This is a genomic window from Streptomyces sp. NPDC101151 (assembly GCF_044768335.1).
Lineage (GTDB): Bacteria > Actinomycetota > Actinomycetes > Streptomycetales > Streptomycetaceae > Streptomyces.
In genome coordinates this window covers 268,264-324,979 of record NZ_JBIWPP010000009.1, presented here as the reverse complement: position 1 = coordinate 324,979, position 56,716 = coordinate 268,264, and the positions used below count along the sequence as shown (strand labels likewise).

Genomic DNA, 56,716 nt, shown 5'->3' with positions numbered 1-56,716 from the left:
GGTGACAGCCCACACCCCGTACCGCCACAACTAATCCCGGCGGCCGTTGAACACCACCCCACCGGGGGTGCCGGAGGTGGGGCCCCCCCCCCCCCCCCCACCACCCTGCCGACTTGCCCGGCCCCAGCGACACCCGGTGCCCAAATGCACGGGCCATCACACACCGCCTCGGCCACACAGCCTCCGGCCATGCTTCCCCATGACCGTTCCTGCGCGCAGGTCCCTGGCGATGGACGGCACGCTCGGCAGGCGAGCACGCTCCAACGGGTGAATCCGGACGTTCGGTCAGTGGCGGCCCATGAGACAGCGGGAAACCCATTCTGCATACCGGTCATTCAATGGGCAGGGAGCGCCCCCATGCCGAAGTTCCTCATCCAAGCCACCTACACCCCCGACGGCACCAAGGGTCTGCTCAAGGAAGGCGCGAACGGCCGCCGCGCTGCCGTCGACCAGGTCGTCACCGGCCTCGGCTGAAAGGTCGAGGCCATGTACTTCGCCTTCGGGGAGGACGACATCGTGCTCATCGTCGACTTCCCGGACCCGGTCTCCATGGCCGCCGTCAGCCTCACCGTCAAGGCCAGCGGCGCCCTCCAGACCCGGGCCACACCTCTCCTCACCCTCGACGAGATCGACGAGGCCGCCCGTCGGCAGGTGGCCTTCCGCGCCCCCGGCCTGTAAGCCAGCCCTGGCAGCCCGGGCGAGGCTGAGGGCGGTCAGGACCGTCGGACCACGTGCTGCTCGTGACCAATAGCCGGCAGACCAACCTGACGCTGCGGCAACTGACTGCAGCAAACGTGGCGTCAGTCGGGCCGGCGCCGTCGGTGGCGGACCGGGCATCGACGGCGTCAGGCCGAAACGCGCGCTCCAGGCGTGGCACCGACGTGGCGTCAGTCGGGCCGGCGCCGTCGGTGGCGGACCGGGCATCGACGGCGTCAGGCCGAAGCGCGCGCTCCAGGCGCGGCACCGCCTGCGCGCCGCTTGCACACGGACCCGGCGCTGAGTGTCGACGGGGAGTCCTTCGTCGGCGGACGTGCGCAGACGTCCGGGAGACCCAGGTCACATTCGTCCATGTCACAGGGTGTCGGGCTGCCCCGTCTCAGGGTGTGTAGCCACCGACAACCGCGAAGGAGCACACCATGGACGCGCGACTGAACTACTTCGGCAGCCCCACCGCCGGCAAGGCCCTCAAGTACTTCATGTCGGCGGGCAAGGCGCTCAAGGACTTCCCACTGCCGACCGCCACGCAGGAGCTGGTGTCGCTTCGCGTGAGCCAGATCAACGGCTGCGCCGTCTGCATCGACATGCACACCAAGGAGGCCGCCGCAGCCGGCGAGACCCCGCTGCGACTGAACCTCGTCGCGGCATGGCGGGAGGCCACGGTCTTCACCGAGGCCGAGCGCGCCGCGCTGGAGCTGGCGGAGGAGGGAACCCGGATCGCGGATGCGGCAGACCGGGTCAGCGACGCGGTGTGGGCGCAGGCCGCCAAGCACTACGACGACGAACAGCTCGCTGCCCTGGTGATCCTGGTCTCCTTCATGAACGCGGTAAACCGACTGAACGTCATCACCCAGCAGCCGGCCGGCAACTACGAGGCCGGGCAGTTCCACTGAACCGCCATCGGCGACCGGCACAGGGCCCGGCTGCGGACCCCGGGCCCCGGACTCGGGGGGCGTTACTCTGGCCTGCCGATGGTCCGGATGATCATTAGAAGTGCCCGTGCCGGCGCGTACGGCCGGGTGGGCGGGCTTCCAGGGGGAGGGATCCGGAGTGAGCAAGGTCGAGGAGTTCGAGCGGCTGCGGCCGCTGCTGATTTCGATCGCCTATCGCATTCTGGGCAGTGTGGGTGAGGCCGAGGACGCGGTGCAGGAGACGTGGCTTCGCTTTGACGGCTCGTCGACCCGGCCCACGTCGACCAAGGCTTTCCTGTCGGCCGCGGTGACGCGGATCTCGATCGATGTGCTGCGCTCTGCGCGGGTGCGGCGCGAGGAGTATGTGGGCCCGTGGCTTCCCGAGCCGCTGCTGAGCGATCCGTTTCAGGGTCCGGCTCGCTCGGTGGAGCTGGCCGACTCGGTGTCGATGGCGGCGCTCCTGTTGCTTGAACGGCTCAGCCCGCTGGAGCGGGCCGTGTTTGTGCTGCGCGAGGTGTTCGGCTTCGGGTTCGACGAAGTCGCCGCGGCGGTGGGGCGGTCGGAAGCGGCCTGCCGGCAGCTGCTGGTGCGGGCGCGGCGGCACATGGAGGCCGGCCGACCGCGGTTCGAAGCGGACCGCAAGGAACGGCAGGAGCTGGCGACGCGGTTCTTCGACGCGTTGAGGAACGGCGACGTGGGCGGGCTGCAGGATCTGCTGGCTGCCGATGTGCAGCTGGTCGGAGACGGGGGCGGCAAGGCCCCGCAGCTGGCCCGGGCCGTCATCGGCGCCGAGCACGTGGCCCGGCTGCTTGCTTCCGTCATCCCCCAGATGGCCCGCATCGACGTGACGTTCGAGCCGCATGAGATCAACGGCCAGCCGGGAGCGATCTTCCTCGACCGGGACGGCAAGGTGCTCCACACCCTGACGCTCGATGTTCTCGACGGGCAGATCCAGACGGTCCGTACGGTCATCAACCCGGACAAGCTCCGGCACGTGGGACCGGTCGCGGACGCCTGGGCCATCGCCCGTGCGATGAAGCAGGCCCGTCGGCAGCCGAACTGACCTCGAGAAGGGGTCCAGGCCGGCTCGGTCACCGGCAGCTCATGTCGGCGGCCGCCCGATGGCCGGTTCGCCTGTCCGGGAAGGCTGGGGTTGTCAGGGCGAGGCTTCCGGTCAGGGAGGTTCTTCATCTGTCTCCGCGCCCGCCCGGCCGTCTCAGTCGTCTCGGTCCTCTCAGTCGTCGACGAGCGTGTGCAGGAGTGCCAGACCGGCCGGCCAGTCACCGAGGCCACTGCCGGAGTTGACGTGCCCGTGGCCGCCGATGGGATGCCATTGCGACTGCCACCCGGACGCCAGCGAGGCGGATGTCGTCGGGGCGCAGTAGGGGTCGTTGTCGCTGGTGACCACCAGGCTTCGACACGGCAAAGGGCGAGCGGACAGGCCCAGGAACGTTGCCGCGGCCTCTCTCGGGAACACCGGCCCCTGCGGATCGGGCGGCGCGACCAGGAATGCCGTAACCCCGTGGGCCTGCGCCCGGCCCAACCACTGCGCGGCTGCCCAGCAGCCCAGGCTATGAGCCACCAACGCCACCTGGCCGTCACGCCGGGAAGCGATCTCGTAGGCCGCCTGAACTGCGGCGACCCAGTCCTCCAGGTCCGGCGTGGCCCACGAGGCCGGGGTGATCCGGACCGCCGAGGCTCCCCACTTGTTCGCCCACCAGCTCTGCCAGTGCTGCTCATCAGAACCGTCGATCCCGGGGATGATGACGTACGCGACCATCGCCAGCCGCCCTTCCCATCGTGGTCCCACGCTCCGTGGGCACCTCCAGGGGGCGATTCTCGATGGATCAGCGGCCAGGACCAGGCTCAGCAAGTGATGTCAAAGAAAGTGGGTGCCACAACGATGGAATCACTCGACGAGATCGACCGGGCCATCCTGGACCTGCTCCAGACCGACGGCCGGCTCACCGGAGCCGAGGTCGGTCGCCGAGTGGGACTGTCCCAACCAGCGGCGAGCGCCCGCATCCAACGCCTGGAAAGGAGCCGGATCATCACCGGCTACCGCGCCGTCGTCGCGCCGGCGGCAGTAGGACTGAACATTCATGCCGTCATCCGGCTGCGGACCACGCACGCGCAGTTGTCCCAGGCGCTCACCCTGGCCGCCCGGACTCCCGAAGTCGTCTCGACCCTCCGGGTGACCGGCGAGGACTGTCTGCTGTTCGACGTGCACTGTCCCCACGCCGCACGCCTCGAACAGGTCGTGGACTCCCTCGCCCGCTACGGACCGGTCACCACGTCCCTCGTCCTGCGCAGCTACCCGCCCAAGTCGCTGCCCACCGCACCGTAGGCAAGGCCAGGTCTCAACTGCTCGGCCAGGCACCGACGAGTGAGTGCACAGAAGGCAACCGGTGCTCCGGTGAGGCGGCATCCAGCAGGAGGCGGAGCGCCCGGCCCAGGGAGAACACTGTGGTGCGGACATCGATCACCGCCCCGCGAGTGAACTCCTCTGGCGCCATGCAGCGCGTTGCCCCGCAGCCGTTCGGGAAGCGTCATCAGCCAGCACACGAGCAGGACGGCGACGCGCGGGGCTCTCACCCGGGCAGGCAAGCTAACTTGCAGCCAACGATCCTGTCGGTGCCGTGACGACCGTGGGCGTGGCCGGTGCCGGTGCCTGGTCGTACGGGTTGAGCGCATCGCCCGAGACCGATTCGAGGCGAATCTTCTGCCCCACGCCGAAGCGCTGGGCGAAATGGTGGAAGACATCGAAGGCGACATGGTCCTCGAGAGCGAATCCCGTGGAATCGAAGACTGTCCGGGAGAACCTTCTCGACTCGGCCGTGGACGGTTCGGCACAGATCCGCGGAAGTCCCGGTCCGATGTCTTCGAGAGCGAGCTGCTGACATTCTCCTTCCCTTTTTGCCTGTTCCAGGTGGTCGGGGCAGACGAACGCGTCCTTGAGCACCGCCGCCGGAATCTCCACCTTGCCGGGGAGATCGGCACCGATGGCATTGATGTGCACGTGCGGTTTGAGGCCCTCTCCGGTCAGGACAGGACCCTCACCGACATCGACCGAGGTCGCGGTGCAGATCACGTCCGCCTGGGACTCGATCTCCTCCAGGGAAGCAACGCGGACGTCGAGTCCGAGGAACTTCACTCGTCGAGGCAGGGACCTGCTGTGCTCCTCGTCGATGTCGTGGACGAGGACCTCAGCAATGTCCAGGACGCGCGAGAGAGCGTGCAACTGCGTCACTGCCTGGGCACCGGCGCCGATCAGTCCGACGACACGGCTGTCCGGATGGGCGAACAGCCTGGTCGCCACGGCCGATGCCGCCCCCGTGCGCATCGCGGTGAGCAGGACACCATCGCTGAGCGCCACCATGTGGCCGGTCTCGTCGTCGAATCGCGCCACGGTTCCCAATATGGTGGGAAGCCCGAAGGTGTTGGGGTTCTCCGGGGCGTACGACACGGTCTTGATCGTGATTGCTGTGCCGATGTCATGGTGGGGCATCCACTCGAGCACGCCGGTGCGCCGGGTCCCCGTCAGAAAACCCTGCCGGGCGGGCGTGGCCGTCGTTCCCGACTCCGCGGCAGAGAATGCTGCCTGCAGTCCCTCGATCATTTCGTCCATGATCCGATCGCGTCCGGCCAGGTCGACGATCCGGTGGATGTCGGGCTGGCCGAGCACAAGTGTTTCCGGTGTCACGTTCCTGTTGCCTCTCTTTTCACGACTTCCGCTGGTCACGCTTCATCGTTTTCCGCACGCCGATGCAGACCGGTCTCCGTGGCACCTCGGGCTCAACGGATTCCCGTCCTGCGTGGGTCTTGTCTCTGTCACCGCACGACGAGCGGTGCGGGCCGGCTGCGCCGACGGGCTACAGCCCCAACACGTCCAGGAAGAAGCGCAGTTCGCTCTTCAATGCCTCGACGACATTCGCGCGCTTCCCGAATCCGTGCCCCTCGTCCTCGAAGAACACCGTGTCGCACCGGACGCCCTGCTCGGTCAGGCGCTTCGCCATCAGGGCGGACTGCTCGGGCGGTACGACCCTGTCCTGTCGGCCGTGCAGAAACAGCACGGGGGCGGAGATCGCGTCACACCGCTCGATGGGAGAGCGGCGCCGGTACTCCTCTTCCGCCTCGGGCCAGGGACCGACGAGGAGATCCAGTGAACGCTCCTCGAACTTGTGGGTGTTGTCGCGCAGCAGTCGCAGATCGCAGATGCCGAAGTAGCTGACGCCCGCCGCGAAGACGTCCGACGCCGCGAGCGTCGCGAGCACCGTGTATCCGCCCGCGCTGCCGCCGCGTACGACCATGCGGTTCTCATCGACCTTGCCGAGTGCGGCCAGTTGCTGCGCGGCGGCGATGCAGTCCTGGACGTCGGCCACGCCCCAGTTGCCCTCCAGGGCGGCGCGGTAGGAGCGGCCCCAGCCGGAGCTCCCACGGTAGTTGAGTTCGAAGACGGCGAAGCCGCGGCTGGTCCAGTACTGGATGCCGGGTCTGTACTCGGGCAGGACCTGTGTGGTGGGGCCACCGTGGCAGACCAGGATGAGCGGGGGCAGCGAACCGGCCGGACCCGTGTGTGCGGGATGCCTGGGAGCGTGGAAGAGGCCGTGGACGGTACGGCCGTCCTCCGCTGTGAGCCCGACTGGCTCCGGGGCTTGCAGCCACTGCGTGTCGAGGGCCGAGCCGGGGGTGCGCAGGACCTCGTGGCGGCATGAGACGGGATCGACGCGGATGAGCCGCTGCGGCTTGTCGGGTGCCGCCGCGATGGCGTACAGGCCGTGCTCGTTTCCGGCTATCGCGTGGAATGCGGTGTACGGCAGCCCGGCATCCCGCAGTTCGGCCGCGGGCCCCGGTTCGATGATGCCCAGTCGTTGGACGCCGTCGCGGATGGTGAGGCAGGCGATGCGGCCTCCGGAGATGAAGCAGTAGGCCGAGGGATCGAGCGTCCACTGGGGCCAGCCGAACTCCGCCCGCATCGGCATGACCGGCTCGATGCCGTCGTCGCCCAGCCGGTGGAGGTTCCACCAGCCGGTGCGGTCCGTGACGAAGTGCAGGACGCCGTCCGGGCTCCAGTCCGGCTGGAACACCGATTCGCCGCGGTCGCCCGTGATCGGTCTGGCATCCGAGACGGTGCCGTCGCCGTGGAGGCGGCCCAGCCACAGTTGGCTGCCTGTCCAGGGCATGTCCGGGTGGTTCCAGGTCAGCCAGGCGAGCATGGTTCCGTCCGGGCTCGGCCGCGGAGAGGCGTAGAAGTCGTTGCCGGAGACGAGGACGGCCGGCGGTCGGGCACCGGTGCCGTCGAGCTTGACGATCTCGTTGCGTACGCGCTGGTCGTCGTGGCTTTCCCGCACGCAGACCAGGTCGCCGCCAGTCCCCGGGACGACCCGGAGATCGGCGTGGCGGTGTGCGGTGCCTGGCCCGTCCTCGGGGGTGAGGTGGCGGTCGTGTCGTGCGTCCTTGCGGTGGACGCGCTGGTCGGCACCGTTGATGTAGTGGACGGCCCCGTCGCGCACATGAAGGGCGCCGCCGCCGTACTCGTGGACGCGTGACCGTACGTCCGTGCCGTCTGCGGTGAGGTCCGCCGTGCACCCGTCGGGTGTGCGGCGGACGGCCACCGTACGGCCGGAGTCAGGGCGCCCCTCCAGCCAGTAGACGTCCGCGCCGTCCAGTTGGAGCGCGCTCATGACGGGCATGGCCGCGCTGACCGACTCGGCCGTGACGGGGGACGGCCAGGTGCCGTAAGGAAGTGCGGCCTTGGCCGCCACCGGGCTATCCGGCATCACGTTCCATCGCCTGCCGCAGACTGAGCGGGCGCATGTCGGTCCAGATCTGGTCGATGTGGGCCAGGCACTCGCTCTTGGTACCTGTGGTGCCCTCCGTGGTCCAGCCGGCGGGCGGCTCCCGGTCCGCGAACCAGACCGAGTACTGCTCTTCGTGGTTCAGGACCACCATGAACTGCTGCTGTTCGTCATCGATCACCGGAGACCTCCTGGACACGTTCGTCAATGATCTTTGCTTGGGCTCGAATCGACGGGGCGTCGAAGAATGTGGAGATGGAGAAGTCCACCGAGAAGGACCGGCGGATGCGCGAGACGATCTGTGTAGCGCGCAGTGAGTGGCCGCCGAGGTCGAAGAAGTCGTCATCGAGTCCGATGCCGTCCCTCCTCATGACCTCGGCCCAGAGCGCTGCCAGCCGCTCCTCGGTGGGTGTCGGGCCGGCCTGAGCGGGCCCGAGGTCGGTGGGGGCGTCCTCGGCGGGGGTGGGCTGCGTGGACCCGTGGTCCACCGGCTTCGGCAGTGCCCGGCGGTCCAGCTTGCCGTTGGCCGTCAGCGGGAGCGCGTCCAGGAACATGATCCGGGACGGCAGGAGGTAGCTCGGCAGAGCGCCGGCGAGGAACTCCTCGGCCTCCTCCGCCGAGCAGGGCCGGCCCGCCGCCGGCACCGCATAGGCGGCCAGCTCCCGATCGCCGGTGTCGGTCTCGTACGCGACGACGGCGGCGTCGTGGATGGCGGGGTGGCGGCGGAGGGTGGCTTCGATCTCGCCAGGCTCGATGCGGTGACCGCGGATCTTGACCTGGTGGTCGCTACGGCCCAGGTACTGGAGGGTTCCGTCGGGATTCCAGCGGGCGAGGTCGCCGGTCCGGTAGAGACGACTGCCGGACGGACCGTAGGGATCGGGCAGGAAGTGCCGGGCCGTGGTGGCCGCCTGGCCGAGGTAGCCACGGGCGAGCCCGGGGCCGGCCAGACACAGCTCACCGGTGACACCGACGGGCACCGGCTCCAACCCCGAGTCCAGCACATACACCCGCGTGTTGCCGATCGGCCGCCCGATGGGCACCGCCGCCGTCCGTGCCGCGAGATCACGCGGGATCTCGTGGCAGCAGGCGAACGTGGTGCTTTCCGTGGGGCCGTAGCCGTTGGTGATCGACGTCTGCGGCATCCGGGCCAGCGCTCGTCGCACATGACCGACCGACAGTGCCTCGCCGCCGATCACCAGATGCCGAAGCGGTGGCCACTGCTCGGGGCCCGAGTCGACGATCGCGTTGAACAGGGCGGAGGTCAGCCACGCGGTGTCCACCCGGTGTGCCCGGATGACGGCGAACAGTTCGTCGTGGTCGGGCACGGCCTCGGGGTAGAGGACGCATGTCCCGCCGTGCGCCAGCGCGCCCCAGATCTCGAACGTCGAAGCGTCGAACGAGACTGGTGCCGCGGCGAGGATCCGCCGGTCCGGCCCGAGTTCGAGGTGGTCAAGGCCGAAGACCAGCCGGGTGACGCTGCGGTGACTGGTCATGGTGCCCTTGGGCGCACCCGTGGACCCTGAGGTGTACAGCACGTAGGCGAGGTTGTCCGGGTCCACCACGGCGTTCGGGGCGTCGCCGGAGAGCCGGTCGATCGTCGCCCCCTGCCGGTCGATCTCGATGACGGAGCGGGTGGCCGTGACGGTCTGAGGCAGCAGGCCGTGCCGGGTGATCACCACGGAGGTGTCCGAGTCGTCCAGCAGGTGCGCCAGCCGCTGCGCGGGGTAGCTCGCGTCGAGAGGAAGGTACGCGCCGCCGGCCTTGAGCACCGCCAGCAGGGCCACGATCAGCTCGGGGGTCCGGGGCAGACACACGGCGACGGGCCGGTCCGTGGTGACGCCGCGTGCCAGCAGGTGGTGGGCGAGCCGGTTGGCGGCCGCGTCCAGCTCGGCGTAGCTCAGCGTCCCGGCGGCGGAGACGACGGCGGGCGCCTCGGGTGTACGGGCCGCGTGGCCGCTCACCAGTTCGTGCAGGCACTGGGCTTCGGGAAGGTCCCGCTCGGTGCGGTTCCAGGATTCGACGACGGTCCGCCGCTCCTGTGCCGACATCATCGGGAGCCGCCCGACCGGCCCGGTGGCGTCCTCCGCCACGCTTTCCAGCAGGGTGCGGTACTGCTCGAGCCAGCGGCGGACGAGGGCCTCGGATCGGGCGCCACGGCGGTAGACCAGGTCGAGAGAGATGTCCCGACCCGTCTGTACCGCCGTGAGCGTGACGTCGAACGGCGAGCCGGGCAAGGCGTCCATCGGCACCGGCCGCGCTTCGACGCCGGAGCCGAAGTCGGCGGGCATGTTCTCGCGCTCCATGTTGAAGACCGTGGTGACCGGCCCGGAACGGCTCGGATCGCGAGGGAGTTCGAGGTCTTGCGTCAGCCGCTGGAGCGGATACGCGCCGTGTTCATGGGAGGCGAGCACCTCCGCCCGGACCTGTTCGAGCACCGTGTCGAAGCGTTGTGTCGGGTCGTAGGCCGGCTCGCGCAGGCACAGGACGTTGGCGCAGTGGGCGACCAGGTCGCGTTCCTGAGCCGAGGTCCGGTTGAGGTACGTGCTGCCGATGACCAGGTCGTCGACGCCGGAGATCCGCGAGGCGAAGACCCGGAAGGCGGCCAGCAGCGTCATGTACAGCGTCGCGGAGTAGCGCGAACTCACCCGGCGCAGGTCGTGTACGAGGGGAGCCGGCAACGGGATGCGGACCCGTGCCGCCTCCTGGTGGTCGTCGTCCTGCGGGGGCCCCTCGGTGGGCATGCGGAAGGACGGGAAGCCGTCGGCGAACCTGCCGGTCCAGTGGGCGCGGGCGGTCGCGAACTCCGGGGAGTTCTCGTACTCCGCGCCTCGCTCGCTGTGGTCCGCCAGACGCGGTGCGGGCGGGAGGGCCAGGCCGCTTCCCTCGTGGCGCGAGCGGTACAGCGAGCCGAGATCGCGCAGCAGCACGTCCCCTGCCCAGCCGTCCGCGACGATGTGGTGATGCGTGATGACCAGGTGATGCCGCTCCACGCCCAGCCGCAGGAGGTGGAAGCGCACCAGCGGCGCCCGCTCCAGGTCGAAGGCGGCCCGGCGCTCGGCGGCGTACCACTCGCGCACCATGGTGTCCTGCCGGGCGCCCGAATAGTGGGAGACATCCACCACGGGCACGTCGATCAGCAGGCCGTCATGGATCTGGACGTCGTCCACATCCGGGAAGCAGGCGCGCAACGACTCATGGCGCCGCACCAGTTCGTCGACTGCGCCGACGAGTGCCTCGGTGTCCAGCGGCCCGTCCAGCTCGATGGCGATCGGGCAGTGATAGGCGCGGGAGGCCGCACCGCCGAGCCTGCTGGCCAGCCATACCTCGCGTTGCTGGTCCGTCGCCCGCACGGTCCGCATACGGTCGGTGTTCATATCGAGGCCCGCTCCGTGTCGAGGTCCTGACGGTCAGCCAGGGAGGCAAGCTGCCGTCGCATCAGGTCGAGCTGTCCGCCGAGCATCCGCCGCAGATCCGTGCCGGTCGGCTCCGCGCTGTCGGGGCCGCCGGAGTCGAGCAGCCAGTGACGCTCACGCTCGAACGGATAGGCGGGCAGCTGGACACGACGACGGTGCTCGTCCCCGTCCACGTGGGACGGGGGGACGGCGATGCCCCCGGTCCACAGCTGGGCGAGCGCCGCGTGCAGACCGGTGCGTATCTCGTCCACGCCCCGGACGCGCAGGGGAACGGCCGTCGACGTGGCCTGTGTGTGCGAGGGCTGCGGGTCGCCGCCGATCGTCACCAGCATCCGTCCGGGAGTGTCCGCGAGCCGGCGGAGGTCGCTGTCGAAGTCCCCGTGCGCCGCCGGTGCGCCGCTCACCAGAGCCCGCACGATCTCCGCCCGGGGTGTCGCGCCGGACAGGAACGCCGCGGACCAGCCGCCCACGCCCGTGCCGATGACGGCGTCCGGCACCACGTTCCAGGACATGAGCTGCCGCGCGATCGCCGTCTGGACCGCGAACAGCAGCAGCCGGTGGTCCGCGCAGATCTCACGGCCGGTCTCGGCGCATACGAGTGCGGACAGCTCGGCCAGGTCCTCCGCGGAGTCGGGTGCCCACCGCCGTACGGCGGCCACCAGCTCCGTGTGGATGCCGTGCAGGTCCGGGTCCGCAGGAGCGTCGGCGAGGACGAACGTGACCGGCGGAGCCTCGTCCCCGGCCTGGCCACGGAGCGACCCGCCCGCCCGCAGCGCCCGTACGGCGTCGGCGGTGTCACGGCAGACCACGGCTGTACGGTGCGGCAGGGCCCGGCGGCCGACGCGCAGGGTGTACGCGACGTCCGCGAGGCGGAGGCCGGGGTTGTCCTGAAGGAAGTCCCGCATGCGGTCAACGAGCCGGTCCAGGGCGGCGGGGGTCCGCGCGGAGAGCAGCAGCAGCTCGCCTTCGTCCGCGAGGACGGCAGGCGTCGCAGCGGAAGCCCGGGCCGGCGCCTCCTCCAGGACGAGGTGGGCGTTGGTGCCTCCCATCCCGAACGAGCTCACCCCGGCCCGGCGCGGCGCCCATGGCGCACGTGGCCAGGGTGTGGGCGAGGTGACGACGGAGAACGGGGTCTCCTCGAACCCGATACGCGGGTTGGGCACCTCATGGTTCAGGCTCGGCGGAAGCAGCTCGTTCTCCAGCGCGAGGACGGTCTTGATGAGCCCGGCCACCCCCGCCGCGGCGTCTGCGTGGCCGATGTTGGTCTTCACGGAACCGAGCCCGCACCAGCCCGTGCGGTCCGTGTGGGCCCGGTACGCGGCCGTGAGCGCGGCCACCTCGATCATGTCGCCCAGCGGAGTTCCGGTGCCGTGGGCTTCGACGTAGGAGATGGTCTCCGGGTCCACGTCGGCGATCTCCAGGGCCTCCCGGACGACGGCCGTCTGCCCCTCCACTCCGGGTGCGGTGTAACCCACTCTGGCGGCGCCGTCGTTGTTGACGGCGGAGCCGAGGATGACGGCACGGACGGTGTCCCCGTCGGCCAGCGCGGCGGCGAGAGGCTTGAGGACGACGATCCCGCAGCCGCCGCTCGGGACCGACCCACTGGCGTCCCTGTCGAAGGCCCGGCAGTGCCCGTCCGTGGAACTGATGCCCTGTTCGGGCAGGTAGCCCTTGTCCTGCGGCACGCGCAGGGAGACGCCTCCGGCGAGGGCCATGTCGCACTCGCCGTTGAGCAGGCTCTGGGCGGCGAGGTGAACCGCGACCAACGAGGTGGAGCAGGCGCTCTGCACGCTCGTGGCCGGGCCCCGCAGGTCGAACCGGTAGGCGGCCGCCGTGGCCAGGAAGTCCTTGTCGTTGCCGAGTTCGAGGCGCCGGTACGGGATCCGGTCGCGCAGCGCGGGCGACGCCTGGATCTCCCTGAGGTACGCGCTGGACGCCTGCCCTGCGAAGACACCGACGGTGCCGGGATGGCGGGTGGTGTCGTAGCCCGCCGAATCCAGTGCGGCCCAGGAGCACTCCAGGAAGAGCCGCTGCTGGGGATCGAGGATGGCGGCGTCGCGCGCTGTGTACCCGAAGAGGTCGTTGTCGAACCGGTCGATGTCCGCCACGATCCCCGCGGCATCGACGGTACGGCCCTCCGCCGTACCGTTGGGCCCGTCGAAGCGGGAGATCGACTCCGTTCCGGTGCGCAGATTGGTCCAGAAGCCGTCCGCGTCGAGAGCGCCGGGGTAGCGGCACGCCAGGCCGACGATGGCGATACGCCCGTCCGCTCCGGGATCGTCGTCGGCCTCGTACGGTGTGTCTGCCTCGTACGGTGTGCCGGCCTCGTGGGATGCGGTCGTCATCCCGTCACCTCCCGTCCTGTGAACCGGATCGCCGGACTCGTCTGCTCCGTGCGGCCCTGCGTGCGGCCGCGCGCTCGGTGCCCACCTGGACCGCGGCCTCGGTGGTCTCCGCCCCGGCGGCGGGTGCGGCTTCGAGGAAGCGGGCGAGCGCGCGGATCGTCGGATGCCTGAAGACGGCCACGAGCGGGATCCGGTCGGAGCGTGCCGGGCCTGCCAGGAGGGCCGACAGCTCCCGGTGCATGCGGACGGCGAGGAGGGAGTTGCCTCCCGCGTCGAAGAAGTTCTCGTCCACACCGATGCGGTCCCGCCCGAGCATCCGGCTCCAGATGTCCACCAGGGCCTGCTCCGTCCTGCTCCCGGGCGGCACCTCGGTGGGCTCGGCAGGCAGGTCCGCGCGTACCGCACGCAGGGCTGCCTGGTCCACCTTGCCGTTGCGGGTGAGCGGAATCGCCTCGATCCAGGCGTACGCCGCCGGTACCGCGTGTTCGGGCAGCGTGCCGCGCAGGAAGTCGCGCAGCTGTCCGGTGGCCGGGACCTGAGCGCCGTCATGGGCGACCAGACAGGCGGTCAGTCTCGGCTCACTGTCCTGCCGCACGTCGGCGAGGACCACGGCCTGCTGGACGGCAGGGTGTCGCCGGAGGGCGGCTTCGACCTCGCCGAGTTCGAGCCGGAAGCCCCGCAGCTTGATCTGACCGTCCTTGCGGCCAAGGAACTCCAGGGTGCCGTCCGGCCGATGGCGTACGAGGTCCCCCGTCCGGTACAGGATGCTTCCCGGTATCCCGCTGACGGGGTCGGGCAGGAAGACCCCCGCCGTCGTCCCCGGGCGGCCCAGGTAGCCCCGCGCCACGCCCTCGCCGCCGATGTACAGCTCCCCCGCGACGCCCTGCGGAACCGGCTCCAGCCGATCGTCCAGCACATACAGCCTCGTGCCCGCGACGGGCCGTCCGACGGGCACGGCCGCCGACTGTCCGTCCGAGGGCAGTTCGGCGGGTGCGCACCGGTGGACGCAGACGCCGACCACAGTCTCCGTCGGACCGTACTCGTTGTGGATCTCGCACGGTCCGCCCGCCTCGCGCCAGCGGCGCAGCACGTCCGTGGACAGCTGTTCACCGCCCACCACCAGCGTCTCGGGCCAGGAGAGTTCGTCGGCGGGGCCGGGCTGGGACAGCAGCGCACGCAGGTGGGACGGGGTGACTTTGAGCAGCCCTGGTGCCTGCTCCCGGCCGAGCAGAGCCACGCCCGCCTCGGGGTCGTCGGTGAAGCTCGGCATCAGCTCGACGGTGCCGCCGCTGATGAGGGGGACGAACAGCGGGGTGACGGCCATGTCGTAGGCCACGGAGGTCGCCACCGGGGCGACCCCGCCGGCGGCACCGCGGTAGGTGGTCCGCGCCCACTGGAGGTAGTTGGACAGTCCTCGGTGGGTGATGGCCACGCCCTTGGGACGGCCGGTGGAACCCGAGGTGTAGATGACGTAGGCGAGACCGTCCGGGTGGGGCGACGGGAGCCCATCCGCCGGGGAGGCAGGAGTGGATTCGGCGCCGATGTCGATGGCGGGTACCCCGAGCGCCTCCGTACTGATCCCGGTGCCCTCGGCCACCAGTACCGCGTGGGCGTTCGCGTCCGCGAGCAGGGCGCTGATACGAGCCGCCGGGTGATCCGGGTCGAGGGGCAGGTAGGCAGCGCCTGCCCTGAGCGTGGCGAGGAGCGCGACGAGCAGCTCCGCGGTGCGCGGCAGGCACACCCCGACGACCTTCTCCGGGCCGGCTCCGTGGGCCCGCAGACGATGCGCCAGACGCTCGACCCGGCCGTTCAGCTCCCGGTAGGTCAACCGCTGGTCTCCGGCGACCACAGCGGCGGCGTCCGGGGTCCGCCGGGCCTGCTCCTGGAAGAGCAGTGGCAGCGGCGGTCCCGTGTGTCCCGGCCCGCCGTCGCCCCAGTGCGTCAGCAGCCGGTCCCGCTCGGTGTCGTCCATGAGCGGTGCGGCGAGGGCTTCGCGTTCGGGGTCCTCGACCAGTGCCTCCAGCAGGCGTCCGTAGTGGGCGGCCAGCCGCTGCGCGGTGTCCTGCTCGAAGAGGTCGGCGTTGTAGTCGAGTTCACCGGCCAGGCCGTTGCCGTCGTCCCACAGCGCCAGCTCCAGTTCGAACCTGCTGGTACCGGTGTCGACGCCCAGCGGCTCCACTTCCACCCCGGGGATGCGGGGCGGCCTCGCACCGGTCGTGTGGAGGTTGAACGTGACCTGGGCGAGCGGCGGACGGCCGAGGCTGCGCTCGGGGTCCACTGCCTCCACGATCAGTTCGAACGGCACGTCCAGGTTGGCCAACGCACCGAGTGTCGTCTCGCGCACCCGGCCGAGGAGTTGCCTGAAGGAGGGCCTGCCGTCGAGGCCGACCCGGAGGGGCACCGTGTTGACGAAGGGTCCGATCAGCTCCTCGGTGCGGTGCGGCCTGTTCGCCGGAGAGGTGCCGACGACCAGGTCGGGCCCGCCGCCGTAGCGGCTCAGCAGAACGGCGAACGCGGCGCACAGGACCATGAACGGAGTGGCTCCCTCGGCCCGTCCCAGCGCCCCGGCGCGGGTGACGAGCGGGGCGGGGAGACGGAACCGTACCCGGCCGCCCCGGTAGGACATCTCGGCGGGCCGCGGCCGGTCCGTGGGCAGGTCCAGAACGGCCGGCACTCCGTCGAGGACTTCCTTCCAGTGGGCGAGCTGCCGCTCGTGGTGCTCGCCGTGCGCCTGCGCGCGCTGCCACACCGCGAAGTCCGGGTACTGGACGGGCAGGTCGGTCAGGCGCGGCGGGCGGCCCTCCCGGAAGGCCGCGTAAGTCTCGGCCAGTTCGTCGTACAGGACGCGCATCGACCAGGCGTCGGCGACGGCGTGGTGGAGCACCAGGACGAGGACGTGCTCCCGCTCGGCGACCTTCAGCAGGGTGGTGGCGAACAGCGGGCCTGCCGACGGCTCGAAGGGAGCGCGGGCCGCTTCCTCGATCCGACTGGTCACGGCCGCCGCCGGTGCTCCGCGGACGTCCTCGATCGCGAGCGGGACCCGGTTCAGGTCGGACACCCGCAGCACCGGGCCTCCGTCCTCCTCGGCCAACGAGGTCCGCAGGATCTCGTGGCGGGTGACGATGTGGGTCAGGGCCGCACGCAGCGTGTCCAGGTCCAGTTCGCCTCGCAGCCGCAACGCGGTCGGCAGGTTGAACACGGCGGTGCCGGGGCGCAGCCGCTCCAGGAACCAGAACCGCTCCTGGACGAAGGAGGCGTGCGCGGGCCGCTCCGGATCACGCGGGGCGATGCCGGGCGTACGGGGCTGTGACGTCGGTCCTGCCTGCTCCAGCAACGGGGCAAGACCCTCGATGGTCGGCTCGTCGAAGACCGCCCGGACCGGCAGCCTGACGCCCAGCCGCTCCTGGATCCGGGTGATCAGTCGGGCGGCGAGCAGCGAGTCGCCGCCCAGTGCGAAGAAGTCGTCGGTGACCCCGATCCGGTCCGTCTGGAGTATCTCGGTCCAGAAGGCATGGAGTTCGTGCTCGGCGGCGGTGCGGGGCGGGTGGTCCGCCGAACCCCGCGGGCGCTCCGGCTCCGGCAGCGCGGAGCGGTCGACCTTGCCGTTGGGGGTGAGCGGCAGGTGGTCGAGGAGCAGCAGGTCCGCCGGGACCATGTAGGCGGGGAGCCGCTCTCGCAGGCGGACGCGGAGCTCGTCGAGGATCGCGCCGTGGTTCGTGGGCCGTCCGGCCGGGACGGCGTAGGCCACGAGCCGGGGGTGGCCCTGGGGGCCGGGCCTGACGGCCACGGCGGCGTCGTGGATGGCGGGGTGGCGGCGGAGGGTGGCTTCGATCTCGCCGGGTTCGATGCGGTGACCGCGGATCTTGACCTGGTAGTCGCTACGGCCCAGGTACTGGAGGGTTCCGTCGGGATTCCAGCGGGCGAGGTCGCCGGTCCGGTAGAGACGGCTGCCGGACGGACCGTAGGGATCGGGCAGGAAGTGCCGGGCCGTGGTGGCCGCCTGGCCGAGGTAGCCACGGGCGAGCCCGGGGCCGGCCAGACACAGCTCACCGGTGACACCGACGGGCACCGGCTCCAACCCCGAGTCCAGCACATACACCCGCGTGTTGGGGACCGGGCGGCCGATCGAGGGCGAACGGTCCGCCTCCGGGGCATCGTCCGGCCCGTGTACGACGTCCCCCATGGTGGCGCAGACGGTGGCTTCCGTGGGGCCGTAGGCGTTGACGAACCGCGGCACGGACGCCCAGCGCCTGGGCAGGTCGGCCGGGCACGCCTCACCGGCCGAGACGCAGACCCGCAGGGCGGGGAACTCTTCGGGGTCGAGCTGGCTCAGCACCGAGGGCGGGAGTGTCACATGCGTGATCCCCGCCGTCTTGAGCAGGGTGGCCAGGCCGGGCCCCGCCATGGCCTCCTCGGGTGTCGGCAGAACCAGCTCGGCACCGGCCGACAGCGCCATGACGATCTCCCACACGGACGCGTCGAAGCTGGGCGACGCGAACTGCAGGACCCGGTCACCGGGGTGGACCTCAAGGGTCTCCCTCTGGGCCAGGGCCAGGTTGACCGCACTCCGGTGGCTGATGGACGTGCCTTTGGGTCGCCCTGTGGAGCCGGAGGTGTAGATGACGTAGGCCAGGCCGTCCGGGTGGCAGGTCACGGGCAGGGGTTCGGCGGAGCGTTCCGTGATCGCGGGGCGCTGCCGGTCCGCGTCGATGACCTGTACTCCCTGGGCGAGGGAGACGGGCAGCGCGCCGCTGTTCGTGATGACGGTGCGGGTCCCGGAGTCCCCGAGCATGTGGCGCAGGCGGTCTTCCGGGTAGTCCGGGTCCAGCGGGAGGTAGGCGGCGCCCGCCTTGAGCACCGCGAGCATGGCGACGACCGCGTCCGTCTCCCCACGGCGCAGGCAGACGGCCACCGGGGCGTCCGGAGCCGCGCCGGCCTCCCGCAGATGGCGTGCCAACCGGTTGGCGGATGCGTCGAGTTGGGCGTATGTGAGCGTCTCGGTGCCGGCCGAGACCGCGGGCGCCCGTGGGGTGCGTGCCGCCTGCTCGGCCACGAGCTGGTGCAGGCAGCGGTCGTCGTCGCCGGTCCGGCCGGTGGTGGTGGTGCTCCAGGAGTCCAGCACCGTCCGCAGTTCGCGCTCCGGGAGCATCGGCAGCCGGAAGACTCTTTGTCCAGAGGCCTCCGCCACGCCGCCGAGCAGGGTCAGCAGGCAGTCGGCCATCCGCCGCGCCGTGGCGACGTCGATGACGCCGAGCCGGTGGACGAGTGACAGCGTCACCCCGTCCGGGCCGTCCTGGACGCGCAATCCCAGTTCGACGGACTCCTCCCAGTCCGGAGCGGGGGCCTCCGGGAGCCGGTCCGTGTACAGGTAGCCGGCCTGAGCAATGGCCGGGCGTGACGGATCCGGGGCGAGCCGGAGTGCACGGGCAAGATCTTCGAGGGGGGCGCAGCCGTGGGACCGGGCCTCGTCGAGCCCGGTGCATGTGGCCCGGAGCGTTTCGGTGAACGCCGGGTCGCCGGAGAAGTCGAAGGTGAGGGGCAGGGTGGCGGGAGTTCCGTCCGGCGCGTGGTGGGGGACTGCGATGATCAGCCGCCGTTGTCGCGTGTGCCGGGCCAGCAGGACGGCGTATGTGCTGAGCAGGACTGTGGAGAGGCTGGTTCGTTGCCTCTCGCCGACTGAGCGGAGCCGCTCTGCGAGTCGGGCGGGAAGGCGGATCTCGATGTGCCCGGCCGATCTGCCCTCGCCGGCCCGTAAGGGGCCGTCCATCGGCAGGTCGAGCGTCGGGGGAACACCGCGCAGCCGTTCCGTCCAGTAGGTCAGCGCCTCGCGCGCCGCTGCACTGTCACTCACGCGGGATCCTCTGTCTTCCTCCCGGCGACCCCCAGCTCGGAGCCGCCCTGCTCCGCGGTGCCCGCCTCCTTGGTGAGCCAGGCGGCGGAAACCACCATCAGCAGGGTGCCGAACGAATAGAGGGCGGCCACGATGGCGAAGGGAATTCGGGAATCAAATGCCGAGAAGGCGGGTCCGGTCATGGTCAGTGCCAGTGAACCCGCCACCAGCGTCAGAGTCATGAACGCGGACATGGATTGTGGGCGGAGCCCGGGCGGTGTGCGTCTGGTCTGCAGCGCGACCGTGGGACCTTCGACAAATCCCATGAATATCCCCCCGAGACACAGAACAACACCGAAAGTCACCACATGGAGATCGATGACGGGTCCCCAGAGAACCAGGGATTCCGCAACAGCGCCCACGATCATCAGCCTGATCGGCTTGACGACCTTCATCAGCGGGACCACCAGAAGATTTCCCGTGACGGCGCCCACACCGAACACGGCCAGCAGTACACCCACGACACGCGGATCGTCGTCGTAACGGGAGAACGCCAGAATAGGAATGGCCGCGAACACGCACTGCCAGGACATCTCGAAGGCGATATTGGCCGCGGTCCACAAGCGCAGGACCCGATCCTGCCACAAGAATCGGATGCCAGCGAGCAATTCCCCCCGGCTGGAGGTCGCAGGAGCGGCTTTGCCCGTCCGGACGAACATGGAGATCAGCAGGAACGCGACGAGGAAGCTGCCGGCGTCGATCCACAGCACCTGCTGCGCGCCGAAGGCGGCCACCAGCACACCGCCGAGCGGAGCCCCGAGCAGCAGGGTCACTCGATTGGCCGCCCCCAGAAGGGAGTTGGCGCGGGCCAGCAGCCGCTCGTCGTCGCCGACGAGCTCGGGCAGCAGCACCCGCTGGGAAGCGTAGTACGGCGTGAAGAAGCCGCCGACCACGAAGACTATCCCCAGCAGCACCGGAAAGGTGAGCCGGTCCAGCCAGTACAGCAGTGGCACCAGGGCGATCAGTACGGAACGCGAGCCGTCGGCCAGGCGCATGAAGGTACGCGTTCCCAGCCGGGCTGCGAGAATCCCGCCCGGAATCCCCCAGACTGCCATGGACAGCATTTGGACCGCGAGCACGAGGCTCATCCGCGCAACGGATCCCGTTGTCGCGAGAACGAACCACGGCAGAGCGACCCGAGTGACCAGCGATCCCGATACCGAGACCACCTCTGCGCCGAGTAAGGCCCACAGGGCTCCCATGTTCTTGGGCATCCTCAATTCATAGGGTGCGCGTCTCGTTCGAGTCAAGATCACGCTGCCTGGCGACCATGTGACCCAACTCACCGAGGCCGTAGGCAACTTGATGCACGCGGGGGACGTCCGGGCCCATTCGGTGGGGCCGCTCGACCCTCGCCAATAATCGCTTTACAAGGGCGAGTCGCTGAGTGATCCTGACGGCTGCTCAGCAGCACTGCCCTGCCCCGTCCCAACGATTGAAGGCGAGGACTCGGCGAAATTGTCGAACTCAGAGAGCCCGCTGGGTATATCCCCCGCGGGCGTTGACAAGTCCCTCCCCGGCGAGATAACCGAATCGCTGCGAAGCTTATTCGGTGAACTCCTGGGCATCCCCACGGACCAAGTACCGGTCGACGTCTCCTTCGTGGAGCTGGGCTCGGACTCGCTGCTCCTCGTGGAGGCCACCGAGCGGATCGAGGACCTGCTCGGCATCGACGTACCGTTCAGAGACCTGCTCGACACGTGCTCGGACATCACCTCGCTGGCCGCGCACCTGACCGCACAAGGAGCGGTTGCCGCCCCGGTGGCCGCGTCACCTGCCGAGGAAGCCGCCCCGCCGCGGGCCCTGGCTCCGGCAGCCCCACCCGCCGGCCCCTCCCCCGCGGCGCCCTCTCCGGTGGAGACGGCCGAGCCTCTCCTCCAGGCACCGGACCAAGCCGGGACCACCGACCTGGAACGCGAGATCATCGGCCTCCAGCTGGAGGTGATGCGACAGCAGCTCGACGTGCTCCGAGGCCGTCGGCACCAGCCCACAGCGCCGGCCCCTGATCGGCCCGCAGCGGCCCCGCCCCGCACTGCCGAAGAGGCACCCGCGCAGGCCATGGGCCCGTACCGGCCCATCGAGGCACGGCGGGGACGCGAACTGACCTCCGGCCAGCTCCACCATGTCAAGGAGCTGATCACCTCCATCGAGGCGCGCACCGAGAAGTCCAAGAAGCAGGCAGCGCACCAGCGGCCCGTGCACGCAGACAGCAGGATGTCGGCCGGCTTCCACGTCCTGTGGAAGGAGATCGTCCATCCGATCGTGGCCGACCGGGCCGAAGGTGCCCGCTTCACCGACGTCGACGGCAACGAGTACGTGGACATCTCCATGGACTTCGGCGTCAACCTCTTCGGCCACAATCCGCCGTTCATCCGCGAGGCCATCCAGGCCCAGCTCGACAGGGGCATGCCCCTCGCGCCCTACAACACGCTGGTCGGTCAGGTCGCCGGGCTGGTCTCCGATCTGACCGGGATGTCACGGACCGCCTTCCAGAACTCGGGCACCGAGGCGGTCATGGTGGCCGTGCGCGCAGCGCGCACCGTGACCCGCCGACGCAAGATCGTGGTCTTCTCCGGCGCCTATCACGGCACGTTCGACGGGGTGCTCGCCCGCAGGTCGACCGACCCGTCGAAGCCGCCGGGCACCGCCGTACCGCTGACCCGCGGAACCCCGGCCGCGATGGCACAGGACGTGATCGTCGCCGACTTCGCCGACTCGTCCGCCTTCGACGTCATCGCGGCCCACTCCGAGGACATCGCGGCCGTCCTCGTCGAGCCCGTCCAGAGCCGGATGCCGCAGATCCAGCCGTTCGCCTGGCTCCGGGAGCTCCGCGACCTCACCGACCGCCTCGGCATCGCGCTCATTTTCGACGAGGTCATCACCGGGTTCCGGCTGCACGCGGGAGGGATGCAGGCGCTGAGCGGAGTCCGTGCCGACCTCGCGGTGTACGGAAAGGTCATCGGCGGCGGCATGCCCATCGGCGTCATCTCCGGGAGCGAGAGGTTCATGGCCCCCATCGACGGCGGGCTGTGGGCCTACGGCGACGACTCCTGGCCCAGTGCCGAGACCACCGTCTTCGCCGGGACCTTCTCCAAGCACCCGCTCGCCATGGCGGCCGCCCACGCCGTGCTGCGCCGCGTCAAGGACGAGAGTCCCCAGCTCCACAACGAGCTCGACGCCCGCACCGAACGGCTTCAGACGACGCTGAACGACTTCACGCGACGCGCCGGCATTCCGCTGCGCGTGGAGCGTGCCGGGTCCCTGTTCCGGTTCTCCTTCGGACGCGGCTTCGGCTATCCGGACCTCTTCTTCCACCATCTGCTCAACCGCGGTGTCTACGTCTGGGAGGGACGCAACTGCTATCTCTCCACGGCACACACCGACGACGACGTGACGTTCATCGCGCGGACCGTCCGGGCCGCGGTCGAGGAGATGGCCGCCGCCGGCTTCGTCCAGACCGAAGGCGGCACCAGCGATGAGTGAGCGGACGGCCGCAGAACTGGACGCCCTGCGGCGCGAGCTGATCCGGCGCCGGCTGCGGGGCGGTGGCCCCACCGCCGCGGCCGACTCTCAGGCCGCGCCCGCTTCCGCCGACCGAGCGAGGACACCACGTGACACCTCACGACCGGTCCTGTCGTCGGCACAGCGCCGCATGTGGTTCATCGACCGGCTGGTGCCCGGCAGCCCGGCGTACAACATCCCCGCCGCCTACCGGCTGCGCGGCCCGCTCGATGCGGCCGCGCTCGACCGGGCCCTGGTGACGGTGGTTGCCCGGCACGAGTCGCTGCGTACCCGGATGTCCGCCGACGACGGCGAGCCCTACCAGATCATCGACCCCGCTCCCGAGCGGGTGCTGCGCCGCGAGGACGTCTCCGATCTGTCCGTCGATGCCGGGCCGGCAACCGTCCATGCCCTCTGCTCGGCGGAGGCAGCCGCTCCGTTCGATCTGGCGACCGGGCCGCTGCTGCGCGCCCGTCTGGTCCGGTTCGCCGAGGGCGACCACCTCTTCCTGGTGACCGTGCACCACAGCGTCTTCGACGGCTGGTCCGCGGGTGTGTTCGTGCGGGAACTCTCGGAGGCGTACACCGCGCACACCGAGGGGCGGCAGCCGGATCTGCCCGCCCTGCCTCTGCAGTACGCGGACTTCGCGGCGGCCCAGCGGGCCCGGCTCGGCGGGGCCGAGACGGCACGCCAGTCCGCCTACTGGCGGGAGCAGCTCGACGGGGCACCGGCACTGGAGCTGCCCGCCGACCGGCCACGGCCACCGGTCGCCAGCCATCGCGCCGTCAACGTGGACTTCACGGTACCCGCCCGCACCGTACGCGGCGTCCGGGAGCTGGCCAAGGCGTGCGGCACCACACCCTTCGTCGTCACCCTCGCCGCCCAGCAGGCACTGCTGGCCCGGTACTCCGGTGCCGACGACGTCGTGGTGGGTACCCCGGTCAGCGGGCGTTCCAGGTCCGAACTCGAGCCGATGATCGGGTTCTTCGTGAACACGCTGCCGCTTCGCGCCCGGCTGGCCGACGACCCGCCGTTCTCGACGCTCGTGGAGCGGCTCCGGGAGACCGCGCTCAACGCCTACGCGCACCAGGACCTGCCCTTCGAGCAGCTCGTCGAGGAGCTGTCCCCGAGCCGCGACCTGAGCCGGAATCCCATCGTCCAGGTGTGGTTCGGCCTGCTCAACCAGGGTTCCGGGGGCGAGCTGGCCGCACTGCGCCTGCCGGGCCTCGAGGCGACCGAGCTGCCGACTGGCGAGGCCACCACGCGCTTCGACCTCGAACTCCACCTGTATGACGCCGGTTCGGACCAGATGACCGGGCGGGTGATCTGCGCTCAGGATCTGTTCGACGCGGCCACCGCCCACCGCTGCGCCCGCCACTACCTCAATCTCCTCGACGCCCTCGTGGGAGACCCGTCGCTGCGGCTGTCCCGGGCGCCCCTCACCGATCCCGGGGAACGCCGTGCCGCCCTTGCCGCCGGAAACGGGCCGGCGGAGCCCTTCGAGCAGAAGCTCACGGTGGCGGACCTGTTCGAGCGGCAGGCGGCCGCGACCCCGGACGCCGTGGCGTTCGTGTGCGGCGACGCGGAGGTCTCCTACGCGGAGCTGAACACCCGTGCCAACCGGCTCGCCTGGCTGCTGTGCGAGCGCGGCGTGGGCCCCGAGGTCCTGGTCGGCCTGTGCGTCCGGCGCGGCCCGGAGATGCTGGTCGCCCTGCTGGCGGTACTCAAGGCCGGTGGCGCGTGTGTGCCCGTGGACCCGGAGACACCGGCGGAGCGGCTGCGCTACATCCTGGCGCAGTCCAAGGTCCTGCTCACCGTCACCCAGTCCGACCTGGAATGGGCCGTGCCGGCGGGAGAGGCCGTCGTCCTGGTGGACGGGGACCGGGGGGAGATCGCCCGGCAGCGGACGGAGAATCCGCCGCGCCTGGCCACCCCGGACAACCTGATGTACGTCATCTACACCTCGGGATCCACCGGACGGCCCAAGGGCGTCATGATGACGCACCGGCCGATCCTCAATCTGCTCGCCTGGCAGTCGCGTCGCACTCCGGCCGCCGGGCCGACACTCCAGTTCGCGGCGATCAATTTCGACATCTCTTTCCAGGAGCTCTTCACCACCTGGGCGGCGGGAGAGCGGGTGGTCGTCCCGGTCGAGGACCAGCGTCGCGACCCCGAGCAACTCCTGGCGATCATGGTGGAGCACGGCGTCCGCCGGCTCCACTGCCCTCCCCCGGTACTCGAACAGATCGCCGGCGCGGCCGCACGCGGCCGCGATGCGGGCGGCCCGCTGCCGCCCCTGGCCGAGATCGTGCCCGCGGGTGAGCAGCTCCGTCTGGGGGGCGAGCTCCGGCAGCTGATCGCCCGGCTTCCCGGGGTGGCCGTCGACAACCAGTACGGACCGACCGAGGCCCATGTGGTCACCGCGTTCCGTATGACCGGGGATTCCACCCGGTGGCCGGACAGCCCACCGGTCGGACAGTCCATCGCCAACGTCCGGATCCATGTGCTCGACCGGAACCTGGAGCCCGTGCCGCCGGGGTTGCCGGGCGAGGTCTGTGTGGCCGGGCCGTGCCTGTCCCGCGGCTACCTCGGGCGGCCGGACCTCACCGCCCGGGCTTTCCTGCCCGACCCGTTCGCCGACGAGCCCGGGGCTCGCATGTACCGCACCGGCGACCAGGCCCGCTGGCGCGCCGACGGCACACTGGAGTACCTGGGCCGGACCGACTTCCAGGTGAAGATCCGTGGCTACCGGATCGAGCCGGAAGAGGTCGAGGCATCGCTGATGGAACTGGCCGATGTCGTACGGGCGGTGGTCATCGTCACCGAGGCGGCCGCCGGTGGACACCAGCTCGTCGCCTACGCCGTGACCACGCCGGACTCACCGCTCGGCGCCGCCGACCTGACCGACCGTCTGCGGCAGCGGCTGCCCGGCTACATGATCCCGGCCGCTGTCCTCGTCCTCGACGAGCTGCCGCTGTCCGTCTCGGGCAAGGTGGACCGCGCCCGACTGCCCAGGCCCGCTCCCGCAACCGAGGAGTACGCGGCTCCCCGCAACGAGGCGGAGCGCGCCGTCGCGGAGATCTGGCGCCGCGCACTGAAGACCGAACGCGTCGGCGTGCGCGACAACTTCTTCGAGCTCGGTGGCCACTCCCTGGCGGTTCCTCAGGTGATCTATCAGATCCGTGAGCACTTCGGCGTCGATCTGCCGCTGCGGACGATGTTCGACCGGCCCGTGCTGGAGGACTTCGCCGCCGCTGCCCTCGAGGCGAGTGACGGTGTGGCCCAGCAGTCGAAGCCGGTCGCCTTCCGGGACCTGAGTCGCCCCGCTGCCGGGCGGGCCCAGCTGTTCTGTCTGCCGTTCGCGGGAGGCGGCCCTGACGGCTTCGACAGCTGGCTGCCCTCCCTCCGCGACCGCATGGACGTCCATGTCGCCCATCTGCCCGGCCGCGGCACCCGCTTCGCCGAGCCGATGCCGCACTCCTCCGAGAAACTGGTCCCCGAGATGGCCGCCGAGATGGCCCCCTTCCTCGGGGAGTCGGTCGTCCTGTTCGGGCACAGCATGGGTGCGCTGCTGGCCTATGAACTGGCCCGCGAGCTGCACCGGTCGTACGGCGTCTCTCCCGCCTGTCTGGTGGTCTCGGGCCAGTCCTCTCCCCAGCACCGCGACCCGGAGGGCCTGCACAAGCTCCCTCCGGAGGAGATGCTGCGCGTCCTTGCGCGGTTCGGCGGCGTCGACCCGGCCGTCTTCGACGAGCCCGAGCTGCTCGAACTGGTCCTGCCGACGCTGCGCGCCGACGTGGCGATCGCGGAGACGTACCGGCATGTGCCCGGCCCGCCCCTGGCGTGCCCGCTCGTCGTCTACGGATCGCAGGACGACCCGGGCACCACCCCGTCCGCGCTGGCCGGCTGGCGGGAGACGACGACGGGGCCGGTGGAGACCTTCCTCTTCCCCGGCGGCCACTTCCACTTCAACGACAATCCCGAGCCGTTCGCCGCCGATCTGCTGAGCAGGCTCGACCGACACCTCCCCGCGAGCCAGCGGTGAGCCTGACAGGAGAGCCCTTGAGCACCGAGCCGGTCCAGCCGTCCGCACCGTCCGCCGCGCCCCGGGCGCTGCCGTCCTTCGGCCAGCAGCGGCTGTGGTTCCTCGAGCAGCTCCACCCCGGGCTGCCCGCGTACACGATCACGTACGACTTCCGGCTGCGGGGCGCGCTCGACGCCGACGCCCTCGGCCGGGCCTTCGATCTGGTCGTCACCCGGCACGAGGTGCTGCGCTCACGGTTCGGGGCCGAGGGCGGCGCGCCGTATGTGACCGTTGCCGAGCCCGGAGCCGTCCGGCTGGAGTTCGTGGATCTGTCCGGGCGCCCCGATCCGGTCGGGGAGGCACGGGAGAGGGCCGGGGCCGAAGCGGCCCGTGCCTTCGACCTGGCACACGGACCTCTGTTCCGGGCCTGCCTCCTGCGGCTGGACACCGACGACCACGTCCTGCTCATCACCGCCCACCACAGTGTCTTCGACGCCTGGTCCTACGACGTCCTCGCGCGGGAGCTGTCCGCGGCCTATGCCGCCTCCGTCACGGGACGTGAGCCGGAACTGCCTGAACTCACCCTGCAGTTCACCGGGTTCGCCGAGCGGCAGCGAGAGCAGCTGACCGACGGTGTCCTCAAGGAGTACGTGGACTACTGGCGCGAGCACCTGGGGGACGAACCACAGAAACTGGAGCTGGTGGGCGACAGGCCCCGGCCGCAGACCCCCACCCACGAGGGCCGCACGGTCGAGTTCACGCTCTCCGAGGAACTCACCCAAGCCCTACGGGCCATGGCCCGCAACCAGCACGCGACCCTCTTCATGGTGCTGCTGGCCGCCTACCACGCCGTCCTGGCCCGCTGGGGCCGGGCTCGTCAGGTCGTCGTGGGATGCCCCTCCGCGGGGCGTACCGAACCCGAGGTCGAGGACCTGATCGGCTTCTTCGTCAACCTCATGCCGCTGAGGGCCGATCTCTCCGGTGACCCCACGTTCAGCGAGCTGATCGCCCAGGTGCGGACCGCGCTGCTGGAGGCGTTCTCCCGGCAGGAACTGCCCTTCGAGCAGCTCGTCGAGGAGCTGGGCCTGCCTCGCGAGCTCAGCATGAACCCCCTCGTCCAGCACTCGTTCCAGCTCCTGCACACGGATCCGGACGCGGGTCAGGGCACCCTGTCCCTCGCCGGCGTGGACATTGCGCCCTTCGACGACACGTCCGAGGCCACCCGTTTCGACCTGGAGATGCATCTGCTGGACGAGGGCACGGACCGGCTCCGGGGATACCTCGTCTACGCCACCGACCTCTTCGACGCCGCCACGGTGAACCGCTTCGTCGACCACTACCGCACCTTCCTGACTGCCGTCTGCGCCGACCCCGGCACCCCGGTGTCCGACGTGGAGTTGCTCGGTCCCGACGAGAAGCGGCTGCTCACCCAATGGAATGCCACCGAGCGGGAGTTTCCCCCTGGCCGTGACCTCGTCGAACGTTTCACGACGGTGGCTCGTCGCGATCCCGAAGCCCTCGCCGTCGTGGCCGGTGAGGAGCGGCTCACCTACGGCGAACTCGACGCCCGCTCGGGACGGCTGGCCGTCGCGCTCCGCCGGGACGGACTGGGCGTCGAGCGGGCCGCGGGCGTGCTGCTGCCCCGTGGCGCGGACCTCGTCGTCGCCTGGCTCGCTGTGCTCAAAGCGGGCGCCGCCTATGTCCCGCTCGACCCCAGGCTTCCCGGGGACCGTATGGCCTTCATGATCCGCGACTCCGGCGTCGAACTGGTCCTCACCGACGGCGACCTGGCAGCCGCGCTGCCGGAGGGGACGCGCGGCCTGCTCGTGTCCGGGCAGGCAGAGGAGGACGCTGAAGAGACGGCAGACCGGTCCACGCCCGAGGCTCTGACGGGCGGCTCGCACCCCACTGCCCTCATGCACATCATCTACACCTCCGGCTCCACCGGACGCCCCAAGGGCGTCGCGATCGAGCGTCGCTCCTTCGCCAACCTCCTGAACTGGCATCTTCGCGAGTGCGCTCTCGGCCCGGCCGACACCGCCACGCAGGTCGCCAACATCTCCTTCGACGCCGCCGGGTGGGAGATCTGGGGGGCGCTGCTCGCGGGCGCATGCCTGCACTTTCCGCCGGACGAGATCATTCCGTCGGCTGACGGAATGATCGGCTACATCGCCGAGTCCGGCACCACGGTGGCCTTCGCCACCACGGCCATGACCGAGCAGCTCGTCGGCCACCCATTGAGCGCGACGACCGGGCTGCGCACCCTGCTGACAGGAGGCGACCTGTTCCGCCCGAAGCCGTCGGACGCCCCGGGCGTGCCGGTGGTGAACGTCTACGGACCGACGGAGAGCACCGTCCTCGCCACGGCAACGGAACCGTCCGCTCCGCGTCCCGGGGCCGGTATCGGCCGGCCGATCGACAACGTCCGCGTCCATGTGCTCGACGACCGGCTCAGGCCCGTCGGTGTCGGACTGCCGGGCGAGATCTACCTTGCCGGGGCGGGCCTTGCCCGGGGATACACCGGCGCCCCGGCGATGACCGCGGAGCGCTTCGTGCCCGACCCCTTCGCCACCGGCCCTGGCGGTCGCCTCTACCGAACCGGTGACCTCGGCCGCTGGACCTCCCGGGGCACACTGGAATTCCTCGGCCGCGCGGACCGCCAGGTGAAGATCCGCGGCTATCGCGTGGAGACCGGGGAGATCGAGACCGCGCTGCGTGCTCTGCCCGGCATCCACGACGCGGCGGTGAGCCTGGCCCCGGTCGGGGGCGTGCGGCGGCTGGTCGCCTGGTACGTTCCCGACCCCGACGAAGCTCCGGTCAGGGAAGAGTTGCGCGACCGCCTCGGTGGGGCGCTGCCCGACTACATGCTTCCCGACATCTTCGTCCCGCTCCCGGCCCTGCCGACAACGACGTCCGGGAAGATCGACCGCAATGCCCTGCCCGTTCCGCACGGGCCGAGCAGGGAGTACGTGGCACCGAGAGACGAGTGCGAGGCCGCGATCGCGCGGATCTGGGCGGAGGTTCTGGACCTGCCCCGGGTCGGAGTCGACGACGACTTCTTCGAAGTCGGCGGTCATTCGCTGATCGCCACCCGGATCACCGCGCGCATCCTCGACACCTTCGGAGTCGAGGTCGCCCTGCGCGCTCTCTTCGAGAAGCGCACGGTCGCCGCGCTGGCCCGGGTGGTCGAGGAACGGGTCCATGCCCAGGTGGACGCCATGCCGGAGGACGATCTCCTCGCCGCGCTCGATGCCGCCGGGGAGCAGCGATGAACGAGGGCCGCGAGCCTGAGAGCACCGGACTGACCAAGGTGCACGCGTACTACCGGCTGGTCGATGCGGGCGATGTTCCGGGACTCATAGGCCTGTTCGCAAAGGACGCCGTCTACCGCCGTCCCGGATACGAGCCCATACGAGGGCACAGGGGCCTGGAGGTGTTCTACAGCGAGAATCGGGTCATCGCCGGCGGAACGCACACGGTCACCAGAGCGGTGGCGGACGGTCGCCAGGTGGCCGTGAACGGGGTGTTCAACGGCGTCCTCAAGAGTGGTCGCGAAGTCTCCCTGGAATTCGCCGACTTCTTCGAACTGGACGAGGAACAGCGCTTCGCGCGCCGGGACACGTATTTCTTCGCCCCGTTGGTCTGAGCACGGGCGGCGGCACCGGCCGGAACCCGGCGGCGATCACGTCGCCGCCGGATTCCGCTCGGTGCTGGGCCGGTCACAGGAGCCGGGCAGACGCATCCAGCGGGTGATGACGACTGCGGGATTCCTCCTGCCCGCCGCCTCAGCCGCGCGGAGCCACGTACAGGGTCTGAGTACTGCGGCCGAGCGGGCCCTTCTCGTCGTGCAGGGCGGACTCGGCGAGGCCGATACCCGCGCCGTCCACCAACGTCCGGGCGTCCAGGCAGACCCACTCGCCTTCGGGGTGGCGGTGCAGGCTGACGGTGAGGTCGGCGTTGATGAAGACGTAGCGATGGAAATCCAGCTCGGCGCTGACGCCGTTGCCCGAATCGGCAGCCGTCAACACCCGGCTGAGCGGTGTGATCTCCTCGCCCGCGACCAGGGGGACCCGCATGCGCATCCAAGCCGTGGCCGGGCCGGACTCCAGGAACGAGCCGGCGGCGAAGCGTATTTCCATGGCGGTGTGGTAGCCCTGGTCCCAGGGGACCGGGAAGAACGCTTTCGGAAGTACGGCCCCGGGACCTGGCACCTGGTGGCCCGGCGACACCTCCGGTACCGAGTCCGGTGCCGTCTTCATCAGCAGAGCCGTCGCCCGCATCACTGCCTCGCCGCCGTCCGGTGTCAGAACAGCCTCCACGAGCTCGACGCTGCGCCCGGCGCGCAGCACGCGCGTGGCCACGGTCAGCGGCCGGATCGGCACCGGGCGCATGATCTCGTAGGTGAGCCGTGCCACCCGCATCTCGGGCCGTCCGCCCGGCCGTTGCTCGACGGTCAGCCCGAGCAGTGCGGCCGGCGGACCGGCGTGCTGGGACTCGGCGTCCCAGGGCCCCCGGGTGTTCGCGGTGGGGCGGAACCGGTCGTGGGCCTCCCGCTCGTAGAAGGCCTCGGCTTCCGACGTCGGCATATCTGCTCCTCCATGTCATTCGGACGACCCACCGACCATGTTAATAAGCGCTTGCTCACTCTGCAGGGAATAAGCACACAGCCGTCCGCCGAGATCGTTCACACGCCGAACGCAGTCGGGCCGGCCCAGCCCGGCCACACGGATCCCGTGGTCGGCGTCATCCGCCGTACTCGAAGGGAAATCCCCTTGGTGAGGTGGTACAGACCACGGCAGGATGGTCGCGCGCCACTGACCGCATGAGGGGAACGGTGATGAGGCAGAACCGGCTGGGCAAGAGCAAGGTGCACGTCACGGAGCTGGGCTTCGGTGGCGGTCCGCTCGGCGGGCTCTTCGCGCCGCTGGACGACGAGACCGCCGCGGGAGCCCTTGAGGCGGCGTGGGACAGCGGGATTCGCTACTTCGACACCTCTCCGCATTACGGCATCGGGCATTCCGAGCGTCGCACCGGTGGGCTGTTGCACGGCAAGCCTCGCGCGGAGGTGACGCTGTCGACGAAGGTCGGCAGACTGCTGGTCCCGCAGGACCCGGCGGGCCGGATGGACGAGAGCTTCGCGGTGCCTGCCACGCACCGTCGTGTGTGGGACTTCACGCGGGACGGTGTCCTGCGCAGCGTGCACGACTCGCTGGAGCGGATGGGCGTCGACCGTGTCGACCTGCTGTTCCTGCACGACGCCGAGGAACACTTCGAGGATGCGTTGCGCGAGGGATATCCGGCCCTGGCCGAACTGCGCGCCCAGGGAACGGTGGGCGCGATCGGCGCGGGGATGTACCACCCCGGCAAGCTCACCCGGCTGGTGGAGGAGTCGGATGTCGATGCGGTGATGCTGTCCGGCCGTTACACGCTTCTGGACCAGAGCGCCCTCGACGACCTGCTGCCCACGTGCACGGCCCGGGAGGTCTCGGTTCTCGCGGCCTCGATCTTCAACTCCGGCCTGCTCGCGACGGCCCGGCCCGAGCCGGGTGCCACCTTCGACTACGCGCCCGCCGCACCACGGATGCTGGAGCGCGCGCACCGTATGGCCGATGTCTGCGAGGCGCACGGTGTGACGCTCCCTGAGGTGGCGATGGCCTTTCCGCTGCGCCACCCGGCCGTCTCGGGAATCGTGGTCGGCATGCGCACCGCGGACGAAGTACACCGCAACAAAGCCGCGTTCGGCGCGGAGATCCCGGCGCAGGTCTGGGACGATCTGCGGAGCGAGGGCCTCCTGGACGAGCGGGCTCCGGTGCACGGCTGACGATCACCCGTGGGCGCGCCTGTGGTAACGAGTCGCGGCGGTGCGGGTGTTCCTGGGGCGGTCGACGGTTCGCTCGAGTCTTGCGCGTGGTGACGAGTGACGGTCGTGAGTGTCTGTCTCAGTCGTCGCCGATGAGCGCGAGCGCAAAGGCGAGGCGGCGATCGACCCAGCCCGCCCGCACGGTCACCTGCTCGCTGCCCTGCGAGACCATGACGACCTTGTCCTCCGCACGCCATTCCAACGCCCGCGCCCGGGACCGCTGATCGCCGCCTTCGGCACCCAGATCGCCGATCGCGTCCAGGATGCCCCCGATGAGCTTCCCGGCCACACGTCCGGTGATCTCCTTGGCGTTGCCACTCGTCCAATCGCTGCGCCCCACGATCTCCGGGTGGCCCGGTTGCTCGATGCGCCAGGAATGTTTGAAGGGGCGGTGCTTCGGCGGTACGCGGGTGAGAGCCCCGACGAGTTGCCCTTGGCCGTCGCGCACGAGGTGACGCCGTTCTCCGTCGACCTGCACGGGCATTTCCACGTAGCACAGCAGGCTGCGCGCGCCGGGATCCTCGAACAGGGTCTGCTCGGGGGGTGACGGCAGACCGGCGGGCTGGGTCTCGGCGGAGCCCAGGTATGCGCAGGGTGCCAGAACCCGCAGATCTTTCGAGCCCCGGGCCACGCGCACCGCGGGCTTGCCCCACACCGCTCGCTTCCGCTTGTTCGTCACCGGACGCTCGACGGAGGAAATGACGAATGTGTGGACGCCGGCCCACCCGACCGGTTCCACCGGCGGCTCCTGCGTCTTCTGCCTGCCGAACGCCACTTCCCACTCCATGACCCGCACCCCACACCCGACGGCTCGACTCTACCTTCGCCGCTGCGCGGCCCGAACGCCGCGGACCTGCCACCTCTCCGTCGACACCGCACTGCCGGTCAGAGGCCATTCTCCTCACCCGGCCCGGCGCACCTGCCCGCTGCTCAGTGCGCCGGCGGGACAGCCCGCCCATGGGGCGACGCCGCGGTGGCCGCCTGCTCCGTCGACGGCTCCCGCGTTTCCCACGAGTGATCGGCGGGGGTGTAGCCGAGGTCGCGGCGCGCCGCGGAGATGTCGAACCAGTGGGAGCGGGTGAGTTCGGCCGCCAGAAAGCGCGTCAGCAGTGGGCGGTGTCGGCTGCGCGCTGCCTTCGCCGTGAGTTCGAGGAGCGTACCGGCGGTGCGTGCGGCCGTAGCGGGGATTCCGCGGATCTCTACGGTGATGCCGTGGTGGGCCAGCAGGCCATGGACGGTGGCAGCGAGGGTGCAGGGACGGCCCTGCGTGATGAAGTAGCCGGCTCCTGCCAGTGGGGAGCCCGCCGCCAGCTTTTCCACGGCCAGCACGTGCGCCTCGGCGGCGTCGCCGACGTGGACGGTGTCCACGCGGTTGGTGCCCGTTCCGGGCAGCAGCAGCCGCCCCCGTCGGATCGCGCCGCGCAGGCCGGGCACCAGGTGCGGGTCGCCGTCGCCCCAGATCAGATGAGGGCGCAGTGAAACGGTGGCCAGCCGGGAGCTGTCGGCAGCCAGGACCATGTGCTCCGCCCGGGCCTTGGACCATGGGTAGGGGGCAAGGAACCGCCGGGGACAGGGGGCGGACTCGTCGACACCTTCCAGGTCCTTGCCGGCGAAGACCACGCTGGCGCTGGAGCAGTTGACCAACCGGGGCACTCCATGTCGTCGGCAGGCGTCGAGCACGGCCGCGGTTCCGGCGATGTTGACGGACGCGAAGTCGCGGCGTGGTCCCCACACGTCGGCCAGCGCGGCGGTGTGGACGACAGCGTCGCACCCGCGTACGGCGGCTGCGACCGCCGCGGTGTCGCGGATGTCTCCCAGCACGGCCTCGGTCCCGCTCGGCGGCTGCGCCCGGCGACCTCGCTGCAGGGAACGTACCTGGTGGCCTCGGGCGGCGAGGCGTCGGCAGATCTCCGCGCCGAGGAATCCGCTGCCTCCGGTGACCAGGATCTTCATGCGCGTTCCTCCGCCGGCTTCGCGGCAGGGCCGTTCGCTGCCAGACGACGCCGCGCCCACTGGCCGAGGACGCCTCTTTCGATCTTCGAGTTGTGCCGGATGTCGACAGGGAAGCCGGGGTGAAAGACGATCGCACGGACCTGCGCACCGCGTTCCAGTGCGGCAAGTGTGCGACGCAGATCTGCGACGATCCGGCTCCGCTCGGCGCCGCGTCGCGCCCCTTCGGTTTCCACGCACAAGGTGGGCAGGGCGTGCCGGTCGGTGCCGGCATCGACCAGTGCCGTGCGCCGGACTCCGGCGACCGCATTGCAGGCCGGCTCGATGCATTCGGTGTACAGAGGGCCGTCGGCGCTGGGTACGACGTGCGCCTTGCGTCCGCAGTACCAGAGGTTGCCTTCGTCATCCGTGTGGCCGAGATCGCCTGTGCGGTGCCAGACGTCCTGTCCGTCGGGAATCTTCGCCTGAGCGTCGGCGTGCGGGCGGCCGTAGTAGCTTCGGCTGACCAAGCGGCCGCGGACCGTGATCTCGCCGATGCCGTGTGCGGGCAGCGGCTCGGCCTCGGACCAGTGGGCGATCGGTCCGGCGTCGGCCGGAATGATTTCCACGCGCACCGCCGGCACCGCGCGGCCCACGCACCGGCCGGCACCTCGCTGCGATGCGGCGCGCGCGGAGTGCAGGTCCTTGCCGTCGATCGCACTCACCGGAAGGCTCTCGGTGGCGCCGTACACGCTGCGGATCACGGCCTGCTCCGGCAGCGTGGCGGTGAGGCGGTCCAAGAGGCCGTACTCCAGCGGAGCCCCGAAGGTGGCGACCGACCGTACGTCGGCGAGGGCCGGTTCTCTGCGGCCCTCTCCGGCGAGAACGGTCATGAGTGCCGGGGAGCCGAGCACGCAGTTCGCGCGCGTCTGCGCTGCGGCGCGAAGCAGGTCTCGACGACGGGCCCGGCCCGGTCTGCGAAAGTCCATCCGGGGAATGACAACGGTGACGCCGAGCGCCGGGCCGCCCAGGGCGAAGGGCAGAAAGCCGACGAGCATCACGGTTCCCGACCGAGCTCCGAGCACGCCTCCCGTGGCGCCGCATTGACGCACCAGCTGATCGTTGGTGTAGACGACGCCCTTCGGTGTGCCCGTGGAGCCCGAGGTGTAGGCGATCAGAGCCGTGCTGTCGCCGGCTGCGCCCAGCGACGCTCGCGGTGCCCTGCGTGCCAGCGCGGCGATCGTCGGCCAGGGCCCGGGGCCTGGCCCGGTGGAGACCACGGTGCGCACACTGGGTGGCGCCCAGTCGCAGAGCACCCGGGCCACCTGGGCGAGCGGCTCTCCCACGAAGGCCTGAGGCGCGGCCTCCCGCAGGCACTGGCGCAACGCATCACGAGGCAGGCCGGGGTCGATCAGCACGGCGCAGGCTCCGAGTGAGGACAACGCGTACACGGTGGTGAGCAGATCGCGTGGACGGCGGGTCATCAGCACCGCACGCGTGCCCCGGCCGATGCCCCCAGCGGCCAAGGCGTCTGCGGTGCGCAAGCATCGGGCGTACAGGTCTGCATACGTGATCCGTTCCCGGCGCCGGCCGAGGAACGTGTCGAGTGCGACGACGGTGGGCTGGTTCTGCTGCCAGTGCGACAGCCGTCCCAGCAGTCCGGCCTGCGTCTCGGTCCCGGTCTCGGCGGTTACCACGACGGCCCTGTCCCTTCCGCACACATGCCGCGAGCCGGTCCGACCACCACGGTCCCCGTACCGCGGCGCAGCATGGCCCACGAGTGCGTGATGCACACCCCCCGCGGCACAGCAGCCAGGTCCCCACGACGATGAGAGCACCAGCAGGACGACACGACTCTCACCTCTGCCCTTCTGTGGGGCGGCCGAGGAATTCCCGCAGGCGCGCCGTGACTTCGTGCCGGGCGTCCTCGTGGACGAAGTGGCCGGCTCGTGGGAACAGGTGCACCTCGGCGGAGGGAAAGCGGCGCAGCCACTCGGCGAGGAAATGGTGGTCGAATACCCGGTCCCGGCCGCCCCAGCACACCAGCATGGGCAGTGCTGCCAACTGCGGTGATTCGACAAGGCCCACGTCGATCAGCGGCCACGCGGGGTCGGCGGAGGTCAGCGGAATGTCCTGGATGAAACGCAGCACCGCCAGCCGCCGGTGTCTGTCGCGGTAGGGGTCCACATAGGCACGGCGCACCGGCGGGGGCAGCGGGGATGCCGACCCCAAGCGGGAAGCGGCCAGGGCGAACGTGTTGGTGCGGTGCACGAGCCACGCCGGTGGGCGCCCTCCGCCGCGGATCAGGCGCAGGTACCACGGCAGGCGGTATCCGGTCGGCATCGGGAAGGCCGCGGAGTTGAGGATGACAATGCGGGCGAGCCATTCCGGTCGGCGGCGCGCCCAGGCCATGCCGATGATTCCGCCCCAGTCGTGCCCGATCAGAGTCCAGCCCCGGGCCGGCAGTCCACGTTCGGCCACCAGATGCTGCACCAGACGTTCGAGATCCGCCAGGCGACTGGAGGCGGTGTAGGTGTAGACGGACTCGTCGGGGCGGTCGGACCGGCCCATGCCGATGTGGTCGGGGACGATGCACCGGTGGTCGGAGCGCAGGTCTCGCACCAGGTCCCGCCACATGTAGCTCCAGGTGGGGTTGCCGTGCAGCATGAGCAGCGGCGAGCCCTCCCCCTCGTCGAGGTAGTGCTGACGCACGCCCCCGTGCTCGAACCAGTGCGGGGCGAAGTCATAGTCGGGGTACAGGAATTCGGCCTCGGTCAGCGACACCGGAGCATTGTCGGCCCCGCAGGAGCCGCCCCGTGCCGCGCGTAACTCCGAGGTATGAAGCCTCGGACCATGATCACTCCAATGGCCGCATCCGGACCGGTATCCGTTTGCGGTGCGCCGCCTCTGCTCCGTTCACTGGCCCGACCGCCACCGGTGCGGCCTTCGTTGACGACTGCGGCCCTTGCCGTGGTTCCGGCATGAGGAACAAACTCACATTCAATGACACAGCCCCCCTACAGCACGATCCGCCGGGTCGCCGTTCATGTCCCCGCGGACCGTCAGACCGGCGCGGAGATCGAGGACGAGGTCCGCTCCCGAAACCCCGGCGTCCGCCTGCTGCCCGGGCTGCTGCGGCAGATGTACGGCTTCGAGGAGCGCCGTGTGGCGGCGGCCGACGCCTGGCCCTCCGACCTGGCGGCGGCTGCCGCCGGCCGCCTCCTCGCCGAGTGCGGCCTGGGCCCCGACGCCGTGGACCTGCTCGTCTTCGCCTCCACGAGCGAGGACCTGGAGGAGCCCGCCACTGCCCACGTCGTGGCCGACAAACTCGGGGTCACGGCACCGGTGTTCGACGTCAAGAATGCCTGCAACGGCGTCCTCAACGCCCTGGAGATCGCCGACGCGCTGATCCGAGCCGGCCGTTACGGTCGCGTGCTCATCGCCACCGGCGAGCGGGGCAGCACGCTCTCCCGCCTCCCGGCGCGTGACCGCGGCGAACTCGCCCTGCTGCTGCCCGCCCTCACCCTCGGCGACCTGGGGGCCGCTCTGCTGCTGGAGGCGAGCGACCGCCCTGGGCTGCTCGGCATGCGTTTCTGCACCAACTCGGCCGGCTGGCGGGCAGCCACAGCGTCCAATCCCTATTACTCGCCAGGTGCCCCGGTGCTGTCGCTGCGCTTCGACTCCGAGGCCCTGGCCGCCTCTTTCACGGGGATGGAGAAGCACCTCATGGAAGCGCTGATCGAGTGGGGCCGCAAACCCGACGAGCTCGATCTCGTCTGCGTACACCAGCCCTCCGTCCCCTTCACCCACGCCATCTTGGATTCCATCGGCATCGCCCAGGACAGGGCCGTGGCCACCTTCCCCGACTACGGCAACGTCGCCACCGCGAGTCTGCCCCTGCAACTCGTCAAGGCAGCCCAGCAGGACCGGCTGCGCCCCGGTGATCTGGTGGCCCTGCTCGGTCTGGCCAGCGGAGCCTCCGCCGGAATGCTCCTCATGGAGTGGCACCCCGACCCGGCTTGACGGCGCCCCCTCAGGACCGACGACTACGCAAGGAACGCCCCATGCACGCCACCACCGACACCTACGACCACGTCCGCGCCGCCCTCACCTCCACCTTCCGAATCCCCGAGGACGAGCTGTCGCCGGACGTCACCCTGGAACAGCTCGAGCTGGACTCCCTTGCGCTGGCCGAATTCGTTCTGGTCCTCGAGGAACGCCTTGGCGTACGGGCCGAAAGCGGGCGTGCCACCCGGACCACGACGCTCGCGGAGGTGACCGCCTACCTCGACGAGCTGCGCGCTGCCGCGGCGGCGGCCCGATGACCCCGGCGAAGCCTCCGATCGCCGTGACCGGCCTCGGTCTGGTCACCCCGGGAGGCGAGGGGACGGAGGCCACCTGGGAGGCGGTGTGCGCGGGTCGCTCCCTCACCGCACACGACCGTGCGCTGGACGGTCTGCCCGTGGACTTCTCCTGCCGACTTCCGCTCCGGGAGGAGGCCATCGACCGTGCCGTCGGCCGCAAGTCCTGGCGCATGGGCCGATTCGCCAAACTCGCCGTCCTCGCCGCCCGGGAGGCGGTACGTGACGCGGGCCTTGATCCGGCGAGCTGGCAAGGGGCTCGCGTGGCCACGGTGATCGGCTGCGGCATGGGCGGCACCGAGAAGTGGGAAGAGCAGTACGCGCGGCTCGAACAGAACGGCCCCGACCGCACCTCGCCCCTCACCATCCCCATGATCATTCCGAACCTGGCCACCGGCGAGGTGTCCATCGACCTGCACGCCCACGGCGTCAGCCTCGCACCGGCCACCGCCTGCGCCTCCGGAGCCACCGCGATCGCCCTGGCCCGCGAGCTGCTCGCCGCCGACCTGTGCGATGTGGCGGTGGCGGGCGGCGCCGAAGCCGCCATCAGCCGCCTGGCCGTGACGGGCTTCTGGCGCATGGGTGCCCTGTCCGAACGCACCGCCGCCATCGCGGACGCGTCCCGCCCGTTCGCCGCCGACCGCGACGGCTTCGTCATGGCCGAGGGCGCCGGCGTCCTGGTCCTGGAGCGCACGGCGGACGCCGCCGCCCGAGGCGCCCGGCCCCGCGCCCTGCTCGCCGGATGCGGCAGCACCTCCGACGCACACCACCCCACCGCTCCGCCGGAGGGTGCCGCCGGTGCGGAGACAGCCCTGCGCACAGCCCTCGGCGAAGCGGGCCTGACCCCGTACGACGTGGACCACGTCAACGCCCACGGCACGTCCACCCCGCTCAACGACGCCACCGAGGCCGCGTTGATCGCCCGCGTCCTGCCGCACCGCCCCAGCGTCACCGCCGCCAAGAGTGTGCTCGGCCATACTCTCGGTGCCGCCGGCGCGATCGAGGCGGCCCTCACGGTCCTGACCATCCAGCACCGACGGGTACCGCCGATCGCCAATCTCCAGGTGCCCGCGCCCGAGTTCGACATCGACTGCGTCACCAAACAGCCACGCCGCCAGGACGTACGCACAGCCGTCAGCCACTCGTTCGGCTTCGGCGGTCACAACGTCGTCCTGGCCTTTGCAGCGGCATGATCCCCCCAAACCAGCTGCGCCCTCCTGCCCGGACCCAGCTGACATCTCGGGTCGAGCCGGCCGGCGAGGGAACAGTCCAGAACCACGAGCGTTACTCCGGTTGGACTCGTCGATGCCGGCCCCACCTGATCGACGGCTGCCTCCCGCCGACGGGCGCCGGCCGCATGCCCCGCCCGCTCTAGCGAGTCTTCAGTTCCCCGATCCGCGCCGCCGTCGTTCCCCCCTTCGGGCATACCCACACCGCCGTGTCCGTGCGGACAGTCGCCGTCAGCGGATGCGTGTCCGGGTGCGTCGAGCACTGTGGCCAGACCGCCGATGCGCCTTCAGACCACAGTGCCTCCACCGCCCAGTCCTGGACCTGATCTGCCAGGTGCACGAGCAACTCTGCGGCGGTGCCGTCCGGATGTGGAGTCAGGCCCTGGCCTGAACCGTCCGGGGCCCAGAGCGTGATCCCGAACTGGCCGTCCGAACGTATGTCTGGCTGCACTGCGCACTGTGCCTGGAGGTCCCGCAGGACTGTCTCCACAGCTTCGGCGAATTCCATGTCGTTCACTGGGGCTCCTGATCACATCGGGCAGAACTGCCTCACAGTCTCCACTGCCCCTGAAGCTTGCGGGTGATCTTTTCCGGCCCAGGCCCCCGTCTCAGCAGGCGTCTCAATCCCGGCGCTACCGGCCGGCTGTCCGGAAATTGACGCCCAGCCACACGGCCCGGACTGCGCCGCCTCCTTGGGCGTCAGCCCTCCTCCCTGCGCGTAGCGCACCAGGACCTCCTACCGCAGTGATCAAGAACCGTCACGAGCCCAGGGACATGGCGAGTTCCACCTGAGTACCTGGATCTGAGTACTCGCTTCTTCAGAGACGAGTTCACGCACCCGTGCCGGCTGACTTTCATGCGCCGCCCGCAGAGCGCTGACGCGGCCCCGCAGGTCTCAGGACTTGAGCCGTTCCCGGTCTCCCATCACCACGACGGGACGCTTCGCGGGATCCAGGGTGCGCAGGAGGGTCTTCATGCCGGTCTCCGGGACGGTGACGCAGGCCGACGTGCCGTCACCGTGGTCCATGTGCAGCCAGATGCCACCGCCCTTCTCCACCCCGTCCGGGCGGCTCCAGTCGAAGGGCGGAGCACCCTTGAGCCGGTTGTAGTCGATGGCGATGACGTAGTCGAAGTCATGAACGTGGGCTTCCTCCGGATTCAGCATGGAGGCGTAGGCGTTGTCGTCATGCCAGTACTCCAGCCGGCTCCCGGGGTCCTCAAGCGTGCCGCCCGCGTCGGTGAGGGTGAACACGCCGACGGGAGTGCGCTCGTCGTCCATGCGGTGGTCCGTCGTCCAGCCCGACCTACCGTTGTGTGCGGGCCAACCGGCTGTTCGCTCCCAGGTCGAGCCCTGCTTCTCGTACAGAACGGTGAGGCTGTCGGGTGAGTCCCCGCGATCACCGTAGACGACCACCACCTGCCGGGTACTGGCCGGGACCTGCCTCCACATCCGGTCTCCGACGCCCGGAAGGCGCGTGCCCACAGCCTCGCCGGGAGAGGCGGACGCAGCGCCCGGTGCGCCGCCGGGGACCTTCCGCTCGGCCGTGTGATCGCACGCCGTGCCGCCCGCCAGCAGGACGCCGCAGGCAAGAGCCGCGCATATGGCATGGCGCACACCGCCGCGCCGCATCAGCCGACGAGAGGGCGGGAGCACCGTGAATATCCGCATGATCACGATCTTGTGGCAGGACGGACGCGACCCGCATCCGGAGGCGGCATCCGGCCCAACGGATCGTCCCGCCCGGCTGACGCGGCCCGCCCCGCTCGCCGCCCCGCCCGTCGGTACCCGGCGCGAGGGGCGGCCGCACCCCGCGGCTCGTGACCGCCCGGTGCCGGTGGCCGAAGGCCTTTTGCGGCGGCGGTCAGGCTTCCGGCCGTCCAGCAGGGTGACAGCGTCGGCCTTGCCCTCCTTCCACGGGGTGCGGGTGCCGAAGCGGGACATGCCACCGGCCTCAGCGAGCGGTTCGCGCCTGCAGGACGCCGGTGGGTGACCTCAGTGACCGCGGCTGCGAGGCGGTTACGCCGACAGGGGCATGCGCGTCAGCCGAGGGTGCGGGGTGGTTCGGCGCGGCTCGCACCGCTGCCGGAGCGCGTGTCAGACGCGGAAGCGCGACGGTCTGCGTTGCCCGACGGCGTGGCCGCGCCCCAGGAGGCGTATCCGTGATGGGGCCAACGGCCGTGCGTGACCTGGGAGTTTACGAACCAGCGGCTCGGGAGTGGTCAGCGGTGGCTCGCCGGTGCAACCGGAGGGGGACGTTACCCGCCGGGCCTATGGACGGCACTCCTCGACCGCCCGAGGATCGCAGCGCCTGGTATCAGCCGGTCGTCGGCCGGAAGCCCGCCTGACAGCCGTCGGCGTACCGCCGCACGACCGACCGCACCTGCACATCCTCGCATCCGCACCTCCTGCAAGGAGCGTCATGGCTGACCACAGTGGAAAGACCGCGGGTGATCAACCCGCCGTCGCACCCTCCCCCGCCGTCGCCCTCTCCCCGGGCGATGCCAAGTTCGCCACGGATTACCTGCGCACCTTCGGGTATCTCCCCGAGGACATCCCGCTGGAAAGCGACGCCGGCCGCGCCGCGTTACGCGCCTCGCAGGCCACGGCACTGCTTCCGACCACGGGCGTTGTCGACGAGGCCACCCGCAAGGTGTTCGAGCGCCCCCGGTGCGGCTTTCCCGACCGGCAGGGCACGGAGGAGCCCGGGCAGGCAAAACCTCCCGCCGGCATCGGCGAGTTCGTCGCGTTCGGCACCGTCTGGGACCACGCGGTGATCACCTACCGCATCAACAACCTCAGTCAGGACTTCGCCCAGGACCGGCAGCGGGCTCTCATCCGCGCTGCCCTGGCACGCTGGGCGGCGGTCGTCCCGCTCATCTTCGAGGAGACCACCGCGACGCCGGACATCGAGATCCGCTTCGCTCAGGGCACTCACGGTGACGGTTCGCCCTTCGACGGCCCTGGCAACGTTCTCGCCCACGCCTTCTTCCCCCCGCCCAATGGCGGCGCTCTCGCCGGGGACGCCCACTTCGACGAGGACGAACGCTGGCAGGAAGGCATCCGTTCAGGCGGCTTCGACCTGTTCACGGTCGCCGTCCACGAGTTCGGGCACTCCCTCGGGCTGAACCACACCTCGGTGCCGAACTCGACGATGAACCCCTTCTACCCCACGCCCAGCACCCCCGCGGCGGACGACCGGGCCGGTGTGCGGCAGATCTACCGGCGCCACATCTGGGCCGCGTCTTTGTACCGTGACGTACTGGGCCGTCGGTTCGACGACAGCGGCCTGGACTACTGGGTGCGCAAACTGTTCTCCAACACCAGCGCCGAACAGGTGGCCCGCGCCTTCCTCTACTCGCTCGAGAACTCCGGCCGCCTGGCGACCGACCTGTACTTCACCCTCCTGGACCGCGCCCCTGAGCCGGCCGGCCTGAACCACTGGCGCACCCAGCTCGCCGGTGGTCTGAGCCGTCAGGCGGCGATCGTCGCCTTCCTGGACAGCGCCGAGTACCACGGCAGGTATCCGGCCGACGACGCCTTCGTCGATTCGCTGTACCGACGACTGCTGCGCCGCCCGCCGGACGCCGGCGGCTACCAGTACTGGAAGGACGCGATGAGGAACGGGATGACCCGCTACGAGGTGGCCCGCGCCTTCGTCCTGTCCGACGAGTACTGCCGGGCCTACGCCCGCAGCCTGTACCTGCGCTACCTTCGGCGCGAGCCGGAACAGGCAGGCTGGGACGACTGGACCGGCCGGCTGAAGGCGGGCCTTGGCCACCAGGACGCCGAAACCGGCTTCGCAGCCTCGCCGGAGTACCAGAACGCGGTCGTCAACTGGTGGTGACACCCGCCGGCCCTGGTGGGTTTCCTCAGCCTCGTCGCTGGCCGTCTGGTGTTCGGCCAGGAAGCGATCGGCTGTGTCCACCGCACGGGCGCGCAGGCCGCCGGCATCAGCCTGCACAAGCCTGGCGAGGTAGTCCCCCGATACTCGGTCCAAGGTCGGCAGTGGGCCTCTTCGCGAGTTCCGCAAGGTCCTCATCCACGCGCGCCCAGCTGTGTCTTCGCCATGGCGGCGGGAGCGGCGGAATCGCGCACCGGTGACGGGGTCACCTACCCTGGGCCAGGTCAAAAGGGCCGGTGCATAACCGCTGGTGGCAGCATCGGGTTGGCTGCGGCGGCGAACGCGCTGTCCGGCAGCGTGAGCCGCCGCAGCAGCTCACTGGCGGGGAGCCTGGGGTCCCGCACCGCCCAGCCTCCGGCGTCCGGGTCGTGCCGGCCGCAGCGGCAGCTCCGGGCCGGCGTGCGGGTCATCCAGCGCGGCGAGCCGCAGCCGCGGGTTCGGGTGGTCCGTGAACCCGACCGGGCCGGGCAAAGTTCGCGTGGTGGCGCAGGGCCGACCAATTCCGGTCCTGCGCCGTCGCGTACACCTCGATCAGCAGCTCATATGGCGGGTCCTGGCAGTAGTCGCTCGAGCACCGTCCCCGGCAGCGCCGGATTGCACGTCAGCCCCCGTACCACTTCCGCGCCAGGACCTCGTCCGCACCAGTCTGCTCGAACACCTCGTCCATCCCCGCATCTGACCGTCTTCACCCGGTTCCGCTGCTCGTTGACCACTGGTATGCCGTCGGGTCTCCATGTCACGACGCGAGCGCTGTCCGGTCTCGGGTGCCGGCTCGACTTCCGTGGTCGGCGGACGCCGAGTGACTTCTACCCGGGCCCTGTCCGCCCGGGTCGTCCTCATCTCGTGATCTTCACGGTCGGCGGGAGGGTGATTGTGCACAGTCGCTTGGTGGCCCGGGTGAGGGCGACGTACAGGTCCCGCTCGCCCCCAGGACGGGCGGTGGTGATCCCGTCCGGGTCGACCACGACGGCTGCGTCGAACTCCAGGCCGCGCGCCTGTGAGGCCGGCACCAGTCGGGCATGCTGCTCGATCCCCGCAGCCGCGAGCCGCTCCGTCCGGTCATCGGCGCAGATCACCCCGACCAACTCGCCCGGGTGGGCGGCGCCCTGTTCTCGCAGCTCCCGCACGAGGGCGCTGACGAGCGATTCAGGGGCCGCGGCAAGGGTTCGAGGCACCTCGCCGCGCCGGATCGACCGGATCGGGGGCCGGCCCGGGGCGATCCGGGCGAGCAAGTCCCCTGTGGCGGCGAGGATCTCCCGCGTGGTCCGGTAGCCGATGGTCAGGGTGTGCAGGTCGAAGCGCCGTCCGAGGTGCGGGCCGAGTGCCTCCTTCCAGTCCCGTGCCACCGTCGCCGGGCCTGCCTGGGCGAAATCGCCGACCAGTGTCATCGACCGGCCCGGGCAACGGCGCGTGATCATCCGCCACTGCATGACGGTGAGTTCTTGTGCCTCGTCGACGACGACGTGTCCGAAGGCGTGCTCGGGCGGGCCGTCGACCAGGCTCGCCGCCTCGTCGAGAAGCGGCACGTCGGCGTCCGTCCAGGGCGCACCGCGCGTTCGCCGCAGCAGGGCCCGCTGGTCGTCGGTGAACTGCCGCAGGTTCGCGGCCAGCGCGTCGCCGTCCGTCAGCAGGGCGCGGACCACGTCGCCGGGCGTCAGCCGCGGCCACAGGTCCTCGACTGCCTGATCGAGAAAGGCATCGTCCAGGAGATCCGCTCGCACGGCGTCGGCGTCGAACTCGTCGACACCTGTGGCGGACGCGTCGTCAAAGCCGAGGCGGCACAGGTCCGCTGCCGCAACCCGGTCGAGGTCGAGGCCGGTCAGTTGCGCGACCTGGGCGTCGATGAGATCAAGCGTCTCGGCGCCACTGCGGGCAAGCTCACGGACGAGGGCGTCGACCAGCAGCTCCTTGAACAGCTGACGCGCCCGGTTGTGCGCGAGACCGCTGGTCCGTGCCGACTCCCGTGCTTGTGCGACATCCCTGTCCGGCAGACGAATCCACTCCTGCCCGACCCGGACATCGAAGTCGCCGCCCGGTGCCTGCCGTGAGCGGACGACAGCGGCCAGCGCGTCGGCCAGTGCGGAACTCCCCTTCAGGCGCGCCACCTCGAAGGAGTCCGCCGCGCCCGGCACGACGCCGGCCAGTTCCTCGCACGTCGCCAGGACGACGTCGTTCTCCCCGAGCGAGGGCAGGACCTGGCAGATGTAGTCGAGGAACCGCGCGTTCGGCCCGAGTACGAGCACACCGCGCTCGGCCGCCTTCGGGAACGCGTACAGCACATACGCGGCACGGTGCAGCGCCACCACCGTCTTTCCGGTGCCCGGACCACCCTGCACCACCGTCACCCCGCGGTGCGGCGACCGGACGATCGCGTCCTGCTCGGCCTGGAGGGTGGCAACCGCCGCCCCCATCCGCCCCGTGCGCCCTGCCTGGAGCGCCGCCGCCAGCGGACCGTCGCCGACCACGTCCTGTCCGGTGGGTGCGGAGCCGTCGAGCAGCTCATCGCTCACCCCCACCACCGTGCGGCCCGTCAGACGCAGATGGCGGCGCCGCCGCAGCCCCATGGGATGAACCGTCGTCGCCTCGTAGAAGGGCCGTGCGGCCTCGGCCCGCCAATCCACCAGCAGTGGCAGCTCGTCCGAATCCCTGTGCAGCCCCAGCCGCCCGATCCGCAGGACGGTCCCGTCCGCCAGGTCGATCCGACCGAAGACCAACCCGTCCTCGGCCCCCTCCAGCCGACGCACCTCCCTCGCCAGCCGCCCGGCCGCCACCTCCCTCTCGTACGCCTCGCCGGCGCCGTCGGACGGCGACGCGAGCACGCGCTCCAGCTGCTCCCGCGCCCCGGCGAGCCGCTCGTCGAACAGCGCGCCTACGACGGAAACCTGAACCCGCTCAAGCTCCACCTCGCGCGCGGCGACATCGTTGATCTGAGACAAGAAAGGGCCCTCTCGGCTCGACCCACCAATATTTCGAGGCGCCACTATGCAGACGGATTCCGGAAAAGTAAATATTGACCAAACCAGCTGGAATGTGGCCTCCGATGCACCACGGTGCCCGGCCGCGGTTCCGGCGCCGGATTCCGCTTCCTCGTACCGCCCCACCGCCTGGGGGCGGCGCGAGGAACCCCCAACTCGCCGACTGCCGCCGTGGACACAGTGGTCCGGGCTGTGGTCACCTCGGCGTCCGGCACGCGACGGCGATGGCCGGACTCGTTCACGAGGTCGCCGGCGTGGACGTCGACCAGGTCAAGGTCGACCGGCCCGACGCCGGCGAAGGCCCCATCCACGAGACCGGCCTGCCCGAACTGTGCGCCCGACATCGGGCTGCTGGGGCGGCTCCGGTGAGCAAGGGCTGCCGACCGCAACATCCCGCTACCCGAGCCGGTTTGAACCTGGTTTGCATGTGGGCAAGGGGGTCGCCGCCCACTCCCGGGCACCAGAAATCATGACAGGACAATCCTGGACATTTCCTGTCAATCCGTTAACATCTGGAGATATCGCTAGCGATGCAGAATGAAGTGGAGCTTGCGATGCTTTGGAGCAGTGCGTGCCGGGCAAAAGGCCGGAGGCCATGAACGCCCCCGTCCTCCGAAAGTGGCTGGAATCGATTCAACGGTTCCCTCTCGCCCTTACGGCTTCAGGGGGCCGAGACGCGTCGGTCTGACCGACCAGCTGGTCTGAACGCAATCACAACTCCTCGGCGGGGCAGGCAAATCCGCGACTGGAAAACCGGACCGAATGTGCGATCCGCCGATCTCTTGTTTCTCTTGGGGGGCAGCAAGAAGCCCATCGGTGCGAGCGGCCTGGAGTGCTTCGACTCACCCCGACGGGCACAGAAAATCACCACAAGAGAGGTGATGCATCATGGCCCCTGACGGTACCTCGCGGCAGCGGGAGCAGGACACCTTGCGGCCGCGGTGGGGAGTTCTTCTGGCCGCGGTCTCGGCTACGGCGAACGTCTTCCGACTACTGCGGGAGCTCCTGATCCACCACTGAGCCCGAGTGCTCCATCCCTGAGCTGCCTGTTGCTGCAGCGGTCCCGTCCGCGGGCGGGACCGCCGGCTCATCGGTGGTGGGCGGAGCAGGCTGCCTCGGGGAACGTCAGGCCGGTGGCAGCGTCCAGTTCTGCGCCGCGGTCCCGTTGCAGGTGTAGATCTGCAGGCGTGTGCCTTCCGTGGTCGACGAGTTCGGATCGTCCAGGCAGAGACCGGAATTGGGATTCGTCAGGGAGCCGTTGGCACCGGCCGTCCACTTCTGGGCGCCCGTGCCGTTGCAGGTGTACAGCTGGACCAGCGTGCCGTTGGTCGTCCCGCTGTTCGCCACGTCGAGGCACTTGCCGAGGGTGCGCAGGGTGCCGTCGGAGGCGACCGTCCAGTCCTGGGCATAGGTGCCGTTGCAGGTCCACAGACGGATCGCGGTGTGGTCGGCGGTGCCGGACCCGGCGTCGTCGACGCACTGTGCGGAGTTCACCCCGGAATTGACGGGACCCACCCGTGGTTTCGGCGGGGCGGCGGTGTCACCGGGATAGGAGGGCGGGGCGGCCGACGCGCTCGTGGCCCAGCCGGTGTTCGGACTGGTGCCGAGTGTGTAACTGAGAGTTCCTCCGGAGGTGATCGCGCTCGTGGGTGCGTAGGCGTTGTTCCACGCGGACCCGTTGAACGTCGCGGACTGTACGTAGGGTGCGTTGTCGGCGGCGCCCTCGCCGTTGATCGTCAGGGTCTTGCCCGAGGGCAGAGTGATCACGGCCTGTGTGAACAGAGGCGAGCCGAGAGCGAGGTCCGACGTACCGGGCGTCATGGGGTACATGCCGAGCGCGGACCAGACGTACCAGGCGCTCATCGCGCCGAGGTCGTCGTTGCCGTCGGCGAGGCCGGCCGGGGTGTTCGACCAGATCTGGTCCTGGATCGTCCGCACCGTCGCCTGGGTCTTGTAGGGCCGGCCGATGTAGTCGTACTCCCAGGGCAGTTCGATGCTCGGTTCGTTGCCGACCCACGCGTAGCCGTTGGCTCCGGTGTAGCTGCGCAGCACGGTGTCGAGGTAGTCGCCCATCACCTTGTTGCCGCCCTTGGCGGTGGCGAGCCCGGCCACGTCGAAGGGAACCATGCCGGAGTAGATCCACGAGTCGGCCTCCACCATGTCGGTACCACTGGTGGGATCGAATCCGCTGGTCCAGGTGCCGTTCGCGTTGCGGGGCTGGACGAACCCGGAGGCCGGATTCAGCACGTTCCGCCAGTCCTGTGCGCGATGGGCGTACGTCTGCCGACTGCGCGTGTCACCGAGGGCTCCGGCGAAGGCGGAGAGAGCGAAGTCCGCGGTGTCGTACTCCAGGGTCGTGGCCACCGGGCCGTAGAAGTTGCAGCAGCCGTAGCTGCCGTCATGGGGTTCGTACCCCGGGTTGTCCAGGTAGTTCAGGCCCGGTCGGTCGTTGTTCGCGGTGCTCGCCTGCTTCAACAGCCCGGCCAGCGCTTTGGAGGTGTCGAAGTTCCGCGCGCCGAAGGCGTGGTAGTCGGCGATGATCGCCGCCGCCGGGTCCCCGACCATGACGAAGGACTCGCCGTTGTTCTCCGACCATTTGGGGAAGATCCCGGTCTGGGCGTAGTCGTCGGTCATCGACTGGGCGGTGTCGGAGGCGACCTGAGGACTCACCAGCGCCTCGAGCTGGGCCTGGGAGCGGTAGATGTCCCAGCCGGAGTAGTTGGCGTAGGCGGCGTCGTGTCCGGCGTCGACCGTGTGCGTCTTTCCGTCGAAGCCGTAGTACTGGCCGTTGGTGTCGCTGATGACGTTCGGATGCAGCAGTGAGTGGTAGAGCGCCGTGTAGAAGATCTTCTGCTGGTCCGAGGTGCCGCCGGCGATCCGCACCTTGCCCAGTGCCGTGTCCCAGGACTTGTGGGCCGCGGCGCTGACGCTGTCGAAGTTCCAGCCGGTGTTCTCGGCGCTCCGGTTGGCGGCCGCGTTGGCCACGGAGACGTAGGAGATGCCCACCTTCGCCTGGACGACCTGCTTCGCGCTCGTGTCGAAGGTGACGTGCGCGTTCGAGGCGGCCGCGCCCGGGCTCGCCGCGCGGGCCTCCGCCCTGTCGCCACGAGACGGAGGCACGGAGCCGTGCAGGCGCGGCCTGTTCGGCTTGTCCGGGGTGTTCTGACCGGGCCGTGCGGCAGGGGGCCCGGAGGGCTTCTTCCGGGGGGCGAGCGTGCTGCCACTGGAGGTGAACGGCTGGTCGAAGACCATGTCGAAATAGACGGTGTAGGCGTTTCCGGCGCCGCAGAATCTCCCGCTGGTGACCTGGCCGCTGACCTCGGTGTCGGAGACGACGTCGAACTGTGTCGAGGTGCCGCCGTTCTGGCTGCCGGCCAGTTTGAAGATCAGGTTGGCCTGGGACGTCGCGGGAAAGGTGAAGCGCGCCATGCCGCTGCGTGTGGTGGTGGTGAGTTCGGCGGTCACCTTGTTGTCGAGGGCAACCTTGTAGAAGCCGGCCGAGGCTGACTCGTTGGCGTGGGAGAAGGAGTCCGTCGCCGTGTTGGAGACGGCGCCGACCGTGGGCAGCACTGGTACGTCACCGGCGGCTCCGCAGCCCGGCCCCGCGATGTGGGTGAGACTGAAGCCCGTGATGGAGGAGTCCTTGTACTCGTAGCCGCCGCCGGGTGGCCGCGACGGGGTGTCGGGGCTCCACTGCACCATGCCGAAGGGGACGTCCGCACCGGGGAAGTCGTTGGCGTCGTTGGACGTGCCGATGAAGGGGTTCACCAAGTCCGCGGGTGACGAGACGAGTTCCGCCGTTCTCGCGGGCGCTGCCCAGGCGACGGGAGCGGGTAACGCGTACGTGCCCAGGAGGGCGGCGCCGGCGGCGGCCCCCAGGGCGCTGCGGATCCGTCGGCCGCGGAACGCTCGTCCGCGCATGCCGGGCCGGCGGTCGCCGGCCGGAGTCGAAAACATCGCGATCTGCCTCCTGAGGGTGATGCGTTCGGGAGCACACCGAGCCGGACGGGCAGCGAAGACGGACATGTGGACAACGTTGTCCAGAGACGTGTGATCTCCGGCAGGCCGTTACAGGGGTACGCCCGCTCGACCGCCGCCGGACGCGACGGTCCTCGCACCCCGACGCACGCCCGCAGCGCCTCGCGGGCGGGCCGCCACGGCACACTCCTGGCCGGCGGGACCAGGGGGCGCACAACGACTCATCTCGGGATCACCACAATGACAACGTTGTCCGACCGGAGCCGGAGATATTACGACCGAGCGAGTACAGCAGGGAGGAAATCGGAATTCTTCTTGCCCCTCCAGCCCCTGGACGCGGGGCCTATCGGCTCGAAGCACTGTCGCAACGTAGCCATCAGACGTGCACACGTCAATAGCGTGGAGGCGGGTGTGCACGGTCTCCCCTGTCCGGCGCGCGGAGCAGAAGGGTCGTCATCCTTGCGGCCCCGGAAGGCAGTTGAGCGACGAAGCCCCCGGGCTGTGATCGTCTGCGCATCATGGTCTCCTCGGACGGCACCTCCGTGGTCGACGACGGAGCCACGCTCGGCGTCGAGGTCATCGTCGCGCTCCCCCGATCGGGACGGTCCAGGCCCATGATCATGCGCATGGTGGTGGACTTCCCGGACCCGTTGGGGCCGAGGAAGCCGGTGAACGCTCCGGGGCGGACATCGACGCCGAGGGCGTCGACGGCGACGGCCGGTCCGTAGCGCTTGGTCAGTCCCCGGGCCTCGATCATGGCCGGTTCCTGCCGGATCGGCTCATGCCTTGACGCTGTGCACGCCGTCCGCCACCCGGAACATGGCTGACCTCCGCGCTCGCCTGGAGGATCGCCCCCAGGCGGTCGATCCCGCGGACGGTATGCATCGCTGGTGCCAGACGCCTTCCCGACGTCATGCTCCGTATGGATACGGGCTTCCGGCCGGAACGTGCGGAGCCTCCGAGCCGGATCGCCCTTCACCGCCGTCCGGCATGCGCATGCTCCTGCGGCGGCGGATGCGGCCCCAGGCCCTCGTTACTGGCCCACCCTTCCGTCGATGCACTCGCGCAACAGATCGGCGTGCCCGCAGTGACGGGCATACTCCTCGATCCGGTGCACCATCAGGTCCCGAACCGCGATCCCGTCCTTGCTCAGACGCTCGCCCAGATCCGTGTGCGCGGCCAGCGCGGCGTCGGTCGCGGCCTGCTCACGCTCCAGCGCCAAGTACGCGGCGTCGACCACGGCCTGTTCAGCGACAGCTCCGTCGAAGTCCGCGTCACGCTCGCCGTACAGCTTCGGCAGCGGATCACCGTCGCTGATCCAGTTGCGCCAGTCCCGTTCCACCTCGACGAGGTGCCGAAGCAGGCCGAGCAGAGACATCGTCGACGGCGGAACCGACCGACGGGCCAGTTGCTCCACATCGAGGCCCTCGCACTTCATCCGCAAGGTCTTACGGTAGTTCGCCAGATAGTCCAACAGCGTCGCCAGCTCGCCTTCCGGACCGGCTCCTTCGCTCTCGCGGGGGTCGTCGGCCGGGTCGGCCCACATGTCGGGATAGACGGTTGCCTGGGTCCATCGCGCGGGTTGATCAGTCATGCGCGCCATGATCGTCCGGGAGGGCACAGGCACGCCAGTGCTTTATGTCTGAAGCGGCTCTGCGGCCGGCGCTCTTGAGGACCTGGTCGGCAGTTCCGGTGTGGCCGACCGGGTGTCGGCGGTCCCCTCGTCCCACCTCACCTGCCGCGGATCGACTCAGGACGCGGGGCACTAGAGTACGGGCATGCGTTCGGATGTGGTCGTTGTGGGAGCTGGCCCGGTCGGCCTGACGGCAGCCGTGCTGCTGGCACGCCAGGGGCTCCACGTGCGGATCGTCGAGCGCCGTTCAGAGCCGGTGACCGAATCCCGGGCGACGGATCTGCACGCCGGCACGCTGGAAGCACTTGCTCCCAGTGGCCTCACGGACTTGCTGATCCCGATGGGCCGCCGGGTCACATCGGTGGAGATGCGCTCGGGCGCGGACCGGGTCGGCGCGTTCAGCACCGCGGGGCTGCGTTCGCCGTATCCCTTCGTCCTGACCGTGCCTCAGTGCGCCACCGAAGGGATCCTCAGCCAAGAGGCCGAGCGGTGCGGTGTGTCCGTGCACCGGGGCGTGACTGTGCGCTCGGTGCGTGAGGTGCCCTTCGGGGTGCAACTCGCCACGGAGGGACTGGGAACGCTCCACACCCGCTGTGTCATTGCCGCGGACGGCATCTCCAGCACCGTCAGGTCGCAGACCCGTACCCCTTTTCGCGGCCACACGCACCCCGGCCTGTGGACGCTGGCCGACCTGCAGGTGAGCGGGTCCTCTCTGCCTCTCGACCGGATCCATATGGTCACGAGCCGGCGAGGACTGATGGTGGTACTGCCGATGCACCTCGACGGCTGGGTCCGCACCGTCCTGCACCACCCCTCCGCCGCCGCGCCTGCGGTCACCGCCCAGAGCCCGCCGAAGGGCGTCCAGGACGCCCCCGCTGCCCTGCTTCAGGAGGCGGCCGCCCGCGGCTGGACAGCCACCGCGCAGACCTGCCGCTGGGCGAGCAGCTTTCGCGCTCACTGCCGGATGGCCTCCCGCAGCACTTCCTCGCGCATCCTGCTGATCGGTGACGCCGCCCACGTGTGCAGCCCCATCGGGGGGCAGGGGCTCAACCTTGGCCTGCGCGACGCCATCACGCTGGCCTCCGTGGTCCCTGACAGCCTGGCCGGCCGGGGGCGGCGCAACGGAATGGCGGAATGGAGGCGCGCACGACGCGCCGAGGCATGGGGTGTCCTGACCCGCACTCACCTGGCCACCACCGCCTGGTCGCAGTGCTCGGGCCCCGCGGCCCGGATCCGTGACCACACCCTCGGCACGCTGTTGGCCGTCCACCCTGTCCGCCACCTCTTCGCCAGGACGATGGCCGGCCCGACGCCGCGCTGACGCCGTACGGGCCATGGCACAGCCCGTCCGGCACGGCCGGGTTGGCCACGGTGCCGTCGCGTACCGGCCCGGCAGCGCCGAACCCTGCCCGCGCAAGCGCCGCGTGGCGCCCTGTGCCCTCAACCGCCCACGTTCGTACGACGTGCCGGCGTGCGCAATCAGTCGGACGCCGGCGTCAGAGGATCCGGTCGGTACAGGGTCTCCGACAACGGCAGCCCGTCTCTTCGGGCCACGATCCGACGCACCCTCACATCGGCACGCGTCCGCGGACGGTATCTGGGTTCCTTGTCGCACCCGCATGCCGACCGCCCTTCGTAGCGCAGCCCTTCACCCAGGACCACAGCCACCACCGACCAGCCACGGGCGTCACGCCTGAGCGGCGGAGCGAAGTCATGACCGGCGCACAGGAGAGTCCGGGTGCAGTTCGGGCAACGGTGCTCCCGGCGCGGATGCGCATGCTGCTTAAAGCTGACGCGGCATAAGACGCATGCGTAGTGCAGCTTGTAGTAGGTCATCGCGTAGAAGCACACCCGATCACCGTACTGAGCAGGGCCTCCAGCAGACCACCCGTTTCAACGGGCCGGGGTGCGCGGGGCCGGGCCTCGGGCAGGGCCGTGGGGGACCTCATATCGCCGGTTCATCGCCCCACGGTCCGCCCCTGCCACCACAGGGGCGGACCGGCCTTCAGTTCCCGCCTCCCGTGCTCCAGCAGGACTTCGGCGCCGGCAGCGCTCTCAGTTCGTACCGGTCGAGGCTCGGCGGGGCAGCTTCCAGTTCGGTCGCGGGAAGTGGCAGGTGTAGCCGCTCGGATAGCGCTCCAGGTAGTCCTGGTGCTCGGGCTCGGCCTCCCAGAAGTCGCCCACCGGCTCGACCTCCGTGACCACCTTCCCCGGCCACAGCCCACTCGCCTCGACGTCCGCGATCGTGTCCACAGCCACGCGGTGCTGCTCTTCATCGGTGTAGTAGATGGCGGACCGGTAGCTACGGCCGATGTCGTTGCCCTGGCGGTCCCGCGTGGTCGGATCATGGATCTGGAAGAAGAATTCCAATATGTCGCGGTAGCTCGTGGCCATGGGATCGAAGACGATCTCGATGGCCTCGGCGTGGTCGCCGTGGTTACGGTACGTGGCGTTCGGCGTGTCACCGCCGCTGTACCCGACGCGTGTGGACACCACACCCGGCTGCTTGCGGATCAGGTCCTGCATGCCCCAGAAACAACCGCCCGCCAGTACGGCTCGCTCGGTTCCCACTGTCATCGGTCGCTCCCTCGTGTTCGAGCCGCGATCCGGCACGGTCATTCACATGCCGGTTCTCACGTTCACCCAGCTTAGTAGGTCGTTCCTCGACGTCTTGCTCGAGTGGCCCCGGTGACAGCGGCCGGCGGCGATTGCCCCAGGTCCGGTCGGCCACGAGTGCGACGCACAGTGCCGGCCCGCAGCTCGGGGCGTCGACCGCACGGGTCGGCGGTCCGGCCGCGGGCGCCGCTTCCTGGCGGTCGACGGTCAGCGTCTGCCGGCTCGGGCCAGGGCCTCCTCGGCCTGGGCGGCCAGGGTGCCCACGAGATCGGCGGCGGACGGCAGATCGTTGATGAGGTCGACGGACTCGCCGGCCCACTGCGGCAGTGCGGGGATCTTCCCGGCCGCGACGGCGTCCCGGTACGCCTGCCGGGCATGCGGGGAAGCCAGGAGTGCGTCCTCCCGGCCCCGCCATTCGTCCAGGAAGGGATGGCCCAGGGTGCGCGCGGTGTACTGCGGCGGCCACTGCGAGCCGCGGACGATGTCCAGCACCCTGTTGCGCTCCGTCTCCTCCCCCCGTCCCTCGACGATCGCCTTGGCGGTCGCGGGGGCGACCAGGGCCTCGGTCGTGGCCTGGAACCGGGTGCCGAGCAGGGCTCCGGCGGCCCCCAGTGCCAGCGCTGCCGCGACGCCGCGGCCGTCGGCGATCCCGCCGGCCGCCAGCACCGGCACCGGCGCCGCCAGGTCCGCCACGACGGGCACGAACGGCAGCGTCGAGCGCCCGTGCCGGGCGCCGTGCCCGCCCCCTTCGGTGCCCTGCGCGACGATCACGTCGGCGCCCAGATCCACCGCTCTCCGGGCCTCCTCCAGGTCGGTGACCTGAATGATCAGCGCCGCACCCGCGTTGTGGATCCGCTCCGCGAAGGGACTGGGGTCGCCGAAGGACAACATCACCGCCATCGGCCTGTGCTCAAGCGCCCGCGCCACCGCACCGATCTCGATCTGCCACGTCAGAAAGCCGACGCCCCAGGGCCTCCCGGCACCCTCGTCGGCGAGGACAGACAGTTCCCGGGCGAGCCAGTCCCGATCCCCGTCCCCACTGCCCAGCAGCCCGAGGCCACCGCCGCGCGACACCGCGCCCGCCAGGGCGCCACCGGCCGAGCCGCCCATCGGCGCCAGGGCAATCGGATGCTCCACACCGAACAGTTCCGTGAACGCCGTCGACAACGCCATGACCGCAATTCTCACCTACCGGTCAGGCCGGTTGCAGAGCAATCAGCGCAGGCAGCGCACCGAGTCCTGTGCGTGCGGCCGGATGGACCGGCCCTGGAGGCGAACGCCCAGCACGCGGTCGCCGGTGTGCCGTTCATCCGATGGTGTCGTTGGTCCCGCCAACCAGTCGTCGTCCGGTGACCGGCCACGTCCGGCAGCTGTCACCGTGGTTGCGGCCCATCCGCTGATGATGAAGGGAGTTCGCATGGCGTCGAGAGGGGCAGCAGGGCTGTGCCGGGGCGCGAAGGGCCGCTGGGTCGTCGCCCCCACCGTGCGGCATCGCCTGCCCAGGAGTGAGGTTCGGGCATGACCGGCTCGTCCTCCTCCGGCAGGCCGGCCGCCGGCGACGGCCACTACGGCGAGGATCTGTTCGAACCCGAACACCCCCGGGAAGCAGAACGGATCGACGCCGCCGCGCTGGC

37 protein-coding genes and 1 pseudogene (1 of these 38 cut by a window edge) are annotated in these 56,716 nt (G+C 70.3%); 17 read left to right on the top strand and 21 right to left on the bottom strand.

Annotated elements, in window-relative coordinates; all coding sequences use genetic code 11:
- Positions 1–486 precede the first annotated feature (486 nt).
- From ACIRU3_RS20070 to ACIRU3_RS20060, 3 genes are all read left to right on the top strand, one after another.
- Positions 487–678, top strand: a complete 192-nt coding sequence (locus ACIRU3_RS20070) for a GYD domain-containing protein (RefSeq protein WP_404057902.1) — start codon at positions 487–489, stop codon at positions 676–678.
- Positions 679–1,136: 458 nt separating this feature from the next.
- On the top strand, positions 1,137–1,610 hold the full coding sequence (locus ACIRU3_RS20065; RefSeq protein ID WP_404057900.1) for a carboxymuconolactone decarboxylase family protein: 474 nt from the start codon (positions 1,137–1,139) through the stop codon (positions 1,608–1,610).
- 157 nt (positions 1,611–1,767) lie between these two features.
- Positions 1,768–2,691: an RNA polymerase sigma-70 factor gene (locus ACIRU3_RS20060; RefSeq protein WP_404057898.1), complete on the top strand. Its 924-nt coding sequence runs from the start codon at positions 1,768–1,770 to the stop codon at positions 2,689–2,691.
- Positions 2,692–2,862: 171 nt separating this feature from the next.
- Here ACIRU3_RS20060 and ACIRU3_RS20055 read toward each other — a convergent pair whose 3' ends face one another.
- Entirely contained in the window at positions 2,863–3,438 is a 576-nt protein-coding gene (locus ACIRU3_RS20055) for an RBBP9/YdeN family alpha/beta hydrolase (RefSeq protein WP_404057896.1), read from the bottom strand.
- Positions 3,439–3,531: 93 nt separating this feature from the next.
- Here ACIRU3_RS20055 and ACIRU3_RS20050 point away from each other — a divergent pair, with 93 nt between their 5' ends.
- The gene (locus tag ACIRU3_RS20050) at positions 3,532–3,975 is read left to right on the top strand and encodes an Lrp/AsnC family transcriptional regulator (protein WP_404057894.1); all 444 of its coding nucleotides are present in this window, start codon (positions 3,532–3,534) and stop codon (positions 3,973–3,975) included.
- A gap of 261 nt (positions 3,976–4,236) precedes the next feature.
- Here the strand turns inward: ACIRU3_RS20050 and ACIRU3_RS20045 are convergent, their stop codons facing one another.
- The 7 genes from ACIRU3_RS20045 to ACIRU3_RS20015 all read right to left on the bottom strand — a co-directional run bounded on the left by ACIRU3_RS20045 (position 4,237) and on the right by ACIRU3_RS20015 (position 20,288).
- The gene (locus ACIRU3_RS20045) at positions 4,237–5,331 is read right to left on the bottom strand and encodes an ornithine cyclodeaminase family protein (protein ID WP_404057892.1); all 1,095 of its coding nucleotides are present in this window, start codon (positions 5,329–5,331) and stop codon (positions 4,237–4,239) included.
- 169 nt (positions 5,332–5,500) lie between these two features.
- A complete protein-coding gene (locus tag ACIRU3_RS20040) occupies positions 5,501–7,408 on the bottom strand; it encodes a S9 family peptidase (protein ID WP_404057890.1) in 1,908 nt (635 codons plus the stop codon).
- Entirely contained in the window at positions 7,398–7,580 is a 183-nt protein-coding gene (locus ACIRU3_RS20035; RefSeq protein WP_404057934.1) for an MbtH family protein, read from the bottom strand. Before ACIRU3_RS20035 ends, ACIRU3_RS20040 begins: the two co-directional genes overlap by 11 nt.
- A gap of 16 nt (positions 7,581–7,596) precedes the next feature.
- Positions 7,597–10,800 carry an amino acid adenylation domain-containing protein gene (locus ACIRU3_RS20030; RefSeq protein WP_404057889.1) on the bottom strand — a complete coding sequence of 1,068 codons (3,204 nt, stop codon included), beginning with the start codon at positions 10,798–10,800 and terminating at the stop codon, positions 7,597–7,599.
- Entirely contained in the window at positions 10,797–13,184 is a 2,388-nt protein-coding gene (locus ACIRU3_RS20025) for a type I polyketide synthase (protein WP_404057887.1), read from the bottom strand. Before ACIRU3_RS20025 ends, ACIRU3_RS20030 begins: the two co-directional genes overlap by 4 nt.
- Positions 13,185–13,188: 4 nt before the next feature.
- Positions 13,189–19,035: an amino acid adenylation domain-containing protein gene (locus tag ACIRU3_RS20020; protein WP_404057885.1), complete on the bottom strand. Its 5,847-nt coding sequence runs from the start codon at positions 19,033–19,035 to the stop codon at positions 13,189–13,191.
- Positions 19,032–20,288 carry an MFS transporter gene (locus tag ACIRU3_RS20015; RefSeq protein ID WP_404057883.1) on the bottom strand — a complete coding sequence of 419 codons (1,257 nt, stop codon included), beginning with the start codon at positions 20,286–20,288 and terminating at the stop codon, positions 19,032–19,034. The genes ACIRU3_RS20020 and ACIRU3_RS20015 overlap by 4 nt, the downstream gene beginning before the upstream one ends.
- 244 nt (positions 20,289–20,532) lie before the next feature.
- On the opposite strand from ACIRU3_RS20015, the gene ACIRU3_RS20010 reads away from it, so the two are divergent.
- The 4 genes from ACIRU3_RS20010 to ACIRU3_RS19995 are packed head-to-tail and all read left to right on the top strand — an operon-like array spanning position 20,533 to position 30,245.
- Positions 20,533–22,557 carry an aminotransferase class III-fold pyridoxal phosphate-dependent enzyme gene (locus tag ACIRU3_RS20010; RefSeq protein ID WP_404057881.1) on the top strand — a complete coding sequence of 675 codons (2,025 nt, stop codon included), beginning with the start codon at positions 20,533–20,535 and terminating at the stop codon, positions 22,555–22,557.
- On the top strand, positions 22,550–26,620 hold the full coding sequence (locus tag ACIRU3_RS20005; RefSeq protein ID WP_404057879.1) for an amino acid adenylation domain-containing protein: 4,071 nt from the start codon (positions 22,550–22,552) through the stop codon (positions 26,618–26,620). The genes ACIRU3_RS20010 and ACIRU3_RS20005 overlap by 8 nt, the downstream gene beginning before the upstream one ends.
- A gap of 17 nt (positions 26,621–26,637) precedes the next feature.
- The gene (locus ACIRU3_RS20000; RefSeq protein WP_404057877.1) at positions 26,638–29,871 is read left to right on the top strand and encodes an amino acid adenylation domain-containing protein; all 3,234 of its coding nucleotides are present in this window, start codon (positions 26,638–26,640) and stop codon (positions 29,869–29,871) included.
- On the top strand, positions 29,868–30,245 hold the full coding sequence (locus tag ACIRU3_RS19995; protein WP_404057875.1) for a nuclear transport factor 2 family protein: 378 nt from the start codon (positions 29,868–29,870) through the stop codon (positions 30,243–30,245). The genes ACIRU3_RS20000 and ACIRU3_RS19995 overlap by 4 nt, the downstream gene beginning before the upstream one ends.
- A 139-nt stretch (positions 30,246–30,384) precedes the next feature.
- On the opposite strand, the gene ACIRU3_RS19990 is transcribed toward ACIRU3_RS19995, so the two are convergent.
- Complete coding sequence (locus ACIRU3_RS19990; protein ID WP_404057873.1) at positions 30,385–31,185, bottom strand: thioesterase family protein; 801 nt, start codon at positions 31,183–31,185, stop codon at positions 30,385–30,387.
- 251 nt (positions 31,186–31,436) lie between these two features.
- Here ACIRU3_RS19990 and ACIRU3_RS19985 point away from each other — a divergent pair, with 251 nt between their 5' ends.
- Positions 31,437–32,420, top strand: a complete 984-nt coding sequence (locus tag ACIRU3_RS19985) for an aldo/keto reductase (RefSeq protein ID WP_404057871.1) — start codon at positions 31,437–31,439, stop codon at positions 32,418–32,420.
- A 118-nt stretch (positions 32,421–32,538) separates the two neighbouring features.
- Here ACIRU3_RS19985 and ACIRU3_RS19980 read toward each other — a convergent pair whose 3' ends face one another.
- The 4 genes from ACIRU3_RS19980 to ACIRU3_RS19965 all read right to left on the bottom strand — a co-directional run bounded on the left by ACIRU3_RS19980 (position 32,539) and on the right by ACIRU3_RS19965 (position 37,172).
- Complete coding sequence (locus ACIRU3_RS19980) at positions 32,539–33,234, bottom strand: hypothetical protein (protein WP_404057869.1); 696 nt, start codon at positions 33,232–33,234, stop codon at positions 32,539–32,541.
- Between the two features lie 155 nt (positions 33,235–33,389).
- Positions 33,390–34,412: an NAD-dependent epimerase/dehydratase family protein gene (locus ACIRU3_RS19975; protein WP_404057867.1), complete on the bottom strand. Its 1,023-nt coding sequence runs from the start codon at positions 34,410–34,412 to the stop codon at positions 33,390–33,392.
- A complete protein-coding gene (locus ACIRU3_RS19970) occupies positions 34,409–36,085 on the bottom strand; it encodes a fatty acid CoA ligase family protein (RefSeq protein ID WP_404057865.1) in 1,677 nt (558 codons plus the stop codon). The genes ACIRU3_RS19975 and ACIRU3_RS19970 overlap by 4 nt, the downstream gene beginning before the upstream one ends.
- A 160-nt stretch (positions 36,086–36,245) precedes the next feature.
- Entirely contained in the window at positions 36,246–37,172 is a 927-nt protein-coding gene (locus ACIRU3_RS19965; RefSeq protein WP_404057863.1) for an alpha/beta fold hydrolase, read from the bottom strand.
- A gap of 219 nt (positions 37,173–37,391) precedes the next feature.
- Between ACIRU3_RS19965 and ACIRU3_RS19960 the strand changes: the two genes are divergently transcribed.
- The 3 genes from ACIRU3_RS19960 to ACIRU3_RS19950 are packed head-to-tail and all read left to right on the top strand — an operon-like array spanning position 37,392 to position 39,942.
- The gene (locus ACIRU3_RS19960) at positions 37,392–38,411 is read left to right on the top strand and encodes a 3-oxoacyl-ACP synthase III family protein (RefSeq protein WP_404057861.1); all 1,020 of its coding nucleotides are present in this window, start codon (positions 37,392–37,394) and stop codon (positions 38,409–38,411) included.
- Between the two features lie 41 nt (positions 38,412–38,452).
- Positions 38,453–38,713, top strand: coding sequence for an acyl carrier protein (locus tag ACIRU3_RS19955; RefSeq protein WP_404057859.1), 261 nt, complete (start codon positions 38,453–38,455; stop codon positions 38,711–38,713).
- The gene (locus ACIRU3_RS19950) at positions 38,710–39,942 is read left to right on the top strand and encodes a beta-ketoacyl-[acyl-carrier-protein] synthase family protein (protein WP_404057857.1); all 1,233 of its coding nucleotides are present in this window, start codon (positions 38,710–38,712) and stop codon (positions 39,940–39,942) included. The genes ACIRU3_RS19955 and ACIRU3_RS19950 overlap by 4 nt, the downstream gene beginning before the upstream one ends.
- Before the next feature lie 178 nt (positions 39,943–40,120).
- Here the strand turns inward: ACIRU3_RS19950 and ACIRU3_RS19945 are convergent, their stop codons facing one another.
- Positions 40,121–40,486 (bottom strand): hypothetical protein, encoded by a 366-nt coding sequence (locus tag ACIRU3_RS19945; protein ID WP_404057932.1) that lies wholly within the window; start codon positions 40,484–40,486, stop codon positions 40,121–40,123.
- A 387-nt stretch (positions 40,487–40,873) separates the two neighbouring features.
- The gene (locus tag ACIRU3_RS19940) at positions 40,874–41,608 is read right to left on the bottom strand and encodes a L,D-transpeptidase family protein (protein WP_404057930.1); all 735 of its coding nucleotides are present in this window, start codon (positions 41,606–41,608) and stop codon (positions 40,874–40,876) included.
- A 790-nt stretch (positions 41,609–42,398) separates the two neighbouring features.
- Between ACIRU3_RS19940 and ACIRU3_RS19935 the strand changes: the two genes are divergently transcribed.
- Positions 42,399–43,823, top strand: coding sequence for a matrixin family metalloprotease (locus ACIRU3_RS19935; protein WP_404057855.1), 1,425 nt, complete (start codon positions 42,399–42,401; stop codon positions 43,821–43,823).
- An 893-nt stretch (positions 43,824–44,716) separates the two neighbouring features.
- Here the strand turns inward: ACIRU3_RS19935 and ACIRU3_RS19930 are convergent.
- Positions 44,717–46,816, bottom strand: coding sequence for a HelD family protein (locus ACIRU3_RS19930; RefSeq protein WP_404057853.1), 2,100 nt, complete (start codon positions 46,814–46,816; stop codon positions 44,717–44,719).
- Between the two features lie 92 nt (positions 46,817–46,908).
- Here ACIRU3_RS19930 and ACIRU3_RS19925 point away from each other — a divergent pair, with 92 nt between their 5' ends.
- The gene (locus ACIRU3_RS19925) at positions 46,909–47,328 is read left to right on the top strand and encodes a hypothetical protein (RefSeq protein WP_404057851.1); all 420 of its coding nucleotides are present in this window, start codon (positions 46,909–46,911) and stop codon (positions 47,326–47,328) included.
- Between the two features lie 415 nt (positions 47,329–47,743).
- The gene (locus tag ACIRU3_RS19920) at positions 47,744–47,875 is read left to right on the top strand and encodes a hypothetical protein (protein WP_404057849.1); all 132 of its coding nucleotides are present in this window, start codon (positions 47,744–47,746) and stop codon (positions 47,873–47,875) included.
- Between the two features lie 105 nt (positions 47,876–47,980).
- Here the strand turns inward: ACIRU3_RS19920 and ACIRU3_RS19915 are convergent, their stop codons facing one another.
- The 3 genes and pseudogenes from ACIRU3_RS19915 to ACIRU3_RS19905 form a co-directional block, all read right to left on the bottom strand.
- Positions 47,981–50,812: a lectin gene (locus tag ACIRU3_RS19915; protein ID WP_404057847.1), complete on the bottom strand. Its 2,832-nt coding sequence runs from the start codon at positions 50,810–50,812 to the stop codon at positions 47,981–47,983.
- 586 nt (positions 50,813–51,398) lie between these two features.
- Positions 51,399–51,590: pseudogene (locus ACIRU3_RS19910) on the bottom strand (ATP-binding cassette domain-containing protein); the annotation flags it as partial.
- 276 nt (positions 51,591–51,866) lie between these two features.
- Entirely contained in the window at positions 51,867–52,436 is a 570-nt protein-coding gene (locus ACIRU3_RS19905) for a DinB family protein (RefSeq protein ID WP_404057928.1), read from the bottom strand.
- 175 nt (positions 52,437–52,611) lie between these two features.
- Between ACIRU3_RS19905 and ACIRU3_RS19900 the strand changes: the two genes are divergently transcribed.
- A complete protein-coding gene (locus tag ACIRU3_RS19900; protein WP_404057845.1) occupies positions 52,612–53,787 on the top strand; it encodes an FAD-dependent oxidoreductase in 1,176 nt (391 codons plus the stop codon).
- 734 nt (positions 53,788–54,521) lie between these two features.
- Here the strand turns inward: ACIRU3_RS19900 and msrA are convergent.
- The gene (msrA, locus tag ACIRU3_RS19895; protein ID WP_404057843.1) at positions 54,522–55,043 is read right to left on the bottom strand and encodes a peptide-methionine (S)-S-oxide reductase MsrA; all 522 of its coding nucleotides are present in this window, start codon (positions 55,041–55,043) and stop codon (positions 54,522–54,524) included.
- Positions 55,044–55,289: 246 nt separating this feature from the next.
- A complete protein-coding gene (locus ACIRU3_RS19890; protein WP_404057841.1) occupies positions 55,290–56,255 on the bottom strand; it encodes a nitronate monooxygenase in 966 nt (321 codons plus the stop codon).
- 345 nt (positions 56,256–56,600) lie between these two features.
- On the opposite strand from ACIRU3_RS19890, the gene ACIRU3_RS19885 reads away from it, so the two are divergent.
- Positions 56,601–56,716, top strand: the 5' portion of a protein-coding gene (locus ACIRU3_RS19885) for a class I SAM-dependent methyltransferase (protein ID WP_404057839.1). 703 nt of this gene lie beyond the right edge of the window; 116 of the gene's 819 nt are visible here — the first part of the coding sequence; it begins with the start codon at positions 56,601–56,603; its stop codon lies beyond the right edge, outside the window.

Coding starts and splice junctions, on each gene's coding strand:
- ACIRU3_RS20050 (WP_404057894.1), top strand. CDS start 3,532: ATGGAATCACTCGACGAGATCGACCGGGCCATCCTGGACCTGCTCCAG.
- ACIRU3_RS20035 (WP_404057934.1), bottom strand. CDS start 7,580: ATGGTGGTCCTGAACCACGAAGAGCAGTACTCGGTCTGGTTCGCGGAC.
- ACIRU3_RS19890 (WP_404057841.1), bottom strand. CDS start 56,255: ATGGCGTTGTCGACGGCGTTCACGGAACTGTTCGGTGTGGAGCATCCG.
- ACIRU3_RS19915 (WP_404057847.1), bottom strand. CDS start 50,812: ATGTTTTCGACTCCGGCCGGCGACCGCCGGCCCGGCATGCGCGGACGA.
- ACIRU3_RS20005 (WP_404057879.1), top strand. CDS start 22,550: ATGAGTGAGCGGACGGCCGCAGAACTGGACGCCCTGCGGCGCGAGCTG.
- ACIRU3_RS19950 (WP_404057857.1), top strand. CDS start 38,710: ATGACCCCGGCGAAGCCTCCGATCGCCGTGACCGGCCTCGGTCTGGTC.
- msrA (WP_404057843.1), bottom strand. CDS start 55,043: ATGACAGTGGGAACCGAGCGAGCCGTACTGGCGGGCGGTTGTTTCTGG.
- ACIRU3_RS20040 (WP_404057890.1), bottom strand. CDS start 7,408: ATGCCGGATAGCCCGGTGGCGGCCAAGGCCGCACTTCCTTACGGCACC.
- ACIRU3_RS19985 (WP_404057871.1), top strand. CDS start 31,437: ATGAGGCAGAACCGGCTGGGCAAGAGCAAGGTGCACGTCACGGAGCTG.
- ACIRU3_RS20065 (WP_404057900.1), top strand. CDS start 1,137: ATGGACGCGCGACTGAACTACTTCGGCAGCCCCACCGCCGGCAAGGCC.
- ACIRU3_RS19975 (WP_404057867.1), bottom strand. CDS start 34,412: ATGAAGATCCTGGTCACCGGAGGCAGCGGATTCCTCGGCGCGGAGATC.
- ACIRU3_RS19945 (WP_404057932.1), bottom strand. CDS start 40,486: ATGGAATTCGCCGAAGCTGTGGAGACAGTCCTGCGGGACCTCCAGGCA.
- ACIRU3_RS19900 (WP_404057845.1), top strand. CDS start 52,612: ATGCGTTCGGATGTGGTCGTTGTGGGAGCTGGCCCGGTCGGCCTGACG.
- ACIRU3_RS19940 (WP_404057930.1), bottom strand. CDS start 41,608: ATGCGGCGCGGCGGTGTGCGCCATGCCATATGCGCGGCTCTTGCCTGC.
- ACIRU3_RS19905 (WP_404057928.1), bottom strand. CDS start 52,436: ATGGCGCGCATGACTGATCAACCCGCGCGATGGACCCAGGCAACCGTC.
- ACIRU3_RS19990 (WP_404057873.1), bottom strand. CDS start 31,185: ATGCCGACGTCGGAAGCCGAGGCCTTCTACGAGCGGGAGGCCCACGAC.
- ACIRU3_RS19920 (WP_404057849.1), top strand. CDS start 47,744: ATGGCCCCTGACGGTACCTCGCGGCAGCGGGAGCAGGACACCTTGCGG.
- ACIRU3_RS20015 (WP_404057883.1), bottom strand. CDS start 20,288: ATGCCCAAGAACATGGGAGCCCTGTGGGCCTTACTCGGCGCAGAGGTG.
- ACIRU3_RS20030 (WP_404057889.1), bottom strand. CDS start 10,800: ATGAACACCGACCGTATGCGGACCGTGCGGGCGACGGACCAGCAACGC.
- ACIRU3_RS20070 (WP_404057902.1), top strand. CDS start 487: ATGTACTTCGCCTTCGGGGAGGACGACATCGTGCTCATCGTCGACTTC.
- ACIRU3_RS19960 (WP_404057861.1), top strand. CDS start 37,392: ATGACACAGCCCCCCTACAGCACGATCCGCCGGGTCGCCGTTCATGTC.
- ACIRU3_RS19955 (WP_404057859.1), top strand. CDS start 38,453: ATGCACGCCACCACCGACACCTACGACCACGTCCGCGCCGCCCTCACC.
- ACIRU3_RS19995 (WP_404057875.1), top strand. CDS start 29,868: ATGAACGAGGGCCGCGAGCCTGAGAGCACCGGACTGACCAAGGTGCAC.
- ACIRU3_RS19925 (WP_404057851.1), top strand. CDS start 46,909: ATGTGGCCTCCGATGCACCACGGTGCCCGGCCGCGGTTCCGGCGCCGG.
- ACIRU3_RS19935 (WP_404057855.1), top strand. CDS start 42,399: ATGGCTGACCACAGTGGAAAGACCGCGGGTGATCAACCCGCCGTCGCA.
- ACIRU3_RS20025 (WP_404057887.1), bottom strand. CDS start 13,184: ATGACGACCGCATCCCACGAGGCCGGCACACCGTACGAGGCAGACACA.